Genomic DNA, 57,497 nt, shown 5'->3' on the forward strand with positions numbered 1-57,497 from the left:
ACTATTGGCTTATTTGTAATCTTTATATTTGTAAAAACTTCTATATTTTTAGCATTAAAATATTCTAATCTTTCTTTATCTTCATTACTTTGAGCAAGAATTAAATCAAAATATGAAAATATTTTTGCATAATAAAAACTAAATTTTTTATAATTTTTAAAGCTATTTTCTTTCATTCTAGCGTTTAATAAAATAGTATTTTTATCAAAATCTTTATATATTTTAAGTAAAGCTAACCATAATTCTGCTTCAAATACTATTAAAGTCTTAGCAGGTTTAAGCCATAAATATAATAATGGCTCATAAGGTAGTAAAAAAGCATTATCATCAAATTCTTTTGCTTTCATAAGTCCTGTTTTTGATGAACAAGTAAGTAATATTTTAAAACCTTTATTTTTATAATATTTAATCAACTCGCCTAAAGCGACAGCTTCTCCATAACTTGCAAAATGAAAATGAATATCTGCTATTTTATGCTTTTTGAATGGTAAAAATTTTTGATAAAGTTTAGAATATTTATCCTTAAAACTTAAAGGAATTAAAACCAATAAGAATAAAGGATAAATTAAAATAGAAACAAGAATATAAAAAAAATACATTTTTTAAATTATAAAAATTACTCTTCTATGTATAAAATTCTTCCACAATGTGGGCAGTTATTAATCTCTTCACTTTTTAAAACTGCACTAAAAGTTTTGCTATTTAGTTGCATAAAACAACCATAGCAAGCTTGTTTTTTAACAGGAACTACTGCAGTATTCTTAGCCCATTTTCTAATTTTTTCATAAAATCCGAAAACTTTGCTATCAATTTCGCTAGCTAACTTATCTTTTCTTACATAAATTTCTTTTCTTTTTTCTTCAATAGCATCAAGTGCTGATTTTTGATTAGCTATTGCTATAGTTAAATCATCATTTAATTTAGTAATTTCTTTTTGATTTTCTTTAATTTCTTCTTTTTTATTATCTACTATTTTTTCTAATTTTGATATTTCTTCATTTGCAGCTTCTAATTGCTCTCTTGCGATTTCTTCTTCTAATTTTAAAGCATTTGCTTCTTTTTCTGTTTTTACTAAAGCAATTTTTTTAGCTGTTTCATTGATTTTTGTTGAAAATTGAGCTATGTGATTTTCTACTTTTACTTTACTCTCACTAATTTCTTTTATGCTTTCTTCTAATTTTGAATTTTTATTCTCAAGACTTTTAATTTTATCTTCTAAATTGTTCGCTTCTCTTTTAGCACTTTCAATTTGTGGTAAAAAACTATCTATTTCTTTATCTAATTTAGAAAGCTCTACTAATTGTGATAGGTGTTTATTCATAGTATGTCCTTAATACTCTAAAAATGGATTTTTTGAAGAGCTGATTATAATCTCTATCGGTAATTTTTGCAAATTACTCGCTAAAGAATTAGCAAAACAAATCTCACTTTCATAATGCTTAATATCAATTAAACTTATATTATTTTCACTAAGAGCTAAAGCGTCGTGATATTTAATATCTCCTGTTAAAAATATATTACTCTTAAGCTCACTAGCCAATGAAATTCCAGAACCAGTGCAAATTCCTATTAAATCAGTTTGAATTATTTCTTTTGCTAAAGATATTGATATTTTTTTTAAGTTTAATTTAGCCTTTAAAAAATCAGCCAATTCATAAATATCTTTAAAATTATTCTTAGCATAAGCTAAAAACCCATCGCTTTCAATTATTTCTAAGCCTAAAAACTTTTCACAAAAATATCTATTTAAATGACTTAAATCATAATTCGTATGCATAGAAATTAAAGCACAATTTTTTTTGATTAATTCTTTTAAAATATTACCAGCATAATCATTTTTAATACTTTTAATACCCTTAAAAATCAAAGGATGATGAGTAATAATCAATGAATTTGGTAAAAATGATTTTACTTGATTAAAATCTAAATCAAGGCTAAGATAAATCCTTTCGCAACTATCATCATTACTTAAAATTAACCCACTATTATCCCAACTTTCTTGGGTATTAAAAGGACTTAATTCATCTAAAATCTTATAAATCTCACTTATTTTCATAAAAATTCCTTATATAAAACGCTAAGCCAAGTTAAAACAGCTATTAAAATAGTAAAAAATACTCCAGCAGAGCCTAAGTCTTTTGCATCTTTTGCAAGTTTATGGTATTTTGAAGTTGCCAAATCTACAACGCTCTCAATAGAAGTATTAAAGCATTCAGCAGCAAATACTAAAATAATAACACCTATTAAAAATGCCTTTTCAAATAAAGAAAAAGGATAAAATAAAGCAAATAAAATAAAGCAAATTCCTATTATAAATTCTATCCTAAAAGCACTTTCATTTAAAGCTCTTTTAACCCCTGCTAAAGCATAACTTGCGTTTTTAAAAAATGAGTATTTCTTCTTCATATTTTCTCCTATTTAGCTAGATTATAAAAAAATTATTAATACTTTCAAATTGATAGCATAAATTTACTAGCATTCATAGCAAATACAACACAAGCTATGCTAGCAGCTCCACTAAGCCTTGCTTCTCCAAACATAGAACTAACTTCTCCTATAGCAAACATATTATTCTTAGCTGTATTAGTATCCATATCAACTACTCTTGCAAATATATCTGATTTAACCCCACCTAAAGTATAGTTTAAATAAACATCTACATTAGCCAAATAAAACATAGGCTTATTAATTGCTTTAATAGAAATATTATTAAGATTTTTACCCAATTTATCAATCCTATTACCAAAATAGCTATTATATTCATCAACGCAATTAATTAATCTTTTATCAATTTCTTCTAAAGAATAGTATTTGTAAAATATACTTGTATCATTTATATAATTTATTCCGTGATTATCTAGGAGTAATTTAACTAATTTATTATTTTTAATTTCATTTAAAATCGCTATTGCTAAATCTTGCCTTGAGCTATCTTCTCTAACAAATCTTTTAAAATCAGAATTAATTAAAATTCCATATTTAAAAATATCCATAGGCAAAACAAAAGCAAATCTCATTAGACTTAATTGGGTTGGGATTGCTCCATTTTTTAATAAAATCTTTAAAGAATTTGAATTGTTCTTAGACATAGTTTTAGCATAATAAGCTAGTGGATAATGAATTTTTATAAATTCTTTATCGTTTGCAAATCCACCAGTGCAAAAAGCTATATTTTTAACCTTAATTTTTATGATTTCATCTTTATGTAAAATACTTGCAATACCATTATCAAAATCAATTAATTTAGCCTTAGTTAATATATTTACATTTTTACTAAGCAATCTGTTGATTAATGGATTTATCACACTTTCTTTAGCATTTTTTAAAGGGTGTAATTCTCTAGGAACTGAATGATTTAAGCTATTTAATATAGCTAATTCAAATTCAACCCCAAAACTTTTTAAAAGTTGAGTAGCTTGTGCTGATTTTTCACTAAGCTCTTTTAATAAAGTAAAATCAGCATAATTAGTTGAATAAGAAATCAAATCATCATAAAATTTATCATCTTTTATATTTGCTAGTTGTTGAAAAGATGAATTACTAGCAGCAAAATTTAAATAACTCTTAGCTCCGCCTAATTCATCATCTTGCTCAATTAATAAAATATCTTGTTTAACCAATAAATTCGCCAATGTTAAACCACTAATACCACTACCTACAATTAAACAAAACAACTCATTCATAAGCAATCCTAATATAAAAATTAGCTCCAATTTTTCTAGTTTTTAAAAACACATCAGCATTTAACTCACTATTTAAAATATTTTTTATCATAAAAAGCCCAAGCCCTGAACCATTTTTCGTGCTAAAATAAGGTTTAAAAATTTCTTCTTCTAAATCCTTTTTAACCCCTATTCCATTATCTTTTATACTAATGTAAATATTATTTTTATAAGCATAAAGATTAATTATAATATAAGGATTTTTTATATTAACTAAAGCATCTTTTGCATTTGTAATGAGATTGATTATTGCATGAGCTAAACTATTTTTATATGAATTTATTTTTAAATTCTTATCAAGTCTTAAAGTAGTATTAATTGCATTCCTTGTAAGGCTTGCATTACAAATCGTTAAAGAATTTAAAATAGCTTCATAAACATAAAAAGAGCTTTTTTCTTGCTTTGTCTTATAAAAATCATAAAATTCATCAATAGTTTTTGACATATAATTTAAAATAGGATTTATCTCTTTTAATTTTTGATGAAACTTATCATCAATTTTTTGTTTTTCTAAACTAATCTCAAGATAACTAGAAATTGCACCTAAAGTTGCTAATGGCTGTCTATATTCATGAGCTATACAAGCTATCATTTCACCTAATGCAGCTAATTTTGATTGATGATTTAGCAATTGTTCCTTTTGTGTATTTTCATCTAATTTAGCCTTAATTATTTCAACTTGATTTTTTACTTCTTCTTGTAAATTTGCATTTAATTTTCTTAGTTTTTCTTCGGTTTTTAATAATTTATTAATTAAAAATCCTAAAACAAAATATACCCCAATAAAAGCAAAAAATACCAAAATCACACTAATTATAAAAGCCTTTTTTATTATATGTAAATGAGTTTTATAATCTTTTGTAATATCTTTTTTAATCAATATTAAAAATCTATCATTTAAAATAATTTCATTACTTAAATAATATTTATCATCTAATTTAATTATATCTTCATCATTTTTTAAAAGTTTAGTTTTATTTTGCCAATCAAATTCATTATAAAAATACTCATTTTCATACTTTAAAGCAGCTAAAAAATCATCTTGAATTTTTAAATTATCTAATAATTTTTTTGCACTTATTGTATAAGTAATCGCATAATTTTCATTTATTTTTAAATTAATTAAATAAACTGGTTTGGTATTTAATCTAAGCAAAATATCTGTTTGATTATTAAAATCATATTGGCAATTTAATTTTATTTTATCTTTTTCTATGCAAATATTTTCTTTTAAAATAAATAATTTAATATCCTTTAAATATGCCTCATTTGAGCTTAGATTTAAAAATAATTTATTTAATTTATTTAGCTTTTCATCATTTTTTAAATAATCTAAATTAGAACTAAATTCATAACTAATACTAAGCGTATTGTTTAATAAATTATTTAAAAAATCACTATAAAAATAAATAAACCTATCATTAAAACTATTTTTGTTTTGAAATAAATAATTTTTATGCCAAGAAATATATAAAAAATTCAAAATAAAACATAAAAAAATAATCAAAGTTAAAACAAATATAAAAGCTTTTTTGCGAATGCTTATATTAAGTAATTTTGATATAGTATCCACGAGAATTTGCATTATGAATTATACCTTTATCGCCTAATTTCTTTCTAAGATTTTTAATGAGTGATTTAATAGCATCAGAACTTACATCATAATCATTATATACATAATCGCAAATCTTATAAATATCTACAATGTTAGGACTACTTTTTAACAAAATTTCAAGCAATAAAAATTCTTTTTTGCTAAGCTTAATAATCTCATCATTTATTAATAACTCATTTAAATCAATATCTAAATATATATTATTGCTTAATTTAATTTTATTATTAATACTTTTTATAGCCTTTTTTAAAGCATCTTCAAGTTTAATCCTATCAAAAGGTTTTATTAAATACTTGCAAATATTAAGCTCAACTGCACTTAATAAAGTTTGTTTATCGCTTAAAGCTGTAATCATAATAGCAGGAATTTTATTATCAGAATTTCTTATATTTTCTAATAAATTTAAACCATCAAGTTTTGGCATAGAAATATCAAGTAATAATATATCAGGCTTTTTAGCCAAATATATATCTAAAGCACTTAAGCCATCTTTAGCATAAAGCACATTAAAATCAAGTAGTTCTAGCAAATCAATAACTTGACTTGCTAGATTTAAATCATCTTCTGCATATAAAATTGTGTATTTTTTCATTTTTTATCTAATTTGCCCCTTAAACCATCATGACCTACATGGGTATGACAACTTACACATTTTAATTCATTTGCGTAATCTAAATATCTTTTATGCATTGTATTTTGCATTTCATTTTTAGAATTAATTTTAGTAATATCTTGATGACATTTTAAGCATCCACTATCATAAACATAATCTTTTTTATGATTGAGTTTTTCATACCAATCTATCTTTTCATCAGCTCCAATAGCAGTGATACTAAATTCTTTAATGCCATTATAAGCTTTTGTGCTTAGATAATTTACTATATTATCGTGTGGCAAATGACAATCAACACAATTTGCTTTAATACCTAAATTATTATTACCACCATGAACATCTGTAATATAAGCTTCCTTCATCGGTTGCATTACATGACAACTCGCACAAAATTTATCATCTCCAGTCATTTGTATAGCTTTATGAGATAAAAATACAAAAATTAAAGTTAAAACCACAATAGATGAAACAAAAATAATAGTTTTTTTCATTTTATCTCCTTCATCCAAGTTTTAGTATTATGGCAAGTATTACACATATTAAATGATGGCTTATGCTCATTATGACAGGTGTAACAATTTAAATTCGCATTATCATGAATACTATTATGCGGGTTTTTACCTTTTAAAAAATCAAGCCTTTTTGCTAATTTCTCTTTACTTCCATGACAACTTAGACATGAATTAGAATCAAGTGCTTTATAATCTTTTTCATTTGCTTCTTTATGACAATCTGTGCATTTTAATTTCACTTCAATATGATGTGGTTTTATTGCAAATTCATTACCTAATGCAAAAATACTTAATATCAAAATCATTAATAATTTTTGCATTTATACTCCTTTTAAAATATCTTTCGCACAAGCAATTCCTGAAGTCATACAATCAGGAATAGAACAACTAGTAAGCCTTGATTGTCCATGAACACCACCAGTTGCCTCACCAATCGCGTAAAGCCCTTTAATTGGCTCATAGTTACTAATATTTAAAACTCTCATATTTATATCAGCATAAACACCACCTGGAGTATAACTAAGACCTGGTGCAGCTGTCATTGCATAAAAAGGTGCTTTACTCATACTAGAATTTTTAATCTTACTTAAATCTTTTTTGAACTCATCTTTATTATTTGAAATGCCTGTTTCATAATCTTGCATTGTCTTTGATAAATCATTTTCATTAAGCTTAAAATTATTAGCTAAATCACTTAGGCTATCAAATTTCTTCATTTTCCCTGCAGTAATAAAACTTTGCATTCTATTAGGGTCGTGCGAATTAGCAAATCCTATGCTATCAAAAATAATTATTGGATAAATTGTTGTGTTAATCTTTTCCATATGAGCTAAGATTTTATTTGATAAACCTTGTCTATCTCCATCTTCATTTAAAAATCTTTTAGCATTGCAATCAACCATAATCCCATAAATTAAATCTTCTGTAGGAATTCCAAAAGAAAATCTACTAAGTGCTAATTGAGTTGGGATTGCTCCTACCTTTAGCATTTGTTTTAATGCACCAGCAGTCTGACCTAAACTTGAAGGGCTTTTTGCCAACCTTAATCTAGGATTTACTATACTTCTAAACTCAATATCACGGCTAAATCCACCTGTTGCAAAAACTACCGCAAGCCTTGCTTTATAGTGTTTTTTATCTCCACTTAAATTCTCTCTATCATCATTTGCTAGATTTCTATTAAATCTATAATTTTCTCTAACGCTTACGCCAATTATTTTGCCACTTTCATCTTGAATGATTTCATCGCATTTAGTTTCGTTTTTAATCTTTCCATTATGTTTTATAAAAAATTCATTTAAAGTGCTAATACAAGCACCGCCACCGCCAATAGTTTCAACACTTCTAGCAACACTATGACCGCCTAAAAACTTAAGCTTATCAGCATATTTAACCCCACAACTTTTAGCAAATTCATATGCTTCATTTGAATTTCTTATAATTCTTAAAGAATGTTCTAAATGATTATATCCAGCTCCAGCTTTATTTAAATCATTTAAAAATAATTCTTCGCTATCTTTTATGCCAGCTTTAATTTGTAAATCTGAATTAAGAACAGCAAAATCTTGTTGAGATAAAGCAGAATTACCACCAATTCTATCCATCTTTTCAATCATTAAAACATCAATTTTATTCTTTACTAAATAAGCAGCACAAATATGAGCACTCACACCACTTCCGATTATAATAACATCAGCTATTTCATCAAATTTTATGTCTTTTCCTAAATTATCATTAGCGTTTAATGCTAAAGGTGCACTAAGGCCAACTCCTGCTACTCCTTTTATAAAATTTCTCCTTGATAACATCTATACTCCTTCTAAAAAATCAATTTATTATAAAAATATGTAGTGGCAAAAAAGTGTCAAATATAAATTTATTTTTAAGATTTTAATATAAATTTTAAGTCTAAGATAATCAATATTTTAAATTATAGAAATGATATATTATCTATAAAATATTTAAAATCTTGATATTAATTTAATTTCTAGATTTGTTTAATAGTTTTTAAAAGTATAAAATAATTAATGAAAATCTTATAAAAATATCTAGTATTTAGTGCTTATATTGTTAAAACATTATTTTGTAATAAAAAATAATATCCGATTTTTTCTGCTTAGTTACAATTTTAATTTTTAGTATCAATTTAAGTATTTTAATATCTTATTAAAACCAATTATTTTATTTAAATTAATATAAATTACTATATTTATAAGCTGCGTAATTTTTAATATTCACTTAAGTTTTAAATATCAAATCTATCTAATAATATTTATAAACTAATCAAATAATTTAAACTACAAGCATAATACAAAGTAAGTTCTATAAAAGCATTGTAAATTAAATTCCAAAAGATTTTAACAATAAATATTTTTATACTTTTTTTAAAATATCACTATGAATTATAAAAGTATAAATTATTTTGCAGAATAAATGAAGATATAAACAATAATCTAAAAAGCCATAATTATTTTTTAGGCTTTTTAGAACTTTTTAAATGTTTTTCTAGTTTTTTTCTTCCGCTAAATGATATTTTTTCTATGAATAAATGTCCATCAAGATGGTCGTTTTCGTGTTGAATAGCAACTGCTAAAAGCCCTTCAGCTTCTAAAGTTTTTTGATTTCCAAATCTATCTAAATAATCAACTTTAATTTTATTATATCTAGTTACTTCTTCAAAAAAACCAGGAACACTAAGACAACCTTCTTCATAAACTTGCGTTCCTTCTCCAATAGGTGTTATTATTGGATTAATAAATTCAATCAAATCATCTTTATTTTGTTCTTCATTTTCATTTAATAAATTAATCAAAAATATTCTTAAAGGTTTTGCAACTTGTATTGCTGCTAAACCTATACCACTAGACGAAATCATAGTCTCATACATATCATCTAAAAATGTATGTAACTCTTCATCAAATACCTTAACTTCTTCACTCCTAGTAAATAATAATTTATTAGGATAAGTTATTAATTTAAGCATCATTTTCTTCACTATCTCCAACTACAGCATAAATTTCTTTATTTTTACCAGTATTCGGTAATACGCTAATAGCCTCAAGAATTTGTTCTTCATAATTATCGCCACTAAGTGCTACAACGCTCATTTCTATATTAATATCAATTTCATTATCATTTATAAAAAATGTTGTATTGTAAAATAAGTCTGAAATTCTCTCACAAGCTTTTTTTGCATTAACTATATTTGTATGTTTCATTGCCATTACAAAAATACCATCTCCATAATGTGCCACAACATCGCTTCTTCTTGAGGTTTTTAATAATAATTTCGCAACATTTCTCATCAAAAGATTTTTATCTTTTTGTAATTCAATTGTATTTAATAAACTATCTTTAATCTTTACAAACATCAATGATATTGAATAGCCATATTTTTTAATATCTTCTATGTCTTGAGTAATATTATTATATAAATATCTTTTATTAAACACTCCGAATTTATCATCAAATTCACTCTGCTCATTTACCCTATTATGTATTTTTACAATCTCATCATAACCTTTTTTTATACTATTTAATTGAATATCAAGGGCTGTGGTAAGTTTAGCCATATCACTATCTAAAGACCTTAAAATATTTTGAATAGATAAAGAACCGGTAGCAATACTCAAATCGCCTATTTTTTTCTTAATTAAAGCTTTCATTGTGCTTATATTTTTATAAATTGTTGCAATAGAACCTACTAGCTGTTTTATATTTACAAAGGTTTCTTTAATGTCTTGTTCTATTACAGCAACTTTATTACTTTGGTCTTCTTTTTCATAAGTAATCATTTCTGTTACTCTTTTTTTAAAGGCCATAGGCTTAGTATCTAACATTTTTTCAAAATAAATAGAATAATTAGTAGGAGTTGGTGGAACATTATCCTCTATAAGTTGTTTAATTACTTGTTGAGTAAATTTCTCAAATTCTCCACCGCTTAATTTCTGAATCTTAGGAGATTCATCGTGTATTATCTCTTTATTCAAAGCCCTATCCTATTTAAAACTTTTTTCTAATACCTTATCAATTAGTCCGTATTTTAAAGCTTCTTCTGAACTCATAAAATAATCGCGTTCAGTGTCCTTCTCAACTTTTGCCAATTTATTACCGGTATTTTCAGCTAATACTTTGTTAAGCATTGCTTTTAATCTTAAAATTTCTTTTGCTTGAATTTCAATATCAGTCGCTTGACCTCTTGCACCGCCTAAAGGCTGATGTATCATAATTCTAGCATTTGGAAGAGCAAACCTTTTACCTTTAGCTCCAGAGCTAAGTAAAAACGCTCCCATTGAAGCAGCTTGTCCTATACAAATTGTACTAACATCAGGTTTAATATAATTCATTGTATCAAATATACTAAGACCACTAGTTACAACTCCACCAGGACTATTTATATACAAATAAATATCTTTAGTAGAATCTTGAGCTTCTAAAAACAATAATTGTGCAACTACGCTAGCAGCTACATCATCATTTATTTCACCACTTAAAAGAATAATTCTATCTTTAAGTAAGCGAGAGTAAATATCATAACTTCTCTCGCCTTTGCTAGTTTTTTCTACTACATAAGGTATGTAGCTCATTTATCTTTTCCTAAAAATAAATCAGCAAATAATTTTTCTTCTACTAAACTCATTCTAACAGCCGGTAATGTGCCATTTTTTGTATAGTTTTCTATTAGTTGTTTAGGATCCATTCCGTATCTTAAAGCTTCAAAATAAATAGCTTGTGCTACTTCTTGGTCATTTACAACTACATTTCTTAATTTTGCTAATTCATCAACAATGAAAGTTAATTTTACGCTTTTTAAAGCTTCTGCTTCATATTCTTTTCTTTTTTCTTCTAAATATTTATCATCTTTTAATTTATCAAATTCTTCTTTACTAAAGCTTCTTGCAGCTTGATTAAATTGTAAGTTAGTTTCTTGTTCTAAAATGTTTTGTGGAACTGCAAAAGTATATTTTTCTAGCATTTTTTCAACAAATTCTTGTTTTAATTTTTCATCAATTTGTTTAAATTTAGCTTCTGTTTCTAATTGTTCTTTTATTTTTTCATCTAAAATTGCTTCAGTTGGGTTTTCTACACCAGGAAGTAATTTTTTAAGCATTTCTTCATCAATTTCAGGTAATTTTCTTGCGTGAATTTCATGTAATTTTACTTTAAATACTGCTTTTTTACCCGCTAAATGAGCTGCTTGATAATTTTCAGGGAAAGTTACTTCTATATCTTTTTCTTCGCCAACTTTAAGCTCTATCATACCATCTTCAAATCCTGGTATAAATTGACCACTTCCAATCTCTAGCATATAATTTTCTGCTTTACCACCTTCAAAGGCAACGCCATCAACAAATCCTTCAAAATCAAACTTAGCATAATCACCTTTTTTTAAGATTTGTTTTTTAGTTTTTTCTAATGGAGCAAATTGCTTAAGCATAGCTTCTTTTCTAGCTTTAATATCTTTTTCTTTAATTTCTTCTATTTTTAATGCAGGAACTAATGCTTCATAACCACTTAAATCAATTGTTGGTCTAAAAGACACTACGAATTCAAATTCAATTCCATTATCTTTTCTATCGAATTTTTTAAAGCTTGGCTCACCGATTAATTCTTTTTCATCTTTACCTGTTTCTTTAACTGCATTTTTATAAGCACTTGTAATCGCTTCTTGTTCTGCGTCTTTTAGTAAAGAATCTTTATATCTATCTAAAACAACATTTACAGGAACTTTGCCTTTTCTAAAACCAGCAACTTGCATAGTTTTACTAGCTTTTACAGCTATTTCTTTAACCTTTTCATCTATTAAAGATTTTTCTATAACACCACTTACTGAGTAATTAATTTCATCAATTTTTGTTGTACTAAGTTTCATTAAACTACCTTTTGTAAAATATTTCGCACAATTCTAGCTAAAAAAATTAATCATTGGCAAAATATAAAGGTAAAGAATGCAAGACTTAATTAAAAATTTATTAATAAAAATTGGTGAAAATCCAAATAGAGAAGGATTAGTAAAAACACCTGAAAGGGTTCAAAAATCATATGAATTCTTATGTAGTGGCTATACAAAAAATCCAAAAGAAATTTTAAACGAAGCTATTTTTAACACTGATAACAATGAAATGGTTTTAGTAAAAGACATTGATTTTTATAGCTTATGCGAACATCATTTATTACCATTTTTTGGAAAAGTTCATATTGCTTATATACCTAATGGAAAAGTAGTTGGGCTTTCAAAATTACCTAGACTTGTTGAAGTTTATTCAAGAAGATTGCAAATCCAAGAACAATTATGCGAACAAATTAGCCTAGCTTTATATGAAATATTAAAGCCAAAAGGTGTTGCTGTAACTATTGAAGCTGAGCATTTATGTATGCAAATGCGTGGAATTCAAAAAGTAAATTCTAAAACAATAACAAGTTCTCTTAAAGGCATATTTTTAAGCGATGAAAGAACTAGGAAAGAATTTTATTCACTAATAAAATGAACTTAGAAAAACTTAAAAATAAAATATCAAAAATACCAATTTCACAAAATTTTGGCTTTATATACAAAATCTCTGCAATTAGTATAGAGATTAAAGGATTAATCACTAGCGTAGGCGATGTTATAAGACTTGAAAATGAAGAAAAAACCGCTTATGCAATGGTTGTTAAGATTGAAGAACATATTTCATTTTTAAGCCCTTTTGATTTTGTAGAAGGCTTTAAAATCGGAGATAAAGCATTTTTAGAAGAAGCAGGAATGAAAATTCCTTGCTCTATGGAATTACTTGGGCGTGTGGTTGATCCATTTATGCGTCCAAAAGATGGAAAAGAAAAAATCACACCAAGTAAAATGATGCCTATTTTAAGAGCACCAATAGACGCACTTAAGCGTGGGCTTATAAGTGAGCCTTTTCCTGTTGGTATTAAAAGTATTGATGGGCTTTTAACTTGTGGAGTAGGACAAAAATTAGGCATTTTTGCTGGTTCTGGGGTTGGTAAATCAACTCTTATGGGAATGATAGTTAAAAATGCCCCTGCAGCCGTTAAAGTAGTTGCTTTAATAGGTGAGCGTGGTAGAGAAATTCCTGAGTTTATACATAAGAATTTAGGTGGTAAAATGGATGATACCGTTATGATAGTTGCGACTAGCGATGATAGTGCATTAATGCGTAAATATGGGGCATTTTGTGCTATGAGTGTGGCTGAATTTTTTAAAGAGCAAGGAATGGATGTATTATTTATAATGGATAGCGTTACTCGTTTTGCTATGGCTCAACGCGAAATCGGTCTTGCTCTTGGAGAGCCGCCTACTGCTAAAGGCTATCCACCAAGTGTATTTAATCTATTGCCGCAATTAATGGAGCGAGCTGGTAAAGAAGAAGGTAAAGGAACTATTACAGCATTTTTTACCGTGCTAGTTGATGGAGATGATATGAGCGATCCTATTGCTGATCAAAGTAGGTCAATTCTTGATGGGCATATCGTATTAGATAGAAGCCTGACTGATTTTGGAATATATCCTCCGATTAATATTCAAAATTCAGCAAGTAGGGTTATGGGAGATGTGGTAACGCCTGAACATAAAAAAAATGCTGCTAAGTTTAAAAGGCTTAATTCAGTTTTAAAAGAAAACGAAACTCTAATTAGAATTGGTGCTTATGTAAAAGGTAGCGATAAAGAGCTTGATTTTGCAATGAGTAAAAAAGATTATATGAATGATTTTTTAAGACAAGGAAATGATGAGGCTTTTGCTTTTGAAGAAGTTTTAAGTATGCTTGAGCAAATTAATTAATCCGAATTAATATTTAAATTCTTATAAAGAATTTAAATATTTTAATAAAGTATCTATTATATCATCATCGCTTTTACTTGATGCTTTTAAAATAATTCTTTCACCATTATCTTTTAAAAGTTTTATATTTTGCTCATAATTACTAACTTCGCAAAATCCGTGCTTAATACATAAAATTTTAATTGCCATAAGTGAAAAATAATTTCTTGTATAGCTATCACATTTGCCAAATCTATCATTAAAAGAATCTTGCATAGTAGATAAACTAGCTAAATTATCGCACTCATTTATTTTTCTATAAAGACTTAATCTTAGCTTATCGTTAGGCACTAAATAATCACTTATATAAGCATTTACTAATAATTTTTGCTCGTATTTAATCTCTTTTGTGATATTTCCTTTACTTAGTCGATTAATTTCAGCTTCTAGCATTTTAATATAAAGCGCATAGCCAAGTTGTTCTATATGTCCGCTTTGTTCAGCACCTAATAAATTACCACCGCCCCTTATTTCTAAATCCATTTGAGCTAGAGTGCTACCACTGCCTAAATACGAATTACTAGCTAAGCTTAATAATCTTTTCTTAGAATCTTCACTAACACTTTCTTCGTTATCAACTAGAAAATAACAAAATCCTTGTATTTTGCTACGACCTACTCTACCACGAAGTTGGTGCAAATCAGCTATGCCGAAATGATTTGATTTTTCTACTATTATGGTGTTTGCATTTGCTAAGTCAATTCCACTTTCAACAATGCTCGTGCATAATAATAAATCATATTTTTTCTCTTCGTATTCAAATAATTTTTCTTCAGCTTCATTTGCTGGTATTTTTGAATGTAAAACTAAAATTCTAAGCTTTGGATAAAGCTCTTCTAAATAGCGTTTTTTATGTTCAATTGAAGCTATGTGATTATGTATGTAAAATACTTGCCCACCACGCCTAAGCTCTCTTGCTATGATTTCTTTAATTAAAGCGTCATCATAAGTTTTTACAAAAGTTCTTACATCTAATCTATCATTAGGCGGAGTTAGAATTTGAGAATAAGTCTTAAGTGTGCTTAAAGCTTGATTAAGCGTTCTTGGGATTGGAGTAGCACTCATACTTAATTGATGAGCTTTTATACTTATATCTTTTAATTTTTCTTTTTGCTTTACGCCAAATTTATGCTCTTCATCAATTACAATTAGCCCAACATCATCAATTGCTAAACTAAGTAAAGCGTGAGTTCCTATAATAACCTTTGGCTCTTTTGTATTCATAATAGCCTTTTTAGTATTAGAAAATCTATCAAGTCTAAAAACTTGAATTCCAAAAGGCTCTAAACGATTTTTAAGTGTTTTATAATGTTGAGAGCATAAAAGTGTAGTCGGGACAAAAAATAAGGCATTTAAACCATTTTTAACACAGGCAAAAATTGCGTGCATTGCGACTTCGGTTTTACCAAAACCAACATCAGCACTAAGTAATCTATCCATAGGAGTGCATTTGCTTATCTCTTCAAAAATATCATTAACTGCTTTTTCTTGATCACTTGTTAAAACAAATCCTGCTTTAGCCTTAAATATCTCATAATCAAGTGGTTTTTTAATAGCCTTTGTTACAATTAACTGCCTTTTTGCTGCTAGTTCAGTAATAGCACCTGCAATTGCTAATAATTTAGTTTTAAGTTTTTCTTTGAGTTTTACAAAAGTATTTTTGCCTAATTTATCAAGTTCAGGAATTGAACTTGAAATATATTTATCAAGCAAATAAAGTGAGCTAGTTGGAAGTAGCAATTTATTTTCATTTTGATATTCAATCACAATAAATTCTTGCTTTTTTCCTTCATTTTCTATTAATTCTAATCCTAAAAATCTACCTACGCCGTATCGCTCATGAACTACATAATCATTTTTTATAAGCTCATCTAAAACTATGCTTGATTTATATTTTTTCTCTTTTTTATAATATTTATTAAGACTTAATATTAATTCATCATCGCTTTGAATATTTAAAACTGCATTTGAGATAATTTTTTCTACATTTTCACCTAATTTATAATCTAAGAATTTATTCTCGTTACTAGCTAGTAATTTTATCTTTTTATTTGAGTTTAATTTGAAAAAATCATTGCTAGGATTAAACACCATATCGCTATATTTTTTAGCTTTAGAAATTATATTTCCTAATTCAAATTCTTTCGTGCAAACATAAGAAAACTCTAAATAATTACTAAGTTTTAAATGCCAATAAAATACGCTTTCGTATTCATTTAAATCATCATTATTTAAAATACTTTCTTTGATTTCTTCGTATTTTTCTTCGCTTACATATGAAATTAACGGCAAAATATCGCAATATTCACACTCTTCTTTATAGCTAAGTCCAGAACTTGCATCAAAATATTTAATACTTTCTACTTCATCATCAAATAAAACTATTCTAATTGGATTTTCATATTTCAATGAAAAAATATCAATTTTTTCATGACCTATACTAAATTCTCCTGGACTTTGAACCATATCAACTAAATTATAATTTAACCTTAAAAGCTCTTTTGCTAAAGAATTTAAATTAATCCTATCGCCAAATTCAATCTTTAAACATTTTAAATCATCTTTACTTGGAAGTGGTTTTTTAATAGTATTAATAGGTATTATTAAAATCTTTTTATCTTGATAATCATAATAATCACTTAAAACTTTTGAAATATCAAATAATTCCATAGAAAACGAGCGTAAATCGTCATTAATCTCTGCTCTAAAATCAGGTAAAATAAAACTATTTATCCCTAAATATAAAGCTACATTTGATAAAGATTTTGCTTCGTTTAAGTCTTCACATATAATAATTTTTGCATAATTTTTATTATTTATTAAATACTCATAAAGATTTGCTTGCATAAAATCTCAAAAACCTTTCTACTAGCATAAAAGAGCCAAAAACTGCATAATTTTTATCTGCATCAAAATCACTAAAATCACTGCATTTAATATCTAATTCTTTGCAAATCTCTTTAACATTTGCTAAGGCTCTATGTTCGCTGTCATAGTTAAAAACCAAAACTTCATTAATACTTGGCTTTAAAATATTTAAAATATCTTTTACATCTTTATTAGCAAAAAAATTAGCAATTAAACTAACTTTAGTTGGGAATTGTTTTTTAATTTCTTGATTTAAATTCTTTGCAGCTGCAGCGTTATGCCCTACATCTATTATTAAATTACTTGCTAGTTTTTCACATCTTGCTCTTAAATCTAATTTAATTGCTTTACCTATATAAAAATGTTTTTCTAACTCAAAATATGCAAGTTGAGCTAAGCTAAAATTATGTTTTAAAAACTCATTTTCATCAAGGCATAATTTTGAATAATCAGCACTCAAAAAACTAGCCTTAACTCCTTTTTGAATGGCCGCTTTTAATATCATCTCATTTTTATTAGCAAAAATATTAACACCACACATTGCTTTAATTTTAGTTCTAAAAATATCATCTAAATTAGAACCTAAAATATCAGCATGGTCAATACTAATCGGAGTAAATACACATAAATCTCTTTTAAAAATACTTGTAGCATCGTATTCTCCACCAAGTCCAGCTTCAAAAATAACATAATCACACTCACTAAAAACAATAGGTGATAAAAAGCATAAATATTCAAAATAACTAAGATTTTCTTTTAAATTAAGCTTTTTTAATTTATCTTGCAAAATATTATGAGCTATATCTAAATCAATATCTTGCATAACTTGATTTTGAAATATACTAAATCTTTCTTTGTAAGAGAATATATGTGGACTTATAAAATGCCCTACTTTATACCCGCTATCACTAAGCATTAAAGCAAGGTATCTTCCCGTACTACCTTTACCATTAGTGCCTAAAATTTGCACTACTTTTGTATCAAAATCATAATTTAGCAAATGCTTAAATCTATGAGCCTTAAAAAGGTCAAATTTCTCGTAAAATTCCGCTAAATTATCTAAATAATTTGAAAGTTTATTTTCTACTTGCACTTTTTATATTATTTCTACCTGCATTTTTTGCTGCGTATAATAATTTATCAACAGCTTCAATAAATTGCTCTTGGGTCTCATAGCTTCTTCTATCACTAACCCCACCGCTTACTTTTATACTAATAGTCTTACCTTTACATAAAAACTTTTGCTCTGATACTAAAACTCTAATTTTTTCAGCAAATTTTACTGCATCATCAATTGATGAATGTGGAAGAATTACCATAAATTCTTCCCCACCATATCTCCCCGCACAATCTAATTTTCTAATGTTATTTAAAATAATATTTCCTAAATTAGCAAGTATAGTATCTCCTGCTGCGTGTCCATAGGTATCATTTATAAACTTAAAATGGTCAATATCAAAAAATGCTATTGAATAATTGATATTATATCTTTCATAAGATTCTTCGGCTAATTTTAATTGTTCTTCTAATTGACGCTTATTTGCAAGTTGAGTTAGAAAATCTACTTGAGTTTCTTCTCTTAGTTTGTTAATTTCTTGCTCTAGTCCTTGAACTTTAATTTTAAGATCACCTAAAGTATCGGCATCTAATTTTGTTTTTTCTTTTAAATCTATTATTTCTTTTTCAAACATAGCAACTATAGCTATCAATCTTGCTTTAATAGTCTGCATAGCTTCATCTTCAGCTTTAATACTTTCAATTTCTTTTTTAATTTCTTGAACTTTTTGTTGAGAATTTGTAGCCATGCTAAGAATACTTACAATCTTATCGCTAATTTGCTCTAAAACATCATTTAAAACTTTATTTGAACTTGAAATTTCTGCCCTATCAATATCTATTCTTTTTTTGACTAGATTTCTAAATTGTTCTGTAATTTGCTTTACGCCTAATATTTGCGGCTCTGCATTTATACTTTCACAAAACTGATTGATTTCATCATTTACATAATTAGCAATTGATGGAGTTAAAGAATAAGCCACAGATGGAGCTAAATTTTCACATACTGCATTAGCATTATTTCTTTCAATTTTTAAAGATAATTCATCTAAAATTTCTAAAAAATCATCTCTTGAGTTTAATCCTAAATGTTGAATTTTATTATTAAGTTCTAATAAATCATCATCTACCCTAATCCAATCTTTTTTTAATTCTTCTAATGTTTTTAGACTTGAATTATTTAATTTATTTAAAGCTTCTTCGCTAAGAGTTTTAGTTGATTTATTTGGTAAATTTGATAATATTTTTAATAATTTTTTACAAATTATATTATAGTTTATTATGAGCTTTTTATCACTATTATCTTCTTTTATACCATTAGCTTTAGAGATTAAAAATACTACTAATTCTTCTAAGCTTTTTACATTTCTTCCTTTTACATCTTGAGCTAATGTGGGATTTAATTTAGAAATATACCCTTGAATTTTATCAATATTTTGAGTTGTTCTTCCATACTTTTTAGCAATCTCATCAAAAACTTCTGAATAATTTTCAGGAGTTAATAATAAGTTCCTTTTGGTAAGTTCTACAATTGTTTCTTTAGCAATCACATTAATATTAATAGACATTTTTTCTCTTTAAAATTTTTTCTTAATACTAACAAAACAAAATTAATTATTAACTACATAATAATTCTTAAAGCAAATTCGTTAAACGCCTTTTGGCTAGCTAAATTAATAGCTCTACTTTTTTGCTCATCACTTAAAACACTAATTGTATTTGTATTGAAAATATGCTCACCTGAAGTTATGATTTTTTTAGTTGTTTCATCTTGAAAAGTTACATTAAATTCTAATCTAATAATAGCTTTATAACTCTTAGCGTATCCAAATTCATCATAATATAAAGGTATAAATTCACTACTAAGAATTCTTAAAATAATCTTACTATCTGCAGTTTTACTAACACTTTTATGCATATAATGTTCTACATAATTCGTAAAATTATCATTTAAAGTAATACTATCTTTAGGTTCAGCCTTATTTATAATAGTAATTACATTGACACTTTCGCCTAACATTTTGCTAGTGGCTACATTCAAAGGTGCATAGCCACAAGCACAAAAAAATAATGTAAAACTTAAAAGTATTTTTTTCATTTAATTACAATATTTACCAATTTATTAGGAATATAAATTTCTTTTACGATAATCTTATCTTCTAGCCATTTAGCTGCTTTATCTTTTGCTATTTTGATAATTTCATCTTGATTAGCATTTGCATCAACTTCAATCTCTGCTCTATTTTTACCATTAATACTAATTCCAAGTTTTATTGTATCGCTTACAAATACTTCTTCTTTTAATTCATAAGTTTTAATATTTGTTCTATTAAATAATTTCTCACTTAACTCACTTGCTAAATGTGGGATAATTGGGTCAAGTATGCTTAAAATTATTGCAAAACCTTCACTTAAAACTTCATCACTACTTGCGTTATTTAAAGCATTTAAGCCTTCCATACAAGCAGCTATTAATGTATTAAATGCGTAAGTTTTATTAAATACATCATCAGCCTTTTTTAAAGCTTCATATACTTTAAGTCTTGCTAATTTATCATCTTTACTAAGATTTGCGTGATTTATATTACTAAAATCAACTACATTAATCCCTAAAGCCTTATCATAAAGTCTATTTAAAAATCTATAAGCACCTTCAACCGCACTATCATTCCATTCTAATTCTTTTTGAGGTGGTGCAGCAAAAAGTATGAAAAGTCTTGCAGTATCAGCTCCGTAATTTTTAATAATATCATCAGGATCAACCGTATTGCCCTTGCTTTTACTCATCTTAGCACCATCTTTTAAAACCATACCTTGAGTAAGTAAGCGTTCAAACGGCTCATCTACATTTAAATATCCTAAATCCCTTAAAGCTTTTTGGAAAAATCTAGCATATAATAAGTGTAAAATCGCGTGTTCAATACCGCCAATATATTGATCTACATTCATCCAATATTTTGCTTCATCATCAATTGCTTTTGTATTCCAATTGCTAGGATTACTTGCAAATCTTGCAAAATACCAAGAACTTTGGAAAAATGTATCCATTGTATCGCTCTCTCTAATTGCGTCTTTTCCACATTTAGGGCATTTACATTGTTTAAATGTAGGGTGTTTTTCAAGTGGATTTCCTTCTCCATCAATTACTACATCTTCAGGTAAAGCTACAGGCAAGTTATTCTCAACTACACTTCCACAAGTATCGCATTTAACAATCGGAATAGGAGCTCCCCAATATCTTTGACGAGATATACCCCAATCTCTTAATTTATAATTGATTATACTTTTACCGATTTTTCTATTTTCAAATTCTTTAGCAATTGCAATTCTAGCACTAGCACTATCTAAGCCACTAAATTCTGCACTATCAAATAAAATTCCATATTCAGTAAAAGGTTCATTATCTTTTTTATTTTCGCCATTTATTACATATTTTATATTTAAATTATATTTTTTAGCAAACTCAAAATCTCTTTCATCGTGAGCTGGAACTGCCATAACAGCACCACTACCATAATCAGCTAAAACGAAATTTGCTACCCATACAGGTAATTTTTCTTTAGTTATTGGATGAATTGCATAAATACCTAAAAATACGCCTTCTTTTTCACTTTGAGCTCTATTTTTAGCACTCATATTTTGCATAGCTTTAATTTTGTCTTTATCATTTTCACTTATTAAATTAGTTTCTAAAACTTTTTTAGTAATTTCATGTTCAGGTGCTAAAGCAAAATAAGAAAGCCCAAAAATCGTATCAGCACGGGTTGTAAATACGCTGAATTTTAATCCATCTAAATCTTTATTAGAACTTGATACATCTAATTCAAATTCCAATCCATCGCTTTTGCCTATCCAATTTTCTTGCATTGTTAAAACTTGATTTGGCCATTTATCTTCTAAATATTTTAAATCTTTTAATAATTCTTCAGCATATTTTGTAATTCTTACATAATAGCCATTCATAGATTTTTGCTCTACTTCATGACCACATCTCCAGCATTTGCCATCTTCAACTTGTTCGTTTGCTAAAACGGTTTTATCATTATCACACCAATTTACATTAGCTTTTTTTGTATAAATTAGACCTGCTTCATACATTTTTGCAAAAATTTCTTGCTCAAATTTAGTATAAATCTCATCACTTGTAGCAAGCAATCTTGTCTTAGAAAACGAAAAACCTAAAGAATAAAGCTCTTTTTTCATATAATCAATATTTTCATAAGTCCATTTTTTAGGATGAAGCCCATATTTTATAGCAGCATTTTCAGCAGGCATACCAAAACTATCAAACCCTAGTGGGTGTAAAACATTATAGCCCATAGTTCTAAAGCGTCTTGCTAAAGCATCACCTATTGCATAGTTTCTTACATGTCCCATATGGATTTTACCACTTGGGTATGGAAACATTGATAATATATATTTTTTTTCTTTACTAAAATCATTACTAGGTTCGTAATAATTCTCTTTATCCCAAATTTCTTGCCATTTTTTCTCAACTTCTTTTGCGTTATACATAAATTAGTCCTTAAAATTCATCTTTATTTTTAATAGCTTCAATCAATACTAAAATAAGTGTAAATATATTTGATATTACAGCACCTATTGTCATACTATATACCAAATCACTCATACTAGTTCCATAAATTTGAGTTAAAACAAAAGCTATTATTAAATGCACATCAGTTACAAGTGAACTTGCAAAAATCTCTGTGCTTAAAATATTTCTAACACCAATTTTTAAAAGTGTTGAAACCAAATTAATGCTAGCTGCTATAAATAATGCCACAGGGCTTTGATAATATAAAAAGCCAGCCGTTGTAGTTAAGCTCATCAATGTAAAGAATATATGAATTACTCTTCCAAAATCCATTATAATTGTCCTTTTTCATACATTGCTCTTAGGCGTTCTTTTTCTTCTTTTTTCTTGATTTTATCAAGCTCTTTAGTTCTATAATTACTAACGCTAAAATTAAACCACATTAAAAGTGGGCTTGCTACAAAAATTGAACTTAAAGTTCCTGCAATAACCCCAACTATTAAAGCAAGAGAAAAGCCGTGTATCATATCTCCACCATAAAAAAACAAAATTAAAACCGTAAAGAGTGTTGTTCCTGATGTAAGAGTTGTTCTTGATAAGGTTGCTGATACGCTTTCGTTAATAATGCTACCTAAATTAGTGCTTTTACTCTCTTTTATGCTTTCACGAATTCTATCAAAAATAATAATTGTATCATTTAGTGAATAGCCTAAAACGGTTAAAATAGCTGCTAAAGTATCAAGATTAACATCAATTTGAAAAAGAGAAATCGCTCCAATAACTATTACAATATCGTGAATTTCACTAATAATTGCAGCCATAGCAAAACGCCATTCAAACCTAATAGCTATATACACTAAAATAAGTGCAAAAGATACTAAAATAGCCATTAAACCTTTTTGTCTTAATTCTCCACCAACTTTTGGTCCAACAATATCAACTCTTCTTAGCTCAATATCGCCTGTTGAAGATAACATTTTTACAATAGTATCTCCTACATCTTTACCTAAACTATCACTTGAACTTGAAAATCTAATTACTACTTCATCACTACTTCCAAATTCCGTAACGCTAGCACCTTTTAAAGCTTCATTTTGATTTAAGATATTACGAATATCATCTAAAGGAGCATTTTTATTAGTGTATTTTATCTGAACTAAAGTCCCACCACTAAAATCAATTCCATAATTTAGACCTTGTGTAAATAATAAAATAATAGAGCCAATAACTAAAACAAAAGATAAGCCAATAGATGCAAATCTAAGCCTCATAAAATCATATATTTTTTTACTAGAAAATACTTGCATCACACTCTCCTATAACCAAACCAAAGTCTTGTATTGCCACTTTTTTCAATTCTATTAGCAAATAAATCAAATAAAGCATGAGTTCCTATAATTGCTGTTATCATAGATGCAATTATTCCTATACTCATAGTAACAGCAAATCCTTTAATAGCACCAGTTCCATAAGCATATAATGCAGCACTTGTAATTAAAGTAGTTAGATTACTATCTAAAATCGCACTCATTGCGTTATGATAACCATTATTTATAGCATCTCTTAAATTAACGCCATCTCTTATAAGCTCTCTAATACGCTCATTAATAATAACATTCGCATCTACAGCCATACCGACAGTTAGAACAATCCCAGCCATACCAGGAAGAGTAAGCGTTGCTCCAAAAAGTGCCATTACTGCTACTAATAAGAATATATTAGAAATTAGAGCAATATTTGCAAACAAACCACTAATTCCGTAATAAACTCCCATAAAAACAACAATCATCAAAAATACACCTAAAAGTGCAACTAAACTTTGCTCAATACTATCAGCACCCAAACTTGGTCCTACGCTTCTTTTTTCAAGTAATTTAACAGGTGCTAATAAAGCCCCACTTCTTAGTGCGATAGCTAAATCGTGTGCTTCTTCAACACTGAAATTCCCACTAATTTGTCCGCTACCACCACCTATTCTTTCATTAATTCTAGGAGCTGAATATACCTTACCATCTAAAACTATTGCTAATTGATGACCTACTTTTTTACCTGTGAAATCTCCAAATATTTTTGCACCTTCTGAATTAAGTGTAAAATTAATAACAGGTTGAGCAGTTTTATCAGAAAATCCTACTCTAGCATCAATTAACATAGAGCCATCTAAAATAGGTAATTCTTTTAAAACATATTTAATATTTTTATCTTTTACATCAGGTAAAATAATATCTCCATAACTTGCTGCTTCTTCAGGACTTAACATATTGCCTTGATCAGCCTTAGCTCTATCTACTTCCATTAGTTGTAAATGTGCGGCTTTAGCTATTAAATCTTTAGCTCTTTGCTCATCTTCAGCAGTTTTTACGCCTGGAATTTCAACCAAGATTTTATCTTCACCTTGTTTAGCAACAGTTGGCTCTGAAAGTCCAAATAAATCAAGTCTATTTCTAATAGTTTCTACAGCTTGATCTATTGCAAATTTAGCAGTTTGAACTTCTTCTTCAGGTGTTAAAGTAATCTCATAAAAAGAATTATTAACACTAACTTTTAAGCCTTTTAGTTCTTTAATTATTTTATCTACTTTAGCAGTATCATCTTTATCTAGTAGTTCAAAATGTATTACACCATCATTACTTTTAAATCCATCAGTTAAAATATTTTCTTTATTAAAAGAATAATTAATACTTGAAGCGATTGATTTTACTTTAGACTTTATAGCTTCATTGGTTTCTACACCTAAAAGCATATGAAGTCCGCCTTGTAAATCAAGCCCTAAATTAATCTTAGGACCATTTATAGAAAAAAAGCTTGGCACACTTAAAAATATGCCAAAAAGTGTAACAAAAACTAAAACATAAAAACGATATGTGATACTTTTTGTTTTTTGATTACGCATTATTTTGTTGCTTCCGAATTATTTGTGTTTTCTACTTTTCTAGCTACAAAATTTTTATCTAATTTAGCAACAACATCATCATTTAATCTAATTTTTAAATAATCATCTTCAGCCTTTACAACTTCAACAATTAAACCACCATTAGTAACTATTTTATCACCTTTAGTAAGTGAATTTAGCATTTCTTTATGTGCTTTTGCTTGTTTTTGTTGTGGGCGAATAATTAAAAAATAAAAAATCGCAAATAATACGATTAATGGTAAAAATTGAACTAAAGCATTTTGTTCCATAGAATATCCTTTTAAAAAATAAAATAGTTATCATTCTACATAAAAAGATTTAATCTAAAGTTCTTACTATAAGGCTTGTTGGTAAATTAAATTCTTTTATTAGCTCAATCTCTTTTGCTCTCATTTCGCCATTATCTATTTCGTGGTCATACCCTAATAAATGTAACATTCCATGAATAAATAATAAAGATATTTCATCTTCTAAACTATGCCCTAATTCACAAGCTTTAGTTTTTGCTAGTTCGGTATTAATAACTAATGAGCCTAAAAAATTAGTATCTAAAAAAGAATTATCGTGTGGAAAACTTAAAACATCAGTAGTTTTATCAATATTTCTTGCATTTTTATTGATTTCTTGCATTTCATCATTATTGGTTAAAACAAGCTCAATATCTTTAGAGCTTAGATAATTTGCTAGTTTTTCAAGGTAGGTAATTTCTTCTAAATTATCGTATAAAATCATAGTATTTTGCCCCAAAAAGGGGCTAAGAATTATTTATCTCTAATGTTTAATTCGTTAATTAATTTAACATAAACATCGTATTTTGTAGCTTTTAAATATTTTAAAAGTCTTTTTCTTTGACCAACTAATTTAAGTAGTCCTAGTCTTGATGAAAAATCTTTTTTAAATACTTTTAAGTGTTCTGTTAATATTGCAATTCTTTCTGTAAGTAAAGCAATTTGAACTTCAGACGAACCTGTGTCGCCACCAAATCTTGCATATTTGCTGATAATTTCAGCTTTTCTTGCCGAATCCAAAGCCATTTTGACCTCCAAATTGGTGTAAATTAAAAGCTGTGATTATAAAACAAATTGATTAATAAGATTATTAATTTTTATAATTATAATAAGATTTTTTTGGGGTGCTTTTAGCTGAGATTAAACCCATTGAACTTGGACAGGTAATGCTGATTAAGGAGATATTATGAGATTATTTTTAACTTCGCTTATTTTTAGTTTAGCTTTTGCTTATTTTACTAATTCAAATGTTTTAAACTTTTTTGCCCTTTTTACTGGAATTTTATATGTATTATTAATGGGAGTAAAAAATAAATTATGCTTTATTGTAGGTGTATTTAATGCTTTAATTTATGCTTATATTGCTTATATAAATAGACTTTTTGGAGAAGTATTTTTGTATTTATTATGCTATTTTCCTATGATGATTTATGGCTATTTTTATTGGAATAAAAATACTTTAATTAAGACTTTAAGCTTGAAAAATTTTATATTAATTTATATAGCAATTTTTATTATTGCTTATTTTTATTCTTTTTATTTACAGAATTTAGAGTCAAGATTTATTTATCTTGAAAGCTTTATATTCTCAAGTGGGCTTATCGCAACTATTTTAAGTCTAAAAAAAATAATAAATCATTATATTTATATAAGTATTTCAAACATTGCTTCTATTTATATTTGGGCTATTCTTTACATTGAAGATAGTTCTAATTTAGCTGTATTAATGCTTATGATTTTATTTTTTATCTTAGGTATTATTTACTTATTTTCTTGGAAAAAGGATTTAAAATGACTTGCGTGATTATGGCTAATGGGGAGTTTTGCACCAATAAAATAACCTTAAATTATCTAAAAAATGCTGATTTTTTAATAGCCTGTGATGGTGCTGCTAATTTGCTTTTGGCTAATAATTATGAGCCTAATGTAATTATTGGGGATTTAGATAGTTTTAAAAATCTAAAAACAAAAGCAAAAATAATTAAAGTAAAAAATCAAAACACAAATGACTTAACAAAAGCCTATAAATACGCTTTATCAATGGATTTTAGTGATATTTTTATCCTTGGTGCTGGGGGCAAAAGAGATGACCATTTTATAGCAAATATAGCTTTATTATTTCAATATTTTAAATTAAAAAATCGCTTTAATAAGACAATAAATCTAAAACTAATTACAAATTACGGGGAATTTTTTATAAAAAATACTGATTTTACTGCTAATTCTTATAAAGGTCAGCAAATATCATTATTTTGCCTTGATAAAAGAGCTAAATTTAGCTCACAAAACCTTAAATATGAGCTAAATAATTTTAATTTTAAATATCTAAATAGTGGGACTTTAAACGAAGCATTAGGCAATACTTTTAGTATAAAAAATCATAATAATAAAGAACTTTTAGTATATTTGAATTTTACTTAATTTATAAATTAGAATTTGATTTAAACTCTTTAATAATTAAATCTAATTTTTTTTCATATTTTTTATAATCTTTCACAACATCTTCATATATATTTAATTTATCATAATATTTTCTTCTTGATAAAAATAATGATTTTTTACTATTTTCTAATTCATCTAAAATATTTTTATCATCAATTTTTTTAACCCAATTAAAAGCATTAGAAATTTTCGTAGGCATTAAAAATTCATCTTTTTTTAAGTATTTTCTAAAAGAATTTAAATCATATAAAAATAAAGCTATTTCGTCTTTATTGTTTTTATCCAATACATAATTTACAAATTCCTTAGTTTTTTTAAGATAAGTATTAAGAAATTTTCTTTCATCTTCTCTTAAACTACTGGTTAGAGTTTGAGCGTATTTTTCACTTCTACTAGCTATTAATAAAAGTAACATATGTTTTTTATCAATTAGGCTAAATTGTGATATTTGTATTCTATCTACAAATAAATCTAAATCAGAAAAAATTATTCCTTTATAAAGGTTATAAAATTTAATAGAAATAATATTTTTTACAATATTACTAAGATTTAGAGTGTCTTTTGCACTAGCTATGAAATTTGCTTGTTCTAATTCTATAAGTGCTAAGGAATTATCCTTAGCAAACTTATTAAATTCCGTTACAAATTCTATAACTTTTTTCATCATTTGTTCATTGAAATATAGCTATTTAATGCACCTAAATATGCCTTAGCACTAGCTTTCATAGTATCAAGGTCAAGCCCGTGACCAATGATTGCACGCTGACCTTCAAAGCTAACTTTTACACTAACTTGAGCTAAAGCATCTTTACCTTTACTAACCGCATCAACCTTATAATCAAGTAAGCTACCATTTACTTTGCTAGCTCTATCAATTACTTTAAATACCGCATCAATTACACCATCTCCAATAGCTGCTTCGCTAAATATTTCTCCATCGCACTCCATAGTAACAGCAGCAGTCGCAAGTGCTGATGAACAATCGCTTACTTGAAGGTTTATTAGCTTAAATTTCTCTTCTATTTTAATCTTATCAGCAGCCACTATTGCTATTAAATCCTCATCAAATACTTCTTTTTTCTTATCACAAAGGTCTTTAAACTCTGCAAATGCACGATTTAACTCATCAGTATCTAATGTAAAGCCAAGAGATTTTAATTTATCATTAAACGCTGCTCTTCCACTATGTTTTCCTAAGACTAAATTATCTTGAACTAAGCCTATATCACTAGCTTTCATAATCTCATAAGTTTCAGGGTGTTTTAACACGCCATCTTGATGAATTCCGCTTTCGTGAGAAAAGGCATTTTTACCTACTATTGCTTTATTTGGTTGTGGATTTACACCGATTATATTTGACAATAATCTACTTGATGGGTAAATTTCTTTATGATTAATTGTGGTATAAAACTCGCCTAATTCATCAGCCCTAACCTTTAAAGCCATCACAACTTCTTCTAAAGCAGCGTTTCCTGCACGCTCACCTAAGCCATTTAGAGTAACTTCAATTTGTCTAGCACCACCTTTAATAGCAGCAAGTGTGTTTGCAGTAGCTAAACCTAAATCATTGTGATTGTGTGCTGATACTATAAGTCTTCCTTTTGTATAATCGCTAATTTCTTTAAATACCTTATAAATCTCATCAGGTAATCTATATCCAACCGTATCAGGGATATTAAATGTCCTTGCACCTGCTTCATAAACTGCATCAGCCATTTCTTTTAAAAAATTTACATCACTTCTTAAAGCGTCTTCACAAGAAAACTCAACATCATCACATAAACTCTTAGCTAATTTTACATTCTTAACTGCAGTTGCTAAAACTTCTGCTGGAGTTTTTTTAAGCTTGTATTCCATATGAATTGGACTTGTCGCAATGAATGTATGAATGCGTTTTTTAGCTGCTGGCTCAAGTGCTTTACCTGCTTGAATAATGTCGTTTTCTACACATCTTGCAAGAGAACAAACGCTTGAGTTTTTAATAATTTGTGCAATTTTATTAATCGCTTCGTAATCTCCTGGACTAGATGCTGCAAACCCTACTTCCATAACATCAACACCCAAACGCTCAAGCGCTAAAGCAATTTGGATTTTTTCTTCTGTATTCATTGAAGCACCTGGACTTTGCTCACCATCTCTTAAAGTTGTATCAAATATTATAATTCTTTCACTCATTTTTTTTCTTTCCTTTAATTTAATGTATTGTTAGTATATGTATTATTAATAAATTTTTAGTCTATATCGCCCTTGTTTGGGCGAAGGAGTGTAGAATTTTTCACAAGATAATAAGTACATCTATCATCAGATACTTTTTCTTGATATTCCTTATGTTTTAAAATAAAATTCTCAATTAATTGTCTAAAACTACTAAAACCATAATTTTTAGCGTGAAAATCAGAATATTTTTTCTGCATATATGTATTTATTACTGCATATTCTGCTCTAGTTTTTTCATCAATTAAATTATCAATTATTTGCTCTAATTCTTTTAATTGCTCTTTTGGAATTGCTTTTAATCTGTCTTTATCATTACTTTTAACTTTTTCATTATCCAAATAAAAAAACTCATTAAATGAATTTACATATGATTTTAAAGATTTATTAGTCCCTATTCCGATTACTAATTTTTTGTTTTCTCTTAATTTTTGAGCCAAACTCGTATAATCACTATCACCTGAAACTATAACAAAAACATCTATTTGTTTTTCATAAAATATGCTTAAAGCTTCGGTTGTAAGATACATATCAGATGAGTTTTTACCCGATGAAGTAGAAAATTGCTGCATTGCAATAATGCCATAATCAAATATTTTTTCACGCCAATTTTGAATATTTTCTTTACTCCAATCAGCATATATTCTTTTAATAATAACATTTCCATAATTAGAAGCGTAGTCAAATATTTCTCTAGCATATTTTGCAGGTATATTTTCTGCATCTATAAATACTGCTACGCTACTATTATCCAACATATTTATCCTACTTTTTTAATCTTTTTTATATATAAATTATAAATAGCTCTTGATAAACCATAAATAACATAAGCACTCATTATTAAGGTAAAAATTTCTAAAGGGCGTAAATATATAAGAGAACAAATAAAAATTAAAATCACTAAAGCTTTTAAAATATTTGCTTTTTGAAATTCTATTTTTTTAAAACTTGGATACCTTACATTGCTCACCATCAAAAATGACAATAAAAACGTAAGAAATATAATAAAAATTTCTATAAATGAATTATTATCAAAATGGTGTTTATAAAACACAACCCAAATACCTAAAACAACTGCAGCCGTTGGAATTGGAAGACCTATAAAAACTCTTGGGTCATATGTGCCTGTTGTAACATTAAATCTAGCTAAGCGAATTGCACCAAATATTATAAAAACAGCCATAGCAAGAGAACCAAGTCTTCCATACTCTTGACCTAAATTAAAATAAAATAATATAGCAGGTGCAACTCCAAAAGCAATAATATCAGCTAAACTATCAAATTCTACTCCAAATTTTGAAGCTGTATTTGTAAGTCTTGCCACACGACCATCAAGACCATCACAAATCAAACTTACTATAATTAAAATCATAGCTTTATCATAATCGCCTTTAATAGACGCTAAAATACTTAAAACGCCTAAAAATATAGATGCTGCTGTAAATAAATTAGGTAAAATATAAGCTAATTTATGAGAATTTTTTTCCATTTTATTCTCCAATCTTTGCAATATCTGCATTAGCTAAGATTTTATCGTGCATTCCAACTAATAAAGTGCAATTATATGGTAATTTTATATCAACTAATCCTGTTGAAAAAAATCCAATTCTTTGACCTTTAAAAGCTTTTTTTATGTCATAAAAAGAATTTACACAATACCTAGCAGGTTTTAAAATTAATGAAATATCTTTATTGAATACTATTTCAGTAGCATTAGAATAAAAATTATCATTATATTTTAAACCATTAAATTGCTTTTTATAAATATCTTCAGACTTTATCACACTTCTAACTTCTGAAGAATTTAAAAATAAGCTAAAATAATTTTTTTCTAAAGTTAATACTATATTTTTATTATCTTCATCAACATATATTTCAACTACCTTTGCATCAATTGGACTTACTATAGTATTATTATCATAATCAGTTATTTCTCTCTCAACCCTTTTATAAAATAAATGTAGTAATACTAAAATTAAAAATAACAAACAAGAAAAAGAAAATATTAAAGTAAATAATATAAATATTATCCAAGCAATTAATATTATCTTTTTTCCACAATTTGCTATTAAATTCATTTTTCTATCTCACTTAATCTAGTTTCAAAATTATTTTCTATTTCATAATTTTTAATTATTTCTCTTACTTCACTACCTTCTATTACTTCTTTTTCATAAAGTTTTTCAACCATTGTTTCAATTGCTCCACTATATTGTTCTAAAGTAGCAACAACAGATTTAAATCTCTCATCAAGTAAGTTTTTAACATATTCATCTAATTTATGAGCCATATCATCTGAATAATCCTTGATAGTTTGACCACCACCTAAGAATTGATTTCTTTGTTTTTCTAAAACCATAAGCCCAGCAATATCACTCATACCATACATAGAAACCATTGCTTTTATAATATCGGTTGCTCTTTCTAAATCATTACTAGCACCTGTTGAAATCTCTTTAATAAATACATGCTCAGCTGCACGACCACCTAAAAGAACATCAACTTCTGCAATCAACTCGTGTCTTTGCATTAAGAATTTATTTTCTTCAGGAGTATTTAAAGTATAACCAAGCGCTGCTAAACCTCTAGGAATAACAGAAACTTTTGTAACTTTTTTAGCACCTTTAGTTGTCTCTGCTATTAAAGCATGTCCACACTCATGATATGTTACAATTTTTTTCTCTTTATCGCTTATTCTTCTTGATTTTTTCTCAAGTCCTGCAATAGCTCTTTCAACTGCTTCAGTTAAATCGCCTTGCTCTACTTCTTTTTTATTATTTCTTCCTGCAAGTAACGCAGCTTCATTTATTATATTTGCTAAATCAGCCCCAGCAAGTCCTGCCGTAAGTCTTGCAATATCTTCAACTTTAACTTCTTTAGCAATTTTTACATCTTTCATATGAACGCTTAAAATATCGCATCTTCCTTTAAAATCTGGCTTATCAACCAAAACTTGTCTATCAAAACGACCCGGTCTAAGTAATGCTGCATCTAGCACTTCAGGTCTATTTGTAGCCGCTAATACAATTACAGGGCTTTCTGAACCAAACCCATCCATTTCAGCTAAAAGCTGATTTAAAGTTTGCTCTCTTTCGTCGTGCCCGCCCATATGTGAACCTGCTGCACGAGATTTACCAATAGCATCAATTTCATCTATAAAAATAATTGCCGGAGCTTCTTTTTTAGCGTTTTCAAATAAATCTCTAACACGACTAGCACCAACACCTACAAACATTTCTATAAAACTTGAACCCGAAACACTAAAAAATGGAACATCAGCTTCACCTGCAACTGCTTTTGCTAAAAGAGTTTTACCTGTGCCTGGAGGTCCAACCAATAATAAACCTTTTGGAATTTTAGCACCTAATTTAATATATCTTTCTGGGTATTTTAGAAAATCTACTATTTCTTTTACTTCTTCTTTTGCTTCTTCAACACCTGCTACATCATCAAATTTTACTTTTGGTTTTTCAGAGTTTACTAATTTTTTTGAGTTTCCAATTCCTAAAATTCCGCCACCCATTTTCTTTTGCATTCTATTTGTAATAAATCCCCAAATAGCAAAAAATATAAAAATTGGAATTATCCAAGTAAATAATAAATTAGATAAAAAGTTATTTTCAGAATAAGATGTGTAATTTACATTTTTACTATCAAGTAAAGTAGTAAGATTTGAATCTCTTACTAAGTTTGCAGTATAACTAGAGTTAAGCCCGCTACCTTTTATTTGAGTTTGTCCTATTTGAACTTTTGTTATTTCACCTGTCTCTATTTTTTTCTTAAAGTCAGAATAACTTATTTTATTTCCATTATCAGCTATTCCACCTTCTTCAAAAAATAAAGAAAACCCACCAAATACCAATAGTGAAAAAATTAAAAATATAACTATTGGATTTTTATTAGAATTCTTATTTTCATTATTATTCATTTTTCACCTTATAAACTAAAGTTAGCCAATCTCCTTTTATTTTCTCATCAACTAAAGTTAGTGAAGAAAATTGACTTTTAATCCTTTCAGAATAAGTATTTAAAATACCAGAAAGAATTAAAACTCCGTTCTCATTAAGATTTTTTATCAAATCATTTTTAATAATTAATATCACATCGGCAATTATATTTGCTACTACTAAATCATATTTCTTTTTGGCTTTATCGCAAGAACCTTGCCAAATATTATTAATTTTAAGATTATTTAACTCAAAATTATTTTTAGTACTCATAATTGCTAATTCATCAGTATCACAAGAATCAACACTAATACCATAATTAGCCATAACTAAAGACAAAATTCCACTACCACATCCTACATCAAGACCTGTTTTGCAACCTTTATAATATTTTTGCAAAAATTCTACACAAGAATTTGTGCTTTCATGATGACCTGAGCCAAAAGCTAAAGCTGGATCTATTTTTAGATTTACATAGCCTGCTTTAGGCTCTTGCCAAGTAGTATGTATATATATATTATCTATTAAAATTGGCTTTATATTTTTCTTATATTCATTAATCCAATCCTTATTCTCTTTTTCACAAAGTTCATAAGTAAGATTAATATTTAAATTAGCATCATTAAGTTTTTGTTTTAACTCGCCTAACGCAAAAACTAAATCATCAAGATTATTATCACTTCTTACAATTAATTCATCATTTTTTTCTTCAATTGCATCAACATCAAACGCAAATACAAAATCACTAATAAACTCCAAATTATTTGTTTTAATAACTAATTCTTGATAAGTATTACGCATAATTATCCTAAAACATCTTCTAATTTTTCTTTTAATACTTGTGGAGTAAAAGGTTTTACTATATAGTTATTAACACCAGCTTTTAATGCTGTAATAACTTCTGCTTTACCACCTTCAGTAGTTACCATGATGATTGGCATATCTGCATATTTAGCTTCAGCTCTTACTTTTTTAACAAGTTCAAGACCATTCATTTCAGGCATATTCCAATCTGTTATTAAAACATCAATATCGCTATTTGCACATAACAATCCCCAAGCTTCCACGCCATGTTCAGCTTCTAAAACATCCTCATGACCTAATCTTTGTAAAGTATTTTTAATAATTCTTCTCATTGTAGAGCTATCATCTACTACTAATAATTTCACTTCAAAATCCTTTTGTAATATTATTTTTCATGGTGCGTTTAGCGAGACTTGAACTCGCACACCTGTTGGCACTACCCCCTCAAGATAGCGTGTCTACCAATTCCACCATAAACGCAAAAAGGCTACAAAAGTAGCCTAAAATTATCCTAAAAATGGGTTAGCGTATAATAATACTAATCCAATAACTAGAGCATAAATTACTTGTGCTTCAATTAACGCAATAGCAATAAACATAGTTGTTGATAATTTACCACCTAAACTAGGGTTTCTAGCAGTTCCTGCAATAGTCGCAGCAGCAGCATGACCCATACCAATAGCACCACCAAGTGCAGCAACACCTAAGCCAATACCAGCAGCTAAAACAGAACAAGCTTTTAATAACTCGCTACCGATTTCAGTTTCTGCAGCAAAAGCAACACTAGAAAAAGCAAGTAAAACTAATAAAAACTTTTTCATAAAATCTCCTAATAAAAATATATATAATTTTCCTTTCGGCTTGCGTATCCCTACTAAAAAAATTATGCTCTATATTCTATTAAGCTAAAGTAAATAAATTAAGACCTAGTAAAAAAACTAAGAGTTGTGTTGCCGAATTTTTTTACCTTAAATAAGGTATATTTTAAAGATGCAAATTCAACCTTACTAGAATGCTCTATAATGATAATATCACAATCTAAATTCTCATACAAATTCTTGATTTTCAAATATACATCACTAAAACCATCTCTAATATCAAATGGCGGGTCTAAATAAAGAATAGTTTTTTCATTTTGTAATTTGGCAATAATATTAGGCAAAGCTTTAAAAGTATCGTCATTTAAAACTTCTATATTTAAATCTTTTGTATTTTTTAAAGCACTTTTATACGCTAATTTATCAATTTCAATAGCAAATGCCTTTTTAGCATAATTACTAATAGCTTCAATCGCCATACTAGCACTACCGCCAAATGCTTCTATAAAAACATATTCCCTTAATTCATCTCTTAAAACATTAAAAACACAAGACTTAACTATACTTTTTGTAGCTCTTGTAGTATCTTTTGATGGATTTTCTAAAATTTTACCTTTTAAAAAACCGCTCTGAACTCTTAAAACATTATTTTTCATACATTAATTGAAGTAAATCATATTTAAATTTATTAAGTAATTTATCAAGTTTTTCTTCAAAACTTAAAACCTTATTATCATCTTGATTTATTGTGCTTGAAAACTCATATAAAGCATCAATTAATTGCTCTTTACTAAAAGGCAATTTTAAATGTGCATTATTAAAACCTATTATAAATTGTGGTTTTTTTGCGTGCATTAATTTTTCATCAGTGATTAAAAAATCGCAATCTTTTTTATTTGCTAAATAATCTTGTAAAAATAATATTAAAGTCTTTTCTAATAAAATATCTTTGCACGCAATGGCTATTTTCATACCAAACTAACCTTTAATTTATGTTCTTTAAGACTAGCTGGGATATTACCATTAGCTAAAGCTATGAACTCAGCCATATGTAAAATATAAAAATCACTAAAATCTCTATTAGATACTTTTTGTAATTCGCCACTTAAAGTATCAAACATTTTAAAGCTTAAACTATCGCCAACTACTAAAAAATCAGCACCGCTATCATAAGCATCTAAAACTATCTTAGCTGCTTTTTTATATGCTACTTGTTTATCAAAATCTAAAAATCTAAAACCATTTTCAAATTCTTGAGTTTCGTAATTTATTAATTTTGCCTTAGTCTTTTTTAAAAAATGTAAAAATAAATCAATGGTAAAACCACGATAAACAGCTACATTAAAACCATTAAAATCGTTTTTAATTTCTATATTTTGTAAATCTTGAATAACACATGAAGCGTTTTTATAATTTTTCTTTGCATAATCTAAAATACTAGTATCGCAGATTAAATTCATCTCTCCTAAACAAGAATCAAATTCTTTTTTATATTCATCTGCTTTATATTCACTCATAAAACTAGGTGTTTTTACATAGGTTTTTCTATAATCACCTTTTAATAAATTAGAAAAATTAAAATCATCATTTATTAAAGTTATCATCTAATCTCCTTTTGATGTTTTAAAGAATTTTTAATTTCTTCATATTTTTCATAATCACTATATAAAAATGGTTTTAAACTTACACTATACTCAATTCCTTTTTCCTTATCAAAAACAATATCTAAAATATCTTTTCTTTTATTAGGATATTTTTCTAATAATTTATTTGCAAACACAAACGCACTATCACCTAAAAATTCATCATTATATTCACGAATATCACTTGCATAATATAAAAATTTATAAGTTAAATAATCTTTATAATCATCTGCATTACAAATATTTTTAAAATAATCAAAAACTTTTATAAAATCACTATCATCACACATTAAATCAAGCTTTGCTCTTTTTAAATCAATTGCACTTACACAAAAATCATTTCCAAATTTTTTAATAAGTTCATTTATGTTTGTATTAAGTGATAAAACTTTATTTTCAATCCTTACAAATTCATTACAATCTGGCATATTAAAATATCTATCTTGTTGTTTTACTAACCCTAAAACATCGTAAAGTGTAGAACTATCGTTAATGTCTTTTAAATTAATCTCATATGGCTTATAGTAAAACTCATAATCTCTACTAGCATCAAATCTAAATACTCTTAAAATAAAACTTCTCATAACAAAATTCCTTTTTTACTAATTTATATCAAAAAAATGTTATAAATTATTAAAAGGATTTAATATGTATTTAAGAGCAAACACTCATTCAAAAATCAATGTTTATTTTTCAAAAAATTCTAGCGATTTCGTAGTGCGTGAAATACCATTATACGAATTTAGTGGCTCTGGAGAGCATTTGATTTTACATATACAAAAGAAAGATTTAAGCACAAATGAACTTTTAAAAGATTTAAGTGCAGCAACAGGAATTAAAGCAAAAGATTTTGGTTACGCAGGTCTTAAAGACAAGCAAGGACTTACATTTCAATACATTTCAATGCCTAAAAAATACGAGAAAGAATTAGCTAAATTTTCTCATGAAAAATGTAAAATTATTGATACTTTTTTACACAATAATAAATTAAAAATCGGACATTTAAAAGGTAATTCATTTTTTATAAGATTAAAAAAAGTTAATAAAATTGATGCTTTAAAGATTGAACAAATTTTTACAAATATTAAAGAAAATGGCTTTCCTAATTATTATGGCTATCAGCGTTTTGGCAAAGATAATGATAATGCAAAAACAGGCTTAGAAATATTAAAAAACGAATTAAAATTTAAAAATAATAAATTAAATAACTTTTTAATTTCTGCATTTCAAAGCGAATTATTCAATACATATTTATCAAAAAGAATAGAAATTTCAAGATTTAGCAATGATTTTTCTAAACAAGAACTATTAGCACTTTATAAAGATAAAACTTTAGTTGAAAATCTAAAAAAACAAAAGCAATTTTTTAAATTATTTGATAATGAAATATATGAGCATTATCCTTACGGCAAGGTATTTAATGAGAATTTAGAAGATGGTTTAAAAAGATTTTTAGCAAGAGATATTAGCCCTTCTGGATTGATACTAGGAAATAAACCTAAATTAAATGAAGGTTTTTTAGGTGAAATTGAAAATAGCATATATAAAGATTATTTTGATTTATTAAAAACTCAAAATGGTTCAAGAAGATATTTATGGACTTACACAAATGATGAAAAAATTAACTATAATGAAGAATTAGCACAACTTAGCCTTGAATTTAGCCTACAAAAAGGCTCATACGCAACAGTCGTGCTTGATGAAATAATACATTTAGAAAGGAACGAAGAATGATTTTAATTACAGGTGCAGCAGGTTATATTGGCTCAATTACAAGTTATCATTTTTTAAAGAATAATTATAAAGTTATAGGTATTGATAATATTAGCACTGGAAATGCAAGGGCTTTAGAAGTGTTAAATAAATTTGATAATTTTAAATTCTACGAAGGAAATTTTGGAAATTTAGAACTATTAGAACAAATAGTAACCAATAATAAAATAGATTGTGTAGTGCATTTTGCAGCTAATACTAGCGTATTTGAAAGCACACAAAATCCATTAAAATATCATGATAATAATGTATCAAATATGATTAATTTATTAAAAATTTGTGAAAAATACGATATTAATAATTTTATTTTCTCAAGTTCTGCTGCAACTTATGGAGAACCAAAAACTAATGAATTAATCACAGAAGATACTCCAAAAAATCCTATAAATCCTTATGGTTTAACAAAACTAATAGGCGAATATATATTAAATGATTTATCAAATGCAAAGAAAGAATTTAATTTCATAGCATTAAGATACTTTAATGTTGCAGGAGCAAGCCTAATTGCACCTTTAGGTCAATTTAGTAAATCTAGCTTACTTATAAAAATAGCTGCTGAATGTGCTGCTAATAAAAGAGATAAAATGTATTTATATGGTAATGATTATAATACCCCTGATGGAACTTGCGTAAGGGATTATATACACGTTGATGACTTGGCTATCGCACATATTGAAGCATTAAAATATTTAAAAAACCAAAAAACAAGTCAAGCCTTTAATGTTGGGTACTCAAAAGGAACTAGCGTAAAAGAAGTAATTGATATTATGAAAAAAATCAGTGGTAATGATTTTAAAGTAGAAATGGCAGATAGACGCACAGGAGATCCTAGCTCACTTGTAGCATCTAATAAAAAAATAACTTCTTTAACAGACTGGAAATATAGTAACGACAACCTTGAATTAATTTGCAAAAGCGCTTATGAATGGGAGTTAAAAATATAAACTCAATTCCTATTTTAAATTCAATACATTTTAAGAATTTAAAATAGGAGATAATACTTTAAAATAAAAGGCAAATTGGTATTATATTGTTAATTTCAATATTTTAAATATAAAGATATTTTAGAACTTATATATATTTTATTTTGTATTTGTAATAAACAATATTTACGATATTAAAGATTTTGGAATTTAAAATCAAAACTTTATATAAAACTAAAAAATAATATCTTAAAATAGCTCTTATTATTTAATAATATTTTATATAAAAATTAAGATAACTAAAACTATAAAAACTTATCTTATAAAATGAAAATTTATTTTATTAATTAAATAGCACGCTGCCTAAGCGTATCATATTTGCTCCACTTTTAATAGCTATTTCATAATCACTACTCATACCCATAGAGCAAATCTTAGCTCCATCTTTTTTAAGCTCATCATAAATCTTATAACACAAATCAAAACTCTTAATAATTTGCTTAATATCATCGCTCATAGCACCTATACACATAACTCCTACAGGTTTTATGAATTTACAATTTTGCTTAATCGCTAAATACTCATCAATTGCTTTACTTGGATTAATACCAGCCTTGCTATCTTCGTTAGCCACATTTATCTCAAGCAATGTATCTAGCTCATAATCAAGTCTAGCATCAACATATTTTGCAAGGTCTAAATTAATGCAACTTTGCCACATAACAGGCTTTGTTTTTATAAGTAAATTAGCTTTATTTTTTTGCAAATTTCCTATGAAATGCCAATTAATATCACTTGATAATTCAGCTTTTTTTCTAGCTAAATCTTGTACTTTGTTTTCGCCAAATTCAATTTGCCCTAATTTATGTAAAGCCATTATTTTCTCATCTGTTGTGTATTTACTAACCGCTATAATTCTTATATCTTTATATTTTTCTTTTAGTTCTAAATAAGTCATTTTTCTACCTTAATGAATATAATTTTTTTCTCTCGCTTGAGCTTGGAATATCTAGTAATTTTCTATATTTTGTGATAGTTCTTCTTACTATTTTTACATTAAATTCTTTTTCTATTTTTTCTAAAATTAATTGATCGCTTAAAGGTTTTAAGTGATTTTCATTTTTGATTAATTCACTTACAAATTCTTTGATGGTTTTATTACTTGTGCCATCGTTTAATTCTGCTGCAAAAAAGTCTTTAATAGCTATTATCCCACGATTTGAGCTAATGTATTTATTAGCTATTGCACGGCTAATTGTGCTAGTATTTCTATCAAGTTCGGTTGCTAAATCCTGCATTTTTAATGGCTTAATATCTCCACCTAAAAAATAATCATATTGATATTCAACTATCATTAAGGCAAGTTTTTTTAAAGTCGCCTTTCTCATTTCTAAAGCATCTACTAAATTTTTAGCATTTTTTACTTGTTCTTTTAACTCTTTATAGTCTTGAATTTCAATCTGCGGATAATAATCATCATTGATAATTATTTCTAATTTTCCATTCTCATTTAAAATATAAATATCAGGAATAATCTCTTTGCTATCTTCTAAATCATCAATAAAAGGCGGTAGATTAAAGCTTTTTATAATTCTTATTGCGTCTTTATATAAAGGATTTTTAGTATATTTTGATAAATTATCCAAATCATTTATAAGCTTTTTACATAATAAAAATAATTCATTTTCTAAATTTGCATTCAATAAGCAAAACTCTAAAGCTTCAATATAATTAATAGCACCAACTCCTAAAGGCTCAAGGTAGCAAAATCTCTTTCTAACTTTTTCTATATCTTCTAATAAATATCCTAAACAAATATTTTCATCATATACAAAATATCCATTCTCATCAAGACAACTTATAATAATTCTTGCAATTTCTTGAGATTTTTGAGTAGGAAATAAAGTCTTATTAAGCTGTAATTCTAAATCATCATATATGCTTTTTTTAGCGATATTTAATTCTTCAATCAAACCACCGCCTTTAGAATATAATTGTCTTATACTTTTGTTAGATTTTTTATCATTTATTTCTTTTTTTGAGCTAATTTTTATGCAAGGATTATCTTTTGCTAGATTATTTACTTCATCTTCTAAATCATCACTACTAGCTTGAAGCAGTGGCAACCAGCTTCTAAGGGTTTGAGATAATTTTGGCTTTTGGCTTACTTGCTGACGAACTTTTAACATTATAAAGAAAAGTTTTTACCTAAATATTTGCTTTTTACTATTTCATTATTTGCAATTTCTTTAGCACTTCCACTAGCTAAAATACTACCACTATCTAAAACATAAGCTTTATCACAAATTCTAAGGGTTTCACGGACATTATGGTCAGTAATTAATACGCCTATATTTAAATCTTTTAAATCCTTAATAATGCTTTGAACATCATTAATACTTTTTGGATCAACCCCAGCAAAAGGCTCATCAAGTAATAAAAACTTAGGCTCTAAAACTAAAGCTCTAGCTATTTCTAATCTACGACGCTCCCCACCGCTAAGACTTTTTGCAAGGCGGTCTTTTCTATCATAAATCTTTAAAAGATTTAATTTTTCTTCTATTAATTCATCTATATTTTTAAGCCCTTTAAGTTCTGCTGCAATTTGCATATTTTCCCAAACACTTAAATCTTTTAAAACGCTTGAATCTTGTGGTAAATAACCAATGCCTAGAATTGCGCGTTTGTGAAGTGGCTCGTTAGTAATATTTAAATCATCTAAAAAAATATCCCCAGCACTAGGGCTAACAAGTCCGCAAATCATATAAAATGTAGTAGTTTTTCCTGCACCATTACTTCCAAACAATCCTACTATTTGAGAATTATCCATACTAATATCTACATTTTTTATAATTTCTATATTTTTTATACTTTTTTTTAGACCACACGCTTTTAAATTAACTAAACTCATAAAGCCTACCTTCATTATTAGCGCTAATTTTTACAATCTTGTATTCAAGTGCAAATTGCTCTAATATTTTTATAAAATCATCATCAGCCCATTCAATTAAATGAAGACCATCATTAAACAAATTCTCAAAAAGACCATTTTCTATAAAAGCTTTTGTTCCTTTTTGATAAATATCATAATGATAAATCGTATTAGTATCGTTTTTATAAGTATTTAATACACTAAAAGTTGGAGAAATTGCTTTTTGATTTAATTTTTTATTTGCTATTTTATTTACTAAAGTAGTCTTTCCACTAGCTAAATCACCTTGTAATAAATAAATCCCATTATCACCAAACTCATTTACCACTAAATCTAAATTATCTAAATTAGCTTTGATTATCATCTAGTTTTTCCACATATTCATTTGATTTTGCTTTAGCTACATTTTTGGTTGTAGGTAAAGCTAATACCTTAAATCTAATTTGCTCGTTTAAAAGATTTAGACTTATAATATCGCCGACTTTTACTTCTTTACTAGGTTTAACAACATTTCCATTTATACAAATAACGCCGTTTTTACACATATCAAGTGAAATTGAACGGCGTTTTGTGATATTTACTGCATTTAAAAATTTATCTACTCTCATAAAGAGCATTTTAGCTAGTTAGGAATAATTATTGCTTACAATTTAATCGTTTTTAAGAACTCAAATCTTTTTTTATACATTGAGCGTTTTTTTGATGGTATTTCTTCTAAATCTTTTTGCAAATATTCTAATACATAAAATGATTTTTCTTCTTTAATAATTTTTGTATTTTCTTGCCATATTTCGTCATAATTTGGTATTACAAATACTCTTCCATCTCTTTTTCTATTGCGTTTAAATCTTGATACTAAAAATCTATCCTTTACTCCGCAAACTTTATTTATACCTAAAAACTCAGCAAAAATAAAAGCAAAAAATATAATAAAATTAAGCGGTCTTAAACCAAAATAAACTTTAGTAAATTCTTTTATCTCATCTTTAGTATTTAAATTACCCTGTAAGGCTGTGATTAATAAAGCATCATTTAATAAAACAAAACTTAAAGAATATAAAAGCTCATTTTTATAATGCAAATGAATTGTAAAAAGTCCTTCGCTAATTACTTTAGGATTTGAGCTAAGCATAATTTTTAAATCAAATTCGTTAAAAATAATCTCATCATTACTTAAAATATCCAAAAATCTATTTGTAATAATTTCTAAATCTCTTTTAAAACATTCATTTGAATATTCAAAAGTAAAATTAGTAGCCCCGTATTTTTTGCATAACATATCATTGTGATATTTTAAATTCTCGCTAAATTTATTAGATAATTTCGGATAATCTAGTAGAATTTGATTTAGGAATTTATGATTTTTAAAATGAATTATCTTTCTTAAAAAAAATCTAATATTTAATAATTTCTTAGTTTTCATTTTTTCGCTTTTATTTTTAAATATGTAAAAATTACAATCAATAAAACAAGTAAAATAATTGGCATATAAGATGAATATTCATCAAAAGTTTTAGCCAAGCTATCTCCTAAATAAAACGCCGCATAAAACACCACAACAGCCCAAATAAAACAAGAAATTAGATTATAAATACTAAATCTAAAAAAGCTTAATTTTGAAATCTCAGCTGCTATTGGACCTAAGGTTTTAAGCCCATAAACAAACTTACAAACTAAAGTAAAAATAAAGCCATTTTTTCTAAATAAAACTACTAAAAGAGCTAGTTTTCTTTTATGCTTTACAAGATGTTTTTGAAAGTCTTTTTTACTAGCTCTAGTAAAATAAAATAAAGCTGACGAGCCTAAAAAATTACCCACAAAAGCTACTAAAATACTAATATAAGGATTTACATTATAAGCACTTGCAAACACTCCTAAGGCAAGCAGTGCTAACATACCGCCGCCTAAAGAGTATAAAAATACTAAAATATATCCGTATTCTACAAATTTTTCTATAAATTCTTGCATTATTTCGCTAGCTCCACAGCTCTAGTTTCACGGATAACATTTACTTTAATTTCTCCTGGAAATTGTAAGCTGCTTGTTATTTCACTAGCTATTTCTTTAGCTAAAAGAACACTTTCATCATCATTAATTAGCTTAGCATTTACAATAACTCTAATTTCACGACCAGCATTAATTGCATAAGCTTTTTTAACTTGAGAATGTTGTTTTGCAATAGCTTCAAGCTCACTAACACGCTTTAAAAACGCTTCTAAAACTTCTCTTCTAGCACCTGGTCTTGCCGCACTTAAAACATCAGCCGTGCAAACTGCAGCAGCTTCAATACTTAAAGCATCTTCATGCCCGTGATGAGCAAAAATAGCGTTTAATACCACAGGATGCTCTTTGTGCCTTTCACAAACCATAGCACCTAAATCAACATGGCTACCTTCATATTCGTGAGTTAAAGCCTTGCCAATATCATGTAAAATTCCAGCACGCCTTGCAAGTCTTGTATTACCACCACATTCAGCTGCGATAATTCCTGCTAAATGTGCAACTTCTAAGCTATGTGCTAATGCGTTTTGTCCGTAACTTGCACGATATTTTAAACGGCCAATTAATTTTACTAATTCAGGAGCCATTTTTGTAAGTCCTAAATCCATTATGATATTTTGACCTTCATTAAACATTTCTTCTTCAAATTCTTTTGAAACTCTTTCGTGTAATTCTTCAATTCTAGCTGGCTGAATTCTTCCATCATCTATTAATAAATCAATTACTTTTTTAGCAATTGCACGGCGTAAAACATTAAATGAGCTAATAATAATTGCGTTTGGAGTATCATCAATAATTACATCAACACCTAAAACCATTTCAAGTGTTTTTATATTTCTTCCTTCTTTACCAATAATTCTTCCTTTTAAATCATCACTTTTAAGATTTATTACGCTAATTAATCTCTCACTTGCATATTCACCTGCAAATCTAGTAGTAGCTTGCGCTAAGATATATCCTGCTTTTGCCTTTGCTTGAGATTTTGCTTCTTCTTCGCATTTTCTTACAATATGAGCGATTTCATCTCTTGCATCTTCTTTAGCTTGATTTATTACTAATTCTCTTGCTTCGCTTTGAGTTAAACCACTTATATTTTCAATACTGCTTAATAATTCTTGCATTTTTGCTTCGCAAGATTTTTTAAGCATATTTGCTTCTTCCATCAATTCATTTGCAGCTTGCTCGCTTTTTACAATACTTGCTTTAAATTCATCTAATTTTTGTTCGTTTATTGCTAGAATTTGCTCTTTTTTCTCAATTTCTAGAATTTTCTTATCGTGTTCTTTTTGAAGTTCTAAAATCTTTTCATCATAAGATTTTTTATAACTCAACTCAATCTTACCCTCACTTGCTTTGGCATTTTCTAGAACTTTATCAGCATTTCTTAGTATTTTTTCAGCTTCATATTCAATCACTTTTGCTTTTGCTTTTGCTTGTTCTTCGTGAATTTTAAAATGAGCTTCGTGTATTCTTTTGGCTACTAAAACTCCTAATGCTCCTCCTAGAATAAATACCGCTAATAACGATATAATTTCAACTAATGTCATAACTTCTCTTTCTTTTTATTGTTTTACCATTTGCGATATAAAAATCGCCTTGAATATCCGATTTTAAACAAATTTTGTTTTTAGTAACGGATTTTATATTTTGAATAAAAATAATTAATAAATCATAATCAATTTTAGAAAAAGTTCTATCGTAAAATCCTTTGCCAAAACCTACTCTTCTAAAATCCTTATCAATTCCTAAAACAGGTATAATTGCAATATCAATTTTAATATTTTCAATCTTACTTGAGCTTTCTTTTATTTTAAATCTAACTTCACTTAATGGAAACCTTAATTTATTAAAAGCTAAACTATTATCACTAAGCATTTTTGGAATATAAATATTGAATTTTTTACATAAAAATCTTTTGTATTTATATAGATTTATTTCTTTATCTTTTGCAATATAAATTAAAAGATTTAATTTTTTATTTGTTTTAACTTTAGATATTATTTTTAAAATAGCTCTAAAACTTCCGTAATTTTTACAAAATTTATAATTTTCTTTATGAAATTTTTCTCTTATTAACTTTTTATCCATAATCTAACCTAAAAAATTTATAAGCATATTACATAAGGAATTAAAATGAAAGCTATATTGCTAAGCGTTGCTTTATTGTTTTTTACCGCTTGTTTTGATAAGAAAGAAGATAAAAAAGAAGAAGAAAGCGAACAAATTACTCAAGTTGAAGTTAAAAAAGAACCTGATTTTAATAGACTAATTAAATTCTCTTTAAAATTTTATAATAGTGATGAGATTTTTGAAATTAAAAGAATTAATAATGATAATAAAGACTTAGAATTTACTTCAAATGATAAAATTATATTATTTAATTTCTTTACTACTTGGTGCCCACCTTGTAAAGCTGAAATTCCACACTTAAATGATTTGGCATTAAAATATAAAGATAGATTAAGAGTTATTGGCGTTTTATTAGAAGATAAAAGTGATGAAGAAATAGCTAAATTTATTAAGGATAATGGTATTAGCTATGATATTGTTACAGGTGATAATAATTACACATTTTTAAAAGTTTTAGGAGAAATTAACGGCATTCCATATATTGCTTTATACGACCAAAATGGTAAAAACATAAACAACTATCTAGGTGCAGTTTATGAAGAAATGCTTGATATTGATATTCAAAAGGTTATGAAATAATGTTAGATTTTTTAAAAAAAGGCTTAGCAAAAACACTTGAAGCTATAAATCAAGTAAAACCAAAAAACGAAAAAATAAGTAAAGATTTATTAGAAGAAATGCTAGTAAATGCTGATATTACTTATGAAATAGTAGAAGAGATTTTATACTACTTACCACCTAAAGATATAGTTGAAAGAGCAGATTTAGAAAGAGTAATGAGCTCATATTTTATGTATGAAAATCCTAATTCAAATTCTAATGATAAACCATTTGTAGAATTAATATTAGGTGTAAATGGAGTAGGAAAGACTACAACCATAGGAAAATTAAGTAATTTTTATAAAAATCAAGGCAAAAAAGTTTTACTAGGAGCTTGTGATACTTTTAGAGCAGGTGCAATTATGCAACTTGAACTTTGGGCTAGTAAGAATAATTGCGATATTGTAAGCACTAAGCAAGGGCATGACCCAAGTGCAGTTGCTTTTGATACCATTACAAAAGCACTTAGCAAAGGTTATGATAATGTTATTATTGATACAGCAGGAAGATTAGAAAATAAAAAAAATCTAGCAAATGAACTAGAAAAAATAATAAGAATTTCATCTCGTGCTTATGAAAACGCTCCACATAGAAAAATTCTAGTCCTAGATGCAACTCAAGGCAATAGTGGTATTAATCAAGCAAAAGTTTTTAATGATTTAGTAAAGCTTGATGGAGTAATTATTACTAAACTTGATGGAACAAGTAAAGGTGGTTCATTATTTGCAATCGCAAGAGAATTAGAGCTACCAATTTTATATTTTGGATATGGAGAAGGTGCAAATGATATTGCTCCTTTTAAAGCAAATGAATATTTAAAGGTTCTTTTAGACGGAATTTTTAACAATGGCTAAGAAAAAATCAAGCCTTTATGAATGCCAAGCTTGTGGTAATCAACAAATTAGATTTTTAGGCAAATGCCCTGAATGTGGGGCATTTAATTCATATTTAGAATTAAATCAAACTCAAATTGAAGTATTAAAAAACGAAATAAAACCAAATTCAAACAAAGCAGTTAGCATTAAAGAAGTTTTAATTGAGCAAGTTGATAGATTTTCAACTTATGATAAAGAGCTTGATTTGGTTTTAGGTGGCGGGCTTGTTGTAGGCTCATTAGTTTTACTAGGTGGCTCTCCTGGTGTTGGAAAATCAACTTTACTCTTAAAAACCGCTGCAAACTTAGCGAAAAATGGCAAAAAAGTCCTTTATGTTAGTGCTGAAGAGAGTAAAAGTCAAATAAAACTTCGTGCAAATAGATTAAATGCTAATGAAGATAATTTGTTTTTACTTACAGAACTTTGTTTTGAAAATATTAAAAATGAAGTTTTAAGCAATAATTATGAAGTCTTAATTATAGATAGTATTCAAACTATTTATTCAGAAAATATAAGTTCGTGCGCTGGTTCAATCACTCAAGTAAGAGAGCTTACATTTGAACTAATGAAACTAAGCAAAAGCAATAATATTAGCACATTTATAATAGGACATATCACTAAAGAAGGCTCAATTGCAGGACCTAGAGTGCTTGAACATATGGTTGATGTGGTGCTTTATTTTGAAGGTGATGCTAGTAAGGAATTAAGAATTTTAAGAGGCTTTAAAAATCGTTTCGGAAGCACTAGCGAAATAGGCATTTGGCAAATGAGTGAAAATGGACTTATAAGTGCAAACAATATTAAAACTAGATTTGTAGGTAAAAATCACGCAGGAAGTGCTCTAACTATTATTTTAGAAGGTAGCAGAGCAATTACTCTTGAAGTTCAGGCTTTAGTATGTGAAAGTGCTTATGCTAAAAGAAGTGCAACGGGATTTGATAGAAATAGACTTGATATGATTTTAGCCTTGCTTGAGAGAAAATTAGAAATTCCACTTGCAAGATATGATGTATTTATAAATATTAGCGGTGGGATAAAAGTTAGCGAAACTGCTGCTGATTTAGCAGTTGCAGCTGCTATAATATCTAGCTTTAAAAATAGAGTTTTAAGCAATGAGAGTGTATTTATTGGGGAGCTTAGTTTAAATGGTGGAATTTGCGAAGTTTTTAGCCTTGACATTAGACTTAATGAAGCAAAAAATCAAGGTTTTAAAAATGCTATAATTCCAAATAAAAGTAATTTTAAAGGTATTAAATGCTTTGTAGCTAATGAGTTAGCTCAAGTTTTAGAATGGATGTAAGTATGAAAAAAGCTTTTACTATGATTGAATTATTAGTTGTTATGGTTGTTGGTGCTATACTTAGTGCGGTTGCTGTTTCTAAAATACATACAAGTGAATTAATAGATGCTGCTAGAAGTATTGCAAACGATATTAGATATACAAAAATTCTAGCGTTAGGAGATGATGCTTATGATGGAACAAATAGTTATCATAATAAATATTATCGCTTTACAATACTTCCTAATGAAAATTATGCAATTAACACAATTGAACTAGAAAAAGATAAGTTAAAAACATACCCAATAACAGTATATGCTGAAGATTTTTTAAAACCTGATAAAAGAATATGTGATTTTGAAAAAGATGAAGCGTGTGCTACAAGAACAGCTATTCATACAATTAAAGGTTACAATATTAAATTTACTTCAACCACACCATCAATCCCTAAATCCCCTAATTCGATTACTGATACTATTATATTTAATGAATTAGGAGAGCCTTTAAACTTTAATCAAAATCCAAGTGGTTTTAAAATAGAAATTTCAAAAGGTAGTGATATAGCTTGTATTTATGTAGAACAATATTCTGGATTTGTACATATTGACAAAGCTGCGTGTAAGTAAAAAAGGTTTTACTTTAATTGAATTAGTTTTAGTTTTAGTCGTAGCTGGAATACTCTCAAGTATAGCAATATCAAAAATCAATTCAAATTCTTTAATCCTAGCAGCTAGGAGTTTATCTCAAGATATTTATATACTTCGTGATTTAGCACTAAATTACGATGTATATGATTATACGACAAATTACGATAAATCATATTGGCAAATATATTTTCATTGTGTAGCAAATACAAAAACTTCATATAACAAATACAAATGCAATCATCAAGAATTTGGATATAGTATTTTTAGCGATAGCATAGGTTCTAGCTCATCAAATCCAGATGCAAATGAATTAGCAAAAGATTTATTTGATAAAACAAAACTAATTGGAGCTAGATATGCAGGAATAAGTATAGATGATAATTTGCTTACAACAAGGACAAATCTTACAAAAAGCTTTGGAATAACTAAAATTGATGTATTTTATAATCTAAATAATAAATACAAAAAAACTCACAGAATAATGGTAAATGAATTAGGAGAATTATTTGCAAGTTCATATACTAATAAATCAAAAACTTATAATCTAATAAAAGCTAATTCATATATTATTAGACTAAGCAAATCAACTAATATAGACCAAAATAACTCAATATGTATTGTAATAAATAATGTAGGTTTTACAACAATTCCTAAAAATAATAACGGACAACTTATTTCTAATATCAAAAAGCCTATATATTGTCATAATTTATAAATTACTAAAATATAAAAATACAAATATAGAATTAACATTTTTTAAAAAGGAGATAATATGAAAAAAATTTTATCAACACTAATATGTGTAATCAGCCTAAACGCACAAAACTTCGTAGGTGCTGATTTTATGGTAGGAAAAGCTAAAGATTACGGGCTTAATTTAAGCGATAATGGTATTTATCAAGGAAGAATTTTTATAAATTCTTATAAACTTAGTAATTATGATAATGATTTTGTTTTTGGTGCAGATTTAAGCATTCACGACTTTGATTCAGAATATAAAAATAATATAGAAAGTGGCAAAATTTCAAGCACTTATACTGCTGTTAATGTATTAGGTGGTATTGGATTTTTTAATAATAATGTAGGAGTTAAATCAGGCTTTAATATCTTAGGTGGCTTAGGTCATGAAAAAATCAAAAGCAAAACTAATACTAAAGATTTAGTAGCTAATACTAATTTAATCAAATTAGGAGCTAGCACTATGAATATTTTTGATGAAGGATTAGTTGTTGAAGCTAGTGCTTTTGCAAAATTTTATTTAGATAATAAAAGAGATAAATTATTTAACGAGCAACAAAAAAGACTAAATTATGAAGCAAATCTTATGCTAGGTTATAAATTCACTCGCAATTTAGACGGCTTTTATGCAGGAATTAAAGCAAGTTATACAAATGATGTAATAGCTAAAGGTATTAGATACGGAGTTAATTTAGGATATAGTTTTTAAGAATTTAAAACTAGGAATTAAAATTCCTAGTTTGAATATATTTTTACTAAATTAAGTGCTACTTCATAAGATTTTTCAAGTGATTTAACAGGTAAAAACTCAAATCTTGAATGAAAATTATGCGCTCCTGTGAAAAAATTCGGGGTAAAAAGACCCTTTACACTCAACGCACTTCCATCAGTCCCACCACGCATAGCAATTGTATTTGCTTTAATATTTGATAGTTCAAAAGCTTTATATAATTTATCTAAACTATCTTTATTATCATCGTTTAGAGCATCTTTTAGATTGTAATAAGTATCACTCATTTCTAGTTTAAAACTAGCTTTTTTATATTTATTTTGCATAAAATCAACGCAAGTTTTAATGTATTCTTTTTTCTCTTCAAATTTAGTTTTATCGTGGTCTCTTATATTTAAACACACACTAGCTTCGTTTTGATTTGAGTGCATTTCATTTATCCAAATATATCCATCTTTATCTTTAGTATTTTCAGGGGTTTGCAATCTATCAAAAAGATTTATAAACTCATTTGCTAATAAAGTTGGATTTAGCATTATTTTATAAGCATTCATTGGGTGTGCTGAAACGCCTATTATATTAAGCTTTGCACTTGCTGCATTAAATGTCTCATACATTAATTCCCCAACCTCACAACAATCAATAGTATAAGGATGAGTTGTCCTAAAATCATCTAAATTAAGCTGCTTTGAGCCTAAAAGCCCTATTTCTTCATCTGGCACAAAAGCTAAAAATATATCAGGATAATTAATATCACTATTTTTAAGAGTTTTAATTAAGTTCATAATAACAGCAATTGCAGCCTTATTATCAGCCCCTAAAACAGATGAACCATCGCTAAAAATAATGTCTTCATTTAAATACTTCATAATTTCAGGGTGTTTAGAAATCTCTAAAACTGCCTTGCCTAAATCTAAATCCTTGCCTTCAAATCTTAAAATCTTAGGATTTACACAAGGACTAAGCCCAACATCAATAGTATCAAGATGAGCTACAAAACCTAAGCTAGTCTTAGTTTTATCACCAGCTAAAAGTGCGGTTAAAATGCCATTATCATTTAGCTTAATTTCGCTAAGTCCTAAATTCTCTAGCTCACTTTTTAATAATTTCGCTAATTGCATTTGTCCTTCGCTAGTAGGAGTATTACTCTTACTAGCGTCGCTTTGAGATGAGATTTTTACATATTTTATAAAGTCTTCTACCAACATATCTAACCTTTAAAATTATAAACATAAGTAGTATCAAATCCTAACGGAAGACCTAAAGCCCAGAATATAAATAAACTACCAACTAAAGCTATCCATAAAGCAATACCAAATGGAAGCATTAATGAACTAAGTGTTCCAACTCCTGTTTTTTTATAATATTTTTGACAATAACCAATCACTAATGGGTAAAATGGAAACATAGGTGTCATAACATTTACTGCACTATCACTCGTCCTATATGCTGCTTGAGTAAGTTCAGGGCTAATTCCAAGTAACATTAACATAGGAACAAAAATAACGCTTAATATAGCCCATTTTGATGTAGCTGATGTAACAAAAATATTTAAAAAGCTTGTAAATATAATCACTCCTAAAATTGTAAAAACTGAAGGCATATTCATACTCTTTAAAAACTCAGCTCCTGAAATTGCTAATAGAGTTGAAAGATTTGAAGTATTAAATACATATAAAAACTGCCCGCATACAAAACAAAATACAATAAAGGTAGTAAGAGTATTTAAACTACTAGCAGCCATTTTTGATAAATCACTTGATGTTTTTATAGAGCCACTGATTTTTCCATATACATATCCTGGAATTGCTAAGAATAAAAATACTAATGGAACAATAGCTTTCATTAAAGCCGCATCAGCACTAGTAAGTGAGCCATTAGCACCACGCATAACAGAATTCTCTGGGATTGATACAACAAATAATAATAAAGCCATAAATATAAATGTTAAAGTCGCTCCCCAATAAGCTTTATTTTCTTGTGAGCTTAATTTCTCATTTTCTAAATGAGCGATTTTACAATCACTATCAATAGGCATAGTTTTATTTAGCATAGGCTCAATAATTTTTGAGCTAACAAACCAACAAGCAGCAATTACGCTAAAGGTTGAAAAAATACTTAAAAAATAATTACATAATACATTTACGCTTATTTCAGGGTCAATTGTCCTTGCTGCTTTTTGAGTAAATTCTTGCATTAACGGATCAACTACACTTGGAATATAACTAGCACTAAACCCACCTGCAAGTGCAGCAAATGAAGTAGTAATTCCAGCTATTGGATGGCGACCTGCACTATAATACATAGCAGCTGCAATTGGCATTAAAAATACATAAGCACTATCTGATACTATATGGCAAAATATAGAAATTAATATAACCACAGGAACAACAATGCTTTTTGGAACTATTCCTATCATTTTAATTAGTAATGCTCTAATATAACCACTGCCTTCTGCAATACTAACTCCTAAAGTAGCAACTAAAACTAATTGTAAAGCAGGAAAAGTTATAAAATTAACGCCTAATCTAACTATTAATTCAGTTAAATTATGAATTTCAAACATATTTTTAACTACAATTTTTTCGTGACTAACTGGATGAATATAAGAAAAGTCAATAAAACTTAATGCAAAACTTAAAATCATCACAATAAAAAATGCAATTAAAAAAAGAATTGTAATATCAGGTAATTTGTTTCCTAATACTTCAATTTTGTGTAAGATTTTTTCAAATCCATTTCGTTTGATTTGCTGGTTTTCTACCATTAAGGCTCCTTTTTGATAAAATGAAAGGACTTATGTTACAATAAAATCAGATTTTAAGCAAAGAAAATTAGCACTTTTATGTATTAATGTAACTTTTCGTAACAAATATTAAAAATATAATTGAAAAAGTATAACTAAGATGATAAGTGGTGCGGATGAGAGGACTTGAACCTCCACGCATTGCTGCACCAGATCCTAAGTCTGGCGTGTCTGCCAATTTCACCACATCCGCTAAGTGGTACGCCCAAGAGGATTCGAACCTCTGACCTACGGCTTAGAAGGCCGTTGCTCTATCCAGCTGAGCTATGAACGCACACTAAAAATAAAAGCTGTATATTATCCTAATAAAATTAATTTTTGCTTAAATTAAATTATATTTTTTATTATTTTATTTCTACCTGTATTTTTAGCCTCATATAAACACTTATCAACTCTTGTTATATATTCATCTAAAATATTATTAGCAAAATTATCTTCTATAAAAACTAAACCTATACTAACGCTAGTAGTTAAGCTTTCAACAGAAAATGTAGAATTTGAATACTCTATTCTAAAATTCTCACAAGCATTTTCAAAATCTAAAGCAGATACATTATAAGCTAATATTAAAAATTCTTCTCCACCCCATCTACAAATCAAATCAGTATATTCTCCAAAATGCTTTCTCATTAAATTTGCACAATTTTTTAATACTTCATCTCCCACACTATGTCCGTAAGTATCATTTACTTTTTTAAAATAATCAACATCTATTAAAGCAATACTTACCTTACTTTTAATATTTAAATCTTCAATACTATCTATAAAACACCATCTATTCATAAGTCTTGTTAAATAATCAAAATTTGCACTTTTATCAAGCTTTTTATTTATATTTTGTCTATTTTCTAATTCAATATATATTTGTTTTCTTAAAACACTTGATACAATTACGAAAATAGTTGATACTACAATCCCATTAAAACAATTAAAATAGAATTTAGAACCATCACTAAATAAATATAAAGGTATATCTAAAGAATAATCATTCACACAAAAAAAATAATACATTGCCAAATAATAAATAAGTCCGAAAGTCGCTATTAAATATATAATGTATTTTTTCCTATAAATACCTATATAAAAATAAGATATTATAGGTAATATATAATATTCAAACCCATAACCCCACCCAAGATAATAAATTGAGCTAGCAGAAAAAACAAAACAAGAAAAAAAAGTAACATAAATACAAGCATTAAAATTATTACTCTTAACAAATACCAACGATACTAAAAATAATCCAGCTAGCATAAAATACGTTAAAAACAAATAAGGAATATCATTAATTATCATTATTAAAGCATATACTAAATTAAAAACTAAAATACCTTTCATAATTTTTTCAGCTTGTAAAACTTCTACTAGCTCATATTTTCTTTTTTCAAAATCTATCATATTTGTCCTAAAACTATAGTTTCTACTTTATTTTTACCTGATTTTTTACCACTATATAAGGCATTATCAGCTTGAGATAGCATATAATCTATACTTTCAAGTCTTAAAGAATAACAAATTCCAAAAGTAATTGTAGTTTTCCTAGCATTATAACCATCTTTATGAGTATAGTTAGCAAAATCTTCCCTAATCTCATTCATTAGTTCTTCACTTTCATCTATGCTAAGACCTGTTAATAGCATTAAAAACTCTTCTCCACCCCATCTAGCTACATAACTAGAAGCTCTTTTAGATATTTTATCTTTAATGATTTTTGCTGTATTTTTAAGAACAATATCTCCAAAATTATGACCGCACTCATCATTTAAACTCTTAAAATTATCAATATCACCTAAGACAATTACCATAGAACGAATCTGGTCTTTTTGAAAATAATTATGATATATATGTAAAATTTCATTCATTGCACGACGATTTAAAATATTTGTCAAATAATCATAATCAGCTTTATTTTGTAATTTAATGCTTTCTTTTTCTAATATTTTACTTTCATTCTCATCAATACTATGCGTATAAAACGAATAAAAAATAATTACAGAAGTAATATTTATAACATTAAATACATATACAAAAACCATATATTCGCTTTCAAAATCAGGAACATCTTTTGTAATAATTATTGTAACTATAAATAAAATAATTTCAAAAATACCAATAATCAAAGGATATTTAGAACTGCTAAAGTCATGAACATAGCCAAGAGATAAAAGTGCTATCATAACTATTAAAAAACCATATCCTTGCCCTAAAATATATGTGCAAATTGAACAAGACAGCAAAACAGAAGCATGTGTAAAATAAACAGCAATATTATGATATTTGTCAATTTTTAAAATAAAAATCGTAGCTACTAAAGCAATAAAAGCTTCAATAAACTTAATATTAACCATAGGATAAAGACCTAGAAAATAAAACACACTCCCATAAGTAGTATGGGTTATTGTTAGTAAAATCATTGTGATTTTTACTAATTGTCTTATATTATCTATCTTTCTAAATTCATTCATCTTCTATACGCTTTGCTTCTATCCTATTTCTACCGCTATTTTTTGCCATATACAATAATTCATCAA

General features: G+C 27.2%; 64 protein-coding genes and 3 tRNA genes (2 of these 67 cut by a window edge). 12 read left to right on the top strand and 55 right to left on the bottom strand.

Going from position 1 to position 57,497, the window contains the following annotated elements:
- The 14 genes from AVBRAN12654_RS00235 to tig form a co-directional block, all read right to left on the bottom strand.
- Positions 1-599: the 5' portion of a glycosyltransferase N-terminal domain-containing protein gene (locus AVBRAN12654_RS00235; RefSeq protein ID WP_336609419.1), read on the bottom strand. The gene continues 532 nt to the left of window position 1, outside the view; the window shows 599 of its 1,131 coding nt (coding positions 1-599); its start codon is at positions 597-599; its stop codon lies beyond the left edge, outside the window.
- A 17-nt stretch (positions 600-616) separates the two neighbouring features.
- Positions 617-1,321 (bottom strand): zinc ribbon domain-containing protein, encoded by a 705-nt coding sequence (locus AVBRAN12654_RS00240; protein WP_214115832.1) that lies wholly within the window; start codon positions 1,319-1,321, stop codon positions 617-619.
- Positions 1,322-1,330: 9 nt separating this feature from the next.
- Positions 1,331-2,056 carry a Nif3-like dinuclear metal center hexameric protein gene (locus AVBRAN12654_RS00245; RefSeq protein ID WP_214115833.1) on the bottom strand — a complete coding sequence of 242 codons (726 nt, stop codon included), beginning with the start codon at positions 2,054-2,056 and terminating at the stop codon, positions 1,331-1,333.
- Positions 2,053-2,406 carry a diacylglycerol kinase gene (locus AVBRAN12654_RS00250; protein WP_336613727.1) on the bottom strand — a complete coding sequence of 118 codons (354 nt, stop codon included), beginning with the start codon at positions 2,404-2,406 and terminating at the stop codon, positions 2,053-2,055. The genes AVBRAN12654_RS00245 and AVBRAN12654_RS00250 overlap by 4 nt, the downstream gene beginning before the upstream one ends.
- A gap of 44 nt (positions 2,407-2,450) precedes the next feature.
- Positions 2,451-3,683 carry an FAD-binding protein gene (locus tag AVBRAN12654_RS00255; protein ID WP_336613728.1) on the bottom strand — a complete coding sequence of 411 codons (1,233 nt, stop codon included), beginning with the start codon at positions 3,681-3,683 and terminating at the stop codon, positions 2,451-2,453.
- A complete protein-coding gene (locus AVBRAN12654_RS00260) occupies positions 3,676-5,307 on the bottom strand; it encodes a sensor histidine kinase (protein WP_336613729.1) in 1,632 nt (543 codons plus the stop codon). Before AVBRAN12654_RS00260 ends, AVBRAN12654_RS00255 begins: the two co-directional genes overlap by 8 nt.
- Positions 5,270-5,929, bottom strand: a complete 660-nt coding sequence (locus tag AVBRAN12654_RS00265; protein ID WP_214115837.1) for a response regulator transcription factor — start codon at positions 5,927-5,929, stop codon at positions 5,270-5,272. The genes AVBRAN12654_RS00260 and AVBRAN12654_RS00265 overlap by 38 nt, the downstream gene beginning before the upstream one ends.
- Entirely contained in the window at positions 5,926-6,441 is a 516-nt protein-coding gene (locus AVBRAN12654_RS00270) for a cytochrome c3 family protein (RefSeq protein WP_336613730.1), read from the bottom strand. Before AVBRAN12654_RS00270 ends, AVBRAN12654_RS00265 begins: the two co-directional genes overlap by 4 nt.
- Complete coding sequence (locus AVBRAN12654_RS00275) at positions 6,438-6,782, bottom strand: cytochrome c3 family protein (protein ID WP_214120635.1); 345 nt, start codon at positions 6,780-6,782, stop codon at positions 6,438-6,440. Before AVBRAN12654_RS00275 ends, AVBRAN12654_RS00270 begins: the two co-directional genes overlap by 4 nt.
- Entirely contained in the window at positions 6,783-8,270 is a 1,488-nt protein-coding gene (locus AVBRAN12654_RS00280) for a flavocytochrome c (protein ID WP_336613731.1), read from the bottom strand. It lies immediately after the preceding gene.
- 659 nt (positions 8,271-8,929) lie between these two features.
- A complete protein-coding gene (def, locus tag AVBRAN12654_RS00285; protein WP_214115841.1) occupies positions 8,930-9,448 on the bottom strand; it encodes a peptide deformylase in 519 nt (172 codons plus the stop codon).
- Complete coding sequence (locus tag AVBRAN12654_RS00290; protein WP_214115842.1) at positions 9,438-10,451, bottom strand: GGDEF domain-containing protein; 1,014 nt, start codon at positions 10,449-10,451, stop codon at positions 9,438-9,440. The genes def and AVBRAN12654_RS00290 overlap by 11 nt, the downstream gene beginning before the upstream one ends.
- A 9-nt stretch (positions 10,452-10,460) precedes the next feature.
- Positions 10,461-11,048, bottom strand: coding sequence for an ATP-dependent Clp endopeptidase proteolytic subunit ClpP (gene clpP, locus AVBRAN12654_RS00295; RefSeq protein WP_214115843.1), 588 nt, complete (start codon positions 11,046-11,048; stop codon positions 10,461-10,463).
- Positions 11,045-12,334 carry a trigger factor gene (gene tig, locus AVBRAN12654_RS00300; protein ID WP_214120539.1) on the bottom strand — a complete coding sequence of 430 codons (1,290 nt, stop codon included), beginning with the start codon at positions 12,332-12,334 and terminating at the stop codon, positions 11,045-11,047. The genes clpP and tig overlap by 4 nt, the downstream gene beginning before the upstream one ends.
- Positions 12,335-12,410: 76 nt before the next feature.
- Between tig and folE the strand changes: the two genes are divergently transcribed.
- Complete coding sequence (gene folE, locus AVBRAN12654_RS00305) at positions 12,411-12,950, top strand: GTP cyclohydrolase I FolE (protein ID WP_214120540.1); 540 nt, start codon at positions 12,411-12,413, stop codon at positions 12,948-12,950.
- Positions 12,947-14,242, top strand: a complete 1,296-nt coding sequence (gene fliI, locus AVBRAN12654_RS00310; RefSeq protein ID WP_214115846.1) for a flagellar protein export ATPase FliI — start codon at positions 12,947-12,949, stop codon at positions 14,240-14,242. The genes folE and fliI overlap by 4 nt, the downstream gene beginning before the upstream one ends.
- Before the next feature lie 21 nt (positions 14,243-14,263).
- Here the strand turns inward: fliI and AVBRAN12654_RS00315 are convergent, their stop codons facing one another.
- From AVBRAN12654_RS00315 to rpsO, 11 genes are read right to left on the bottom strand one after another with little or no spacing between them, the layout of a single operon-like run.
- On the bottom strand, positions 14,264-17,128 hold the full coding sequence (locus AVBRAN12654_RS00315) for a DEAD/DEAH box helicase (RefSeq protein ID WP_214115847.1): 2,865 nt from the start codon (positions 17,126-17,128) through the stop codon (positions 14,264-14,266).
- Entirely contained in the window at positions 17,109-18,242 is a 1,134-nt protein-coding gene (locus AVBRAN12654_RS00320; protein ID WP_336613732.1) for a Mur ligase family protein, read from the bottom strand. The genes AVBRAN12654_RS00315 and AVBRAN12654_RS00320 overlap by 20 nt, the downstream gene beginning before the upstream one ends.
- Positions 18,226-19,773 (bottom strand): GGDEF domain-containing protein, encoded by a 1,548-nt coding sequence (locus tag AVBRAN12654_RS00325; protein WP_336613733.1) that lies wholly within the window; start codon positions 19,771-19,773, stop codon positions 18,226-18,228. The genes AVBRAN12654_RS00320 and AVBRAN12654_RS00325 overlap by 17 nt, the downstream gene beginning before the upstream one ends.
- A gap of 53 nt (positions 19,774-19,826) precedes the next feature.
- Positions 19,827-20,303, bottom strand: a complete 477-nt coding sequence (locus AVBRAN12654_RS00330; RefSeq protein WP_214115850.1) for a hypothetical protein — start codon at positions 20,301-20,303, stop codon at positions 19,827-19,829.
- Positions 20,300-22,720 carry a leucine--tRNA ligase gene (leuS, locus tag AVBRAN12654_RS00335; protein ID WP_214115851.1) on the bottom strand — a complete coding sequence of 807 codons (2,421 nt, stop codon included), beginning with the start codon at positions 22,718-22,720 and terminating at the stop codon, positions 20,300-20,302. The genes AVBRAN12654_RS00330 and leuS overlap by 4 nt, the downstream gene beginning before the upstream one ends.
- 10 nt (positions 22,721-22,730) lie before the next feature.
- Positions 22,731-23,075 (bottom strand): DUF6394 family protein, encoded by a 345-nt coding sequence (locus AVBRAN12654_RS00340; RefSeq protein ID WP_214115852.1) that lies wholly within the window; start codon positions 23,073-23,075, stop codon positions 22,731-22,733.
- Positions 23,075-24,049, bottom strand: coding sequence for a protein translocase subunit SecF (gene secF, locus AVBRAN12654_RS00345; RefSeq protein WP_214115853.1), 975 nt, complete (start codon positions 24,047-24,049; stop codon positions 23,075-23,077). Before secF ends, AVBRAN12654_RS00340 begins: the two co-directional genes overlap by 1 nt.
- Positions 24,049-25,635 (bottom strand): protein translocase subunit SecD, encoded by a 1,587-nt coding sequence (secD, locus tag AVBRAN12654_RS00350; RefSeq protein WP_214115854.1) that lies wholly within the window; start codon positions 25,633-25,635, stop codon positions 24,049-24,051. Before secD ends, secF begins: the two co-directional genes overlap by 1 nt.
- Positions 25,635-25,925: a preprotein translocase subunit YajC gene (gene yajC, locus AVBRAN12654_RS00355; RefSeq protein WP_214115855.1), complete on the bottom strand. Its 291-nt coding sequence runs from the start codon at positions 25,923-25,925 to the stop codon at positions 25,635-25,637. The genes secD and yajC overlap by 1 nt, the downstream gene beginning before the upstream one ends.
- Before the next feature lie 49 nt (positions 25,926-25,974).
- Positions 25,975-26,388, bottom strand: coding sequence for an rRNA maturation RNase YbeY (ybeY, locus tag AVBRAN12654_RS00360; protein WP_336613734.1), 414 nt, complete (start codon positions 26,386-26,388; stop codon positions 25,975-25,977).
- Between the two features lie 29 nt (positions 26,389-26,417).
- Positions 26,418-26,690 carry a 30S ribosomal protein S15 gene (rpsO, locus tag AVBRAN12654_RS00365; protein WP_214115856.1) on the bottom strand — a complete coding sequence of 91 codons (273 nt, stop codon included), beginning with the start codon at positions 26,688-26,690 and terminating at the stop codon, positions 26,418-26,420.
- A 160-nt stretch (positions 26,691-26,850) separates the two neighbouring features.
- Between rpsO and pnuC the strand changes: the two genes are divergently transcribed.
- Both pnuC and AVBRAN12654_RS00375 read left to right on the top strand, forming a co-directional pair.
- Positions 26,851-27,459: a nicotinamide riboside transporter PnuC gene (pnuC, locus tag AVBRAN12654_RS00370; protein WP_336613735.1), complete on the top strand. Its 609-nt coding sequence runs from the start codon at positions 26,851-26,853 to the stop codon at positions 27,457-27,459.
- Complete coding sequence (locus tag AVBRAN12654_RS00375) at positions 27,456-28,085, top strand: thiamine diphosphokinase (RefSeq protein ID WP_336613736.1); 630 nt, start codon at positions 27,456-27,458, stop codon at positions 28,083-28,085. The genes pnuC and AVBRAN12654_RS00375 overlap by 4 nt, the downstream gene beginning before the upstream one ends.
- Before the next feature lies 1 nt (position 28,086).
- Here AVBRAN12654_RS00375 and AVBRAN12654_RS00380 read toward each other — a convergent pair whose 3' ends face one another.
- The 14 genes from AVBRAN12654_RS00380 to AVBRAN12654_RS00445 all read right to left on the bottom strand — a co-directional run bounded on the left by AVBRAN12654_RS00380 (position 28,087) and on the right by AVBRAN12654_RS00445 (position 38,116).
- A complete protein-coding gene (locus AVBRAN12654_RS00380; RefSeq protein ID WP_336612212.1) occupies positions 28,087-28,770 on the bottom strand; it encodes a hypothetical protein in 684 nt (227 codons plus the stop codon).
- Positions 28,770-30,281, bottom strand: a complete 1,512-nt coding sequence (locus AVBRAN12654_RS00385) for a 2-isopropylmalate synthase (protein WP_214120014.1) — start codon at positions 30,279-30,281, stop codon at positions 28,770-28,772. Before AVBRAN12654_RS00385 ends, AVBRAN12654_RS00380 begins: the two co-directional genes overlap by 1 nt.
- A gap of 56 nt (positions 30,282-30,337) precedes the next feature.
- Complete coding sequence (locus tag AVBRAN12654_RS00390; protein ID WP_239803716.1) at positions 30,338-31,075, bottom strand: NYN domain-containing protein; 738 nt, start codon at positions 31,073-31,075, stop codon at positions 30,338-30,340.
- A gap of 5 nt (positions 31,076-31,080) precedes the next feature.
- Positions 31,081-31,809: a CDP-diacylglycerol--serine O-phosphatidyltransferase gene (pssA, locus tag AVBRAN12654_RS00395; RefSeq protein ID WP_214120015.1), complete on the bottom strand. Its 729-nt coding sequence runs from the start codon at positions 31,807-31,809 to the stop codon at positions 31,081-31,083.
- A 1-nt stretch (position 31,810) separates the two neighbouring features.
- A complete protein-coding gene (locus AVBRAN12654_RS00400; protein WP_336613737.1) occupies positions 31,811-32,398 on the bottom strand; it encodes a hypothetical protein in 588 nt (195 codons plus the stop codon).
- Positions 32,395-34,248, bottom strand: a complete 1,854-nt coding sequence (ftsH, locus tag AVBRAN12654_RS00405) for an ATP-dependent zinc metalloprotease FtsH (protein ID WP_214115875.1) — start codon at positions 34,246-34,248, stop codon at positions 32,395-32,397. The genes AVBRAN12654_RS00400 and ftsH overlap by 4 nt, the downstream gene beginning before the upstream one ends.
- Positions 34,241-35,068, bottom strand: coding sequence for a 50S ribosomal protein L11 methyltransferase (locus AVBRAN12654_RS00410; protein ID WP_336613738.1), 828 nt, complete (start codon positions 35,066-35,068; stop codon positions 34,241-34,243). The genes ftsH and AVBRAN12654_RS00410 overlap by 8 nt, the downstream gene beginning before the upstream one ends.
- Positions 35,069-35,070: 2 nt before the next feature.
- On the bottom strand, positions 35,071-35,436 hold the full coding sequence (locus AVBRAN12654_RS00415) for a chemotaxis response regulator CheY (RefSeq protein ID WP_214115879.1): 366 nt from the start codon (positions 35,434-35,436) through the stop codon (positions 35,071-35,073).
- A 30-nt stretch (positions 35,437-35,466) separates the two neighbouring features.
- Positions 35,467-35,551, bottom strand: a tRNA-Leu gene (locus AVBRAN12654_RS00420).
- A gap of 26 nt (positions 35,552-35,577) precedes the next feature.
- Positions 35,578-35,892 (bottom strand): F0F1 ATP synthase subunit C, encoded by a 315-nt coding sequence (locus AVBRAN12654_RS00425; protein ID WP_214115881.1) that lies wholly within the window; start codon positions 35,890-35,892, stop codon positions 35,578-35,580.
- 98 nt (positions 35,893-35,990) lie between these two features.
- A complete protein-coding gene (locus AVBRAN12654_RS00430; RefSeq protein WP_336609428.1) occupies positions 35,991-36,545 on the bottom strand; it encodes an RsmD family RNA methyltransferase in 555 nt (184 codons plus the stop codon).
- Positions 36,535-36,861 carry an ornithine carbamoyltransferase gene (locus AVBRAN12654_RS00435; protein ID WP_214115885.1) on the bottom strand — a complete coding sequence of 109 codons (327 nt, stop codon included), beginning with the start codon at positions 36,859-36,861 and terminating at the stop codon, positions 36,535-36,537. Before AVBRAN12654_RS00435 ends, AVBRAN12654_RS00430 begins: the two co-directional genes overlap by 11 nt.
- Positions 36,858-37,493 carry an HdrB C-terminal domain-containing protein gene (locus AVBRAN12654_RS00440; protein WP_214115887.1) on the bottom strand — a complete coding sequence of 212 codons (636 nt, stop codon included), beginning with the start codon at positions 37,491-37,493 and terminating at the stop codon, positions 36,858-36,860. Before AVBRAN12654_RS00440 ends, AVBRAN12654_RS00435 begins: the two co-directional genes overlap by 4 nt.
- Positions 37,490-38,116 carry a DUF5644 domain-containing protein gene (locus AVBRAN12654_RS00445; protein ID WP_214115889.1) on the bottom strand — a complete coding sequence of 209 codons (627 nt, stop codon included), beginning with the start codon at positions 38,114-38,116 and terminating at the stop codon, positions 37,490-37,492. Before AVBRAN12654_RS00445 ends, AVBRAN12654_RS00440 begins: the two co-directional genes overlap by 4 nt.
- 64 nt (positions 38,117-38,180) lie before the next feature.
- On the opposite strand from AVBRAN12654_RS00445, the gene truD reads away from it, so the two are divergent.
- Both truD and galE read left to right on the top strand, forming a co-directional pair.
- Positions 38,181-39,266, top strand: coding sequence for a tRNA pseudouridine(13) synthase TruD (gene truD, locus AVBRAN12654_RS00450; protein WP_214120020.1), 1,086 nt, complete (start codon positions 38,181-38,183; stop codon positions 39,264-39,266).
- Complete coding sequence (gene galE, locus AVBRAN12654_RS00455) at positions 39,263-40,249, top strand: UDP-glucose 4-epimerase GalE (RefSeq protein ID WP_214115893.1); 987 nt, start codon at positions 39,263-39,265, stop codon at positions 40,247-40,249. The genes truD and galE overlap by 4 nt, the downstream gene beginning before the upstream one ends.
- A gap of 322 nt (positions 40,250-40,571) precedes the next feature.
- On the opposite strand, the gene AVBRAN12654_RS00460 is transcribed toward galE, so the two are convergent.
- The 9 genes from AVBRAN12654_RS00460 to AVBRAN12654_RS00500 are packed head-to-tail and all read right to left on the bottom strand — an operon-like array spanning position 40,572 to position 47,249.
- On the bottom strand, positions 40,572-41,186 hold the full coding sequence (locus AVBRAN12654_RS00460) for a YggS family pyridoxal phosphate-dependent enzyme (RefSeq protein ID WP_336612216.1): 615 nt from the start codon (positions 41,184-41,186) through the stop codon (positions 40,572-40,574).
- Positions 41,187-41,190: 4 nt separating this feature from the next.
- Positions 41,191-42,417 (bottom strand): RNA polymerase factor sigma-54, encoded by a 1,227-nt coding sequence (locus AVBRAN12654_RS00465; RefSeq protein ID WP_214115898.1) that lies wholly within the window; start codon positions 42,415-42,417, stop codon positions 41,191-41,193.
- Positions 42,417-43,139 carry an LPS export ABC transporter ATP-binding protein gene (gene lptB, locus AVBRAN12654_RS00470; protein ID WP_214115900.1) on the bottom strand — a complete coding sequence of 241 codons (723 nt, stop codon included), beginning with the start codon at positions 43,137-43,139 and terminating at the stop codon, positions 42,417-42,419. Before lptB ends, AVBRAN12654_RS00465 begins: the two co-directional genes overlap by 1 nt.
- Positions 43,126-43,524: a tRNA (adenosine(37)-N6)-threonylcarbamoyltransferase complex ATPase subunit type 1 TsaE gene (tsaE, locus tag AVBRAN12654_RS00475; RefSeq protein WP_239803385.1), complete on the bottom strand. Its 399-nt coding sequence runs from the start codon at positions 43,522-43,524 to the stop codon at positions 43,126-43,128. The genes lptB and tsaE overlap by 14 nt, the downstream gene beginning before the upstream one ends.
- On the bottom strand, positions 43,508-43,768 hold the full coding sequence (locus AVBRAN12654_RS00480; RefSeq protein WP_214120022.1) for an RNA-binding S4 domain-containing protein: 261 nt from the start codon (positions 43,766-43,768) through the stop codon (positions 43,508-43,510). Before AVBRAN12654_RS00480 ends, tsaE begins: the two co-directional genes overlap by 17 nt.
- Positions 43,769-43,803: 35 nt before the next feature.
- Positions 43,804-44,583 (bottom strand): DUF535 family protein, encoded by a 780-nt coding sequence (locus AVBRAN12654_RS00485; protein WP_336613739.1) that lies wholly within the window; start codon positions 44,581-44,583, stop codon positions 43,804-43,806.
- Positions 44,580-45,128, bottom strand: a complete 549-nt coding sequence (locus AVBRAN12654_RS00490) for a DedA family protein (protein ID WP_336613740.1) — start codon at positions 45,126-45,128, stop codon at positions 44,580-44,582. The genes AVBRAN12654_RS00485 and AVBRAN12654_RS00490 overlap by 4 nt, the downstream gene beginning before the upstream one ends.
- The gene (rny, locus tag AVBRAN12654_RS00495; protein WP_214115917.1) at positions 45,128-46,708 is read right to left on the bottom strand and encodes a ribonuclease Y; all 1,581 of its coding nucleotides are present in this window, start codon (positions 46,706-46,708) and stop codon (positions 45,128-45,130) included. Before rny ends, AVBRAN12654_RS00490 begins: the two co-directional genes overlap by 1 nt.
- Positions 46,695-47,249, bottom strand: a complete 555-nt coding sequence (locus tag AVBRAN12654_RS00500) for a 5-formyltetrahydrofolate cyclo-ligase (RefSeq protein WP_336607822.1) — start codon at positions 47,247-47,249, stop codon at positions 46,695-46,697. Before AVBRAN12654_RS00500 ends, rny begins: the two co-directional genes overlap by 14 nt.
- Before the next feature lie 45 nt (positions 47,250-47,294).
- Between AVBRAN12654_RS00500 and AVBRAN12654_RS00505 the strand changes: the two genes are divergently transcribed.
- The 6 genes from AVBRAN12654_RS00505 to AVBRAN12654_RS00530 are packed head-to-tail and all read left to right on the top strand — an operon-like array spanning position 47,295 to position 52,139.
- Entirely contained in the window at positions 47,295-47,870 is a 576-nt protein-coding gene (locus tag AVBRAN12654_RS00505) for a TlpA family protein disulfide reductase (protein WP_214115921.1), read from the top strand.
- Positions 47,870-48,745 (top strand): signal recognition particle-docking protein FtsY, encoded by an 876-nt coding sequence (gene ftsY / locus AVBRAN12654_RS00510; RefSeq protein ID WP_214119726.1) that lies wholly within the window; start codon positions 47,870-47,872, stop codon positions 48,743-48,745. Before AVBRAN12654_RS00505 ends, ftsY begins: the two co-directional genes overlap by 1 nt.
- Positions 48,738-50,066: a DNA repair protein RadA gene (radA, locus tag AVBRAN12654_RS00515; RefSeq protein ID WP_214115925.1), complete on the top strand. Its 1,329-nt coding sequence runs from the start codon at positions 48,738-48,740 to the stop codon at positions 50,064-50,066. Before ftsY ends, radA begins: the two co-directional genes overlap by 8 nt.
- Before the next feature lie 2 nt (positions 50,067-50,068).
- The gene (locus AVBRAN12654_RS00520; RefSeq protein ID WP_336613741.1) at positions 50,069-50,671 is read left to right on the top strand and encodes a pilus assembly FimT family protein; all 603 of its coding nucleotides are present in this window, start codon (positions 50,069-50,071) and stop codon (positions 50,669-50,671) included.
- The gene (locus AVBRAN12654_RS00525; protein ID WP_336613742.1) at positions 50,649-51,407 is read left to right on the top strand and encodes a pilus assembly FimT family protein; all 759 of its coding nucleotides are present in this window, start codon (positions 50,649-50,651) and stop codon (positions 51,405-51,407) included. The genes AVBRAN12654_RS00520 and AVBRAN12654_RS00525 overlap by 23 nt, the downstream gene beginning before the upstream one ends.
- A 57-nt stretch (positions 51,408-51,464) precedes the next feature.
- Positions 51,465-52,139: a hypothetical protein gene (locus AVBRAN12654_RS00530; RefSeq protein ID WP_214115932.1), complete on the top strand. Its 675-nt coding sequence runs from the start codon at positions 51,465-51,467 to the stop codon at positions 52,137-52,139.
- 26 nt (positions 52,140-52,165) lie between these two features.
- Here the strand turns inward: AVBRAN12654_RS00530 and pepT are convergent, their stop codons facing one another.
- The 7 genes from pepT to AVBRAN12654_RS00565 form a co-directional block, all read right to left on the bottom strand.
- The gene (gene pepT, locus AVBRAN12654_RS00535) at positions 52,166-53,368 is read right to left on the bottom strand and encodes a peptidase T (RefSeq protein ID WP_336613743.1); all 1,203 of its coding nucleotides are present in this window, start codon (positions 53,366-53,368) and stop codon (positions 52,166-52,168) included.
- Positions 53,369-53,370: 2 nt separating this feature from the next.
- Complete coding sequence (locus tag AVBRAN12654_RS00540; protein ID WP_214149724.1) at positions 53,371-54,927, bottom strand: AbgT family transporter; 1,557 nt, start codon at positions 54,925-54,927, stop codon at positions 53,371-53,373.
- A 147-nt stretch (positions 54,928-55,074) separates the two neighbouring features.
- A tRNA-Leu gene (locus AVBRAN12654_RS00545) sits at positions 55,075-55,159 on the bottom strand.
- Between the two features lie 4 nt (positions 55,160-55,163).
- A tRNA-Arg gene (locus AVBRAN12654_RS00550) sits at positions 55,164-55,240 on the bottom strand.
- Between the two features lie 53 nt (positions 55,241-55,293).
- On the bottom strand, positions 55,294-56,364 hold the full coding sequence (locus AVBRAN12654_RS00555; RefSeq protein WP_214119720.1) for a GGDEF domain-containing protein: 1,071 nt from the start codon (positions 56,362-56,364) through the stop codon (positions 55,294-55,296).
- Positions 56,361-57,431 (bottom strand): GGDEF domain-containing protein, encoded by a 1,071-nt coding sequence (locus AVBRAN12654_RS00560; protein ID WP_214119719.1) that lies wholly within the window; start codon positions 57,429-57,431, stop codon positions 56,361-56,363. The genes AVBRAN12654_RS00555 and AVBRAN12654_RS00560 overlap by 4 nt, the downstream gene beginning before the upstream one ends.
- Positions 57,424-57,497 carry the end of a GGDEF domain-containing protein gene (locus AVBRAN12654_RS00565; protein ID WP_214115944.1) on the bottom strand. 1,006 nt of this gene lie beyond the right edge of the window, so only the last 74 of its 1,080 coding nucleotides appear in the window; its start codon lies off the right edge, out of view; it ends in the stop codon at positions 57,424-57,426. The genes AVBRAN12654_RS00560 and AVBRAN12654_RS00565 overlap by 8 nt, the downstream gene beginning before the upstream one ends.

It is taken from the genome of Campylobacter sp. RM12654, from assembly GCF_020137585.1.
GTDB lineage: Bacteria > Campylobacterota > Campylobacteria > Campylobacterales > Campylobacteraceae > Campylobacter_E.

Bases quoted from the DNA above. Each gene is read 5' to 3' on its own strand.
- AVBRAN12654_RS00240 (WP_214115832.1), bottom strand. From the start codon at position 1,321: ATGAATAAACACCTATCACAATTAGTAGAGCTTTCTAAATTAGATAAA.
- AVBRAN12654_RS00245 (WP_214115833.1), bottom strand. From the start codon at position 2,056: ATGAAAATAAGTGAGATTTATAAGATTTTAGATGAATTAAGTCCTTTT.
- AVBRAN12654_RS00250 (WP_336613727.1), bottom strand. From the start codon at position 2,406: ATGAAGAAGAAATACTCATTTTTTAAAAACGCAAGTTATGCTTTAGCA.
- AVBRAN12654_RS00255 (WP_336613728.1), bottom strand. From the start codon at position 3,683: ATGAATGAGTTGTTTTGTTTAATTGTAGGTAGTGGTATTAGTGGTTTA.
- AVBRAN12654_RS00260 (WP_336613729.1), bottom strand. From the start codon at position 5,307: ATGCAAATTCTCGTGGATACTATATCAAAATTACTTAATATAAGCATT.
- AVBRAN12654_RS00265 (WP_214115837.1), bottom strand. From the start codon at position 5,929: ATGAAAAAATACACAATTTTATATGCAGAAGATGATTTAAATCTAGCA.
- AVBRAN12654_RS00270 (WP_336613730.1), bottom strand. From the start codon at position 6,441: ATGAAAAAAACTATTATTTTTGTTTCATCTATTGTGGTTTTAACTTTA.
- AVBRAN12654_RS00275 (WP_214120635.1), bottom strand. From the start codon at position 6,782: ATGCAAAAATTATTAATGATTTTGATATTAAGTATTTTTGCATTAGGT.
- AVBRAN12654_RS00280 (WP_336613731.1), bottom strand. From the start codon at position 8,270: ATGTTATCAAGGAGAAATTTTATAAAAGGAGTAGCAGGAGTTGGCCTT.
- def (WP_214115841.1), bottom strand. From the start codon at position 9,448: ATGATGCTTAAATTAATAACTTATCCTAATAAATTATTATTTACTAGG.
- clpP (WP_214115843.1), bottom strand. From the start codon at position 11,048: ATGAGCTACATACCTTATGTAGTAGAAAAAACTAGCAAAGGCGAGAGA.
- tig (WP_214120539.1), bottom strand. From the start codon at position 12,334: ATGAAACTTAGTACAACAAAAATTGATGAAATTAATTACTCAGTAAGT.
- folE (WP_214120540.1), top strand. From the start codon at position 12,411: ATGCAAGACTTAATTAAAAATTTATTAATAAAAATTGGTGAAAATCCA.
- fliI (WP_214115846.1), top strand. From the start codon at position 12,947: ATGAACTTAGAAAAACTTAAAAATAAAATATCAAAAATACCAATTTCA.
- AVBRAN12654_RS00315 (WP_214115847.1), bottom strand. From the start codon at position 17,128: ATGCAAGCAAATCTTTATGAGTATTTAATAAATAATAAAAATTATGCA.
- AVBRAN12654_RS00325 (WP_336613733.1), bottom strand. From the start codon at position 19,773: ATGTCTATTAATATTAATGTGATTGCTAAAGAAACAATTGTAGAACTT.
- AVBRAN12654_RS00330 (WP_214115850.1), bottom strand. From the start codon at position 20,303: ATGAAAAAAATACTTTTAAGTTTTACATTATTTTTTTGTGCTTGTGGC.
- leuS (WP_214115851.1), bottom strand. From the start codon at position 22,720: ATGTATAACGCAAAAGAAGTTGAGAAAAAATGGCAAGAAATTTGGGAT.
- AVBRAN12654_RS00340 (WP_214115852.1), bottom strand. From the start codon at position 23,075: ATGGATTTTGGAAGAGTAATTCATATATTCTTTACATTGATGAGCTTA.
- secF (WP_214115853.1), bottom strand. From the start codon at position 24,049: ATGCAAGTATTTTCTAGTAAAAAAATATATGATTTTATGAGGCTTAGA.
- secD (WP_214115854.1), bottom strand. From the start codon at position 25,635: ATGCGTAATCAAAAAACAAAAAGTATCACATATCGTTTTTATGTTTTA.
- yajC (WP_214115855.1), bottom strand. From the start codon at position 25,925: ATGGAACAAAATGCTTTAGTTCAATTTTTACCATTAATCGTATTATTT.
- ybeY (WP_336613734.1), bottom strand. From the start codon at position 26,388: ATGATTTTATACGATAATTTAGAAGAAATTACCTACCTTGAAAAACTA.
- rpsO (WP_214115856.1), bottom strand. From the start codon at position 26,690: ATGGCTTTGGATTCGGCAAGAAAAGCTGAAATTATCAGCAAATATGCA.
- pnuC (WP_336613735.1), top strand. From the start codon at position 26,851: ATGAGATTATTTTTAACTTCGCTTATTTTTAGTTTAGCTTTTGCTTAT.
- AVBRAN12654_RS00375 (WP_336613736.1), top strand. From the start codon at position 27,456: ATGACTTGCGTGATTATGGCTAATGGGGAGTTTTGCACCAATAAAATA.
- AVBRAN12654_RS00380 (WP_336612212.1), bottom strand. From the start codon at position 28,770: ATGAAAAAAGTTATAGAATTTGTAACGGAATTTAATAAGTTTGCTAAG.
- AVBRAN12654_RS00385 (WP_214120014.1), bottom strand. From the start codon at position 30,281: ATGAGTGAAAGAATTATAATATTTGATACAACTTTAAGAGATGGTGAG.
- pssA (WP_214120015.1), bottom strand. From the start codon at position 31,809: ATGGAAAAAAATTCTCATAAATTAGCTTATATTTTACCTAATTTATTT.
- AVBRAN12654_RS00400 (WP_336613737.1), bottom strand. From the start codon at position 32,398: ATGAATTTAATAGCAAATTGTGGAAAAAAGATAATATTAATTGCTTGG.
- ftsH (WP_214115875.1), bottom strand. From the start codon at position 34,248: ATGAATAATAATGAAAATAAGAATTCTAATAAAAATCCAATAGTTATA.
- AVBRAN12654_RS00410 (WP_336613738.1), bottom strand. From the start codon at position 35,068: ATGCGTAATACTTATCAAGAATTAGTTATTAAAACAAATAATTTGGAG.
- AVBRAN12654_RS00425 (WP_214115881.1), bottom strand. From the start codon at position 35,892: ATGAAAAAGTTTTTATTAGTTTTACTTGCTTTTTCTAGTGTTGCTTTT.
- AVBRAN12654_RS00430 (WP_336609428.1), bottom strand. From the start codon at position 36,545: ATGAAAAATAATGTTTTAAGAGTTCAGAGCGGTTTTTTAAAAGGTAAA.
- AVBRAN12654_RS00435 (WP_214115885.1), bottom strand. From the start codon at position 36,861: ATGAAAATAGCCATTGCGTGCAAAGATATTTTATTAGAAAAGACTTTA.
- AVBRAN12654_RS00440 (WP_214115887.1), bottom strand. From the start codon at position 37,493: ATGATAACTTTAATAAATGATGATTTTAATTTTTCTAATTTATTAAAA.
- AVBRAN12654_RS00445 (WP_214115889.1), bottom strand. From the start codon at position 38,116: ATGAGAAGTTTTATTTTAAGAGTATTTAGATTTGATGCTAGTAGAGAT.
- truD (WP_214120020.1), top strand. From the start codon at position 38,181: ATGTATTTAAGAGCAAACACTCATTCAAAAATCAATGTTTATTTTTCA.
- galE (WP_214115893.1), top strand. From the start codon at position 39,263: ATGATTTTAATTACAGGTGCAGCAGGTTATATTGGCTCAATTACAAGT.
- AVBRAN12654_RS00460 (WP_336612216.1), bottom strand. From the start codon at position 41,186: ATGACTTATTTAGAACTAAAAGAAAAATATAAAGATATAAGAATTATA.
- AVBRAN12654_RS00465 (WP_214115898.1), bottom strand. From the start codon at position 42,417: ATGTTAAAAGTTCGTCAGCAAGTAAGCCAAAAGCCAAAATTATCTCAA.
- lptB (WP_214115900.1), bottom strand. From the start codon at position 43,139: ATGAGTTTAGTTAATTTAAAAGCGTGTGGTCTAAAAAAAAGTATAAAA.
- tsaE (WP_239803385.1), bottom strand. From the start codon at position 43,524: ATGATAATCAAAGCTAATTTAGATAATTTAGATTTAGTGGTAAATGAG.
- AVBRAN12654_RS00480 (WP_214120022.1), bottom strand. From the start codon at position 43,768: ATGAGAGTAGATAAATTTTTAAATGCAGTAAATATCACAAAACGCCGT.
- AVBRAN12654_RS00485 (WP_336613739.1), bottom strand. From the start codon at position 44,583: ATGAAAACTAAGAAATTATTAAATATTAGATTTTTTTTAAGAAAGATA.
- AVBRAN12654_RS00490 (WP_336613740.1), bottom strand. From the start codon at position 45,128: ATGCAAGAATTTATAGAAAAATTTGTAGAATACGGATATATTTTAGTA.
- rny (WP_214115917.1), bottom strand. From the start codon at position 46,708: ATGACATTAGTTGAAATTATATCGTTATTAGCGGTATTTATTCTAGGA.
- AVBRAN12654_RS00500 (WP_336607822.1), bottom strand. From the start codon at position 47,249: ATGGATAAAAAGTTAATAAGAGAAAAATTTCATAAAGAAAATTATAAA.
- AVBRAN12654_RS00505 (WP_214115921.1), top strand. From the start codon at position 47,295: ATGAAAGCTATATTGCTAAGCGTTGCTTTATTGTTTTTTACCGCTTGT.
- ftsY (WP_214119726.1), top strand. From the start codon at position 47,870: ATGTTAGATTTTTTAAAAAAAGGCTTAGCAAAAACACTTGAAGCTATA.
- radA (WP_214115925.1), top strand. From the start codon at position 48,738: ATGGCTAAGAAAAAATCAAGCCTTTATGAATGCCAAGCTTGTGGTAAT.
- AVBRAN12654_RS00520 (WP_336613741.1), top strand. From the start codon at position 50,069: ATGAAAAAAGCTTTTACTATGATTGAATTATTAGTTGTTATGGTTGTT.
- AVBRAN12654_RS00530 (WP_214115932.1), top strand. From the start codon at position 51,465: ATGAAAAAAATTTTATCAACACTAATATGTGTAATCAGCCTAAACGCA.
- pepT (WP_336613743.1), bottom strand. From the start codon at position 53,368: ATGTTGGTAGAAGACTTTATAAAATATGTAAAAATCTCATCTCAAAGC.
- AVBRAN12654_RS00540 (WP_214149724.1), bottom strand. From the start codon at position 54,927: ATGGTAGAAAACCAGCAAATCAAACGAAATGGATTTGAAAAAATCTTA.
- AVBRAN12654_RS00555 (WP_214119720.1), bottom strand. From the start codon at position 56,364: ATGATAGATTTTGAAAAAAGAAAATATGAGCTAGTAGAAGTTTTACAA.
- AVBRAN12654_RS00560 (WP_214119719.1), bottom strand. From the start codon at position 57,431: ATGAATGAATTTAGAAAGATAGATAATATAAGACAATTAGTAAAAATC.